This window comes from Psychromonas sp., from assembly GCF_047632955.1.
GTDB lineage: Bacteria > Pseudomonadota > Gammaproteobacteria > Enterobacterales > Psychromonadaceae > Psychromonas.
Genome location: NZ_JBLIED010000003.1, coordinates 57,672 through 115,342, shown reverse-complemented (window position 1 = coordinate 115,342; position 57,671 = coordinate 57,672). Strand labels below are relative to the sequence as shown.

The window sequence follows — 57,671 nt, the reverse complement described above, 5'->3', positions numbered from 1 at the left end:
GCCAATTCTCGACTCTTTAAATCAAGCCCCGGCCGTTGATAAATATCTCCAAAAGGAAACTCAATAGTATATTTTGCTAAATCTGGCGAAATTGAGGCTAAACTGTCGATCACTTTTTGCCCTGCTTTCCCGTCAATTTCATTTAATTTATTAAGGCCTGATTCATAACGTTGATTATTCATTAACACTCCGGTTGTAATGTATTTAATAATTCAACTCTACAACTTAGAGTGAACTCTAAGTCAAGCATTAACTTCCGACTCAATAATTTGACCGTAATGTTCAATTTTATCCTTGAGCTTTGTAAGATGAAATTGTTGTTCTGCTATTTTTGATTCAAGTATCAGCGCGTGTTGCTGCAAAATTTGCATTCTTAATTGTGATGTTGAAGCGCCTTGATCTCTTAAATCCGCATATTTTCTTATATTATCAAGCGCCATACCCGTGTCTTTTAAGCGCTTTATAAATTCGATCCAGATGATATCTTTTTCTGTAAAGTAACGATGATCACTGGCGTTTCTCGAAATGTTTTTTAACAAACCAATTTTTTCGTAATATCTGATCGTATAAGCAGATATATTGGTTCTCTCGGAAAATTTTTTAATGTTCATACAAGCCTCTTAAAATTGAATAAACAAGCACTAACCCGCGGTGTTAATTATGTTATATTTTTTTAACCATAAAGAGGCAACCTGCTATTTCTTGTAGACCCTTTGGATAAGGTCGAACCTCAAACCCGAGACTTTGGTACAATTTTTTTGCGGGAAGATTGTGCTCATAAACAAATAACGAAAAACTCACGTCATTTTCAGCCACGCAGTTTAAAAGAGCGTCCATAAATTGATAGCCCATTTTTTTGCCGCGCATTGTGGGAGATACGACTATTCTGCCAAGGTGTTTGCAGTTAAACTTATTAAAGACTTGAGCAAAGCCTATCAAACCGCCTTTTTTATCAACAACAACATAAGCACGAGCAACATGCCATTGTATATCGATTTTTAGCTGCGCCAGATGTAGCGGAAAGTGAATTGCTGGCCCGCCCCAGTTTTTCGCATCGAATTCGCTTAACAACCAACCAGAAATTATCAACAAATCTTGCTCCGTTGCAGGCCTAATTTTCATTCTCCATCCTTAAAAATTCTTTGTTTTGTTTAATGCGATTGTTAACTGGTCACTTCAAAGCGAATGAAATACATTAATAAATCAACATCGAGATGTTCAGATAAGGTGTAATTTTCCGACAACATTTGCGACTGACGACTGCCAAAAAGATAACGCCCTGGAATTTTCAAGTAACACTCGAATTTGCCATTTATCAGAGATTAACTGTGTGGCCAGCTTGAATGCTTGTTTACCAACGCCTTTCCCGTTAAATTTTCGAAGAATAAAAAATTGTTCTATATCGGTAATAGCAAGATCTGCAGGGTATTTTCGAATCAATGCAAAGCCGGCTAATTCCTGACCAACATAAATAAAATAGGGGAAATGACTGCCACTTTCCCAATAAACATCAAATTGAGATTTATTGAAACAAAAGTAACCATTTTCATCAGGAGCTAGCGCTAAGAAATCCGACATTTCATAGATATAATAATGAAATAGATTTTCTAAAATATTACGCGCATCTTTATCGATTTTGAGTAATGAGACGTCCATATTTCCTCTGCCCGTTAACAAGGCTAAAAACTTTAACGCCTGGAACACTGGCGTATAACTTGGTGTTTTGGGTTTTTAGCAACAAATGTAGCAAATTCAAATGAGGTAATTTTTTGCTAAATGCTGCATTGCGCCATGATGCTTATATCTTGATACTTATTGTCGAACAAACGGGCACACTTTTTTACCCCTTCAATTTCGAAGCTGCATTTTTTATATAGATTAATCGCTATTTCATTATCAGAAAACACTTCCAGTTCCAGACGCGTCAACCCTTGATTCCAGGCGTGTGCAATTGTTTTATCTAAAAGTTGCGATCCTATTCCTCGTCCACGAAAGTCCGATCGTACCCCCATTCCAAGGTGTCCGACATGCGTCATGGTATTCCTCTCTAATGGAATAATGTCAGCCCAGCCTACGATGTTATTGTTGTGTACTGCAACGTATTGAGCGTTATTATTTTCAATGTTATTGCGCACAAAATTGAGCATTTTTTCATAGGGAGGTGGTGTCGTTGTCAGTAAATATATTCCTTCGCCTGCAACACTGCATAGAGCATCATAGAAACCGCCAATATCTTTATCTTGTATTTTCCTGATATCAATTTTCATAAGCATTCCTTGGACCAACGTTTTGCTTACCGACAACAAGCTTGCTACTGTTCTGATCTATTATTTAGCAAAAACTGCAACCACTTTAAAGGCTGCAGCAACTAACTTTTTAGACTTAACCCGCTATTTTCTTTGACATATTGTAGCCGGAAATAATAAAACCCACTTCTTGGTACAGAGCAAATGCCCGTTGGTTATGATAAGCGACGCGTAGCTTAATTTGATTAATATCAGCAGAAATCAACAATTTTTCAAGTTGACCGATAGCTTTTTTTCCATATCCATTACCACGGTACTCAGGATCAATATAGAAATCGTAAATGAAGGTTGATGCATCGCTGGATTTTATTGAATGCCACAGATAACCAATCACTTTTAAACCATCACCCGCCTGTATTTCAATGCACAGCAAGTCATGTTCGTTATTTTCAAGACCATTTGGAAAACATTTAATCAGATCCTGATGCGCTAAATCCGTGGCAACTTCAATAGAATGGCCATAATTTTGCACAATTTCTCGACTGTAATCGGCGATAAAATAATCGCAATAGGCAGGATATTCTTCAACTTTCATTTTTCTAAGTTTAATCATTTAGATGTCCGAATTAGGTTGGATTTTTCTGGAAAAGTCCGATGACTTGATGTGCTTGTCACTACAGGGCAAATACTGCTAAATTTTAATAAAATAGGGGATCATAACTAAAATAATACCGACTATCAGCAGCATAGTGACACTGGACATAAAATAAGGAAATACAAAAAGGGATAAACCGATAGCTAGCGGAACAATCGCTTTTTGCTTTTTTCCGTAGCTGAAATAGCCCATACCGATAGCGCCAAACAACACACTCCAAATTATTATTGATTCACTGTCCATAGAAAACGCCTGTTTTATATTTATTACCGCATAATTGCTTTTTAAGCCGCAGCACTTTAATGCCGATTTACCTAGTGACTTTCAATCTCCGATATACATGTCCTGGTTTGTCCAACGATAGGATTAAGTCGTGGTTCGTTATCCAAACCAGAGCTATCTTTAATAACTCTCTGCCAGTTAAAGTACTCATTAGTAACCGATCCCTATTTGTGCTTTTCTATTTGTTCTTTATAGTTGTCATGTTATTTATTACAACGGCTAATATAACACCCAGTAATACCACACCTATTGTGGATAATGATCGCCAGACCACACCTGTATCACCAATGTATCCCCAGATACCCATTATTGATACTGTTGTACCAAGAATGATGCAAATCAAAGCAATTATTAATGCTGTTTTATTCAAGTTCATATTAACCTTACATTACTTATTTATACACCAACGCCGCAATAAACGGCGTTGAATGGTTGCCTAAATCACAAACGATAGACCGCACTTTTAATCCAGTTGATTAACCAATAATAACCTAGCCTATGAAGTCTACACTTAATGACAGAATTACTTAAGAGAAAGCGGCAGAGAAAGCAACAGAGGAAATTATACAAACTATTTCAGTGTGTTAAGGCGTTTTAATACACATCTATTATATTGATAAAGACAAAGATATTGATAGTGTCACTGTCTATCCTTATTTGTCACTGCGCACTTGAAGTTTATAAGATAAGCCGGATTTAACGGCCAACCACTCATGATTAATAATTGAAAACACCACGGTATCTCGATAGCTGCCATCGACCATTTTTTGATGGTTTCGAAGGACACCATCTTGTTTAGCACCTAATCGGGCAATCGCATTACGGGAGACCTGGTTGTGCCAGTGTGTACGAAATTCCACAGCAATGGCAGATAACTGCTCAAAAGCATAACTTAAAAGAAGATACTTACACTCGGTATTCACAGCGGTTCCCTGATAGCTTTTGGCGTACCAGGTATAACCTATTTCAACGCGTTGATTGACCACATCGGCGTGACAAAAACGGGTTGTGCCGATAATTTTATTAGTTGAATTATCAATAGCCACAAAGGGTAATGCGCTGCCATTTTGTTGTTCAGACAGGGCTGATTCGACATATAACTCTACATCATCAGCACTGGGAATACTGGTGTACCATAAATTCCAAAGCTGACCGTCTGATGCCGCTTCAACTAATGCTGATGCATATTCTTTTTACAGCACAGTTAAGCTGACGGTTTGTCCTTTAAGCTCAGTTTCCATGAGCCATTTTTTATTGTCCATAATAAAAAATCCTTATTGTAATAACTTACACATATTCATAATACCACGCTAAACGTAAAAAAAAATTTCCTTGGTATTCTCCTTTCCTGAAAAAAGGGCGTTACTGATTGGTAGCTGAAACGGTGTCCGAATAGGGTCTAGGATACTTTTAGGTTTAGAACAGTCAGATATTTACCCGCAAATTTTCAAAGATTGTCAAGCAAATAAGGTCGCCCACCAATATTGATCAAGCCTGACAGAAATCGATATTAAACATACACTACGCCTATCTTTTATCTCTTTATTATCGGCCTTTATACCTTTAAAACCTCCTACAAACAGGATTAATACAGCCAAATCCCGCTACAACCTACATCCTAAATTTTCAGACAACCCCAGTAAAAAAGGCATACAATGGCAAAAACTTACTACCAAAAGCAAGCGGCACCACATAACGCATCACTACATCATGCTCTGCATGGGAACTCAGTGTAACCACTAAGTCATACCACAAGTGGCGACACTAACTGACACCATCAACTAACACCACTACTTACCACCACTATCTGCGGTATTTTTTAGCACAAAATAGTGAGGTATGATCCGTTTTGTGTTTTACTTATTTATTCACTTCGTTAACTAAGTTATGGTGTTTGATTATTAAAGGAGATTCATATGATCACTGTTGATACGCCAATTGGTTTTGAATGGAATGAGGGAAACAGCAACTGGGTTAAGAACTACCTCATTCGACAAACTCCCCTGCTGCAAAAACTGACCAACGGCATTGGCGTTGATATCAATAATATGAATGAGTTTCAATTTCATCAAGTCTGCCAACTATTAGAAACAACAGCTGACGGCAGAGAATTACGAAATAAAATGTTCAAGGCCTGGCGCAGTAAAAAATCACGTGACAGCGATAATGGCAAAAAGCTATATACTTTTAATCTGTCAATCAAAGCGGGTAGTCATCTTAAAAAAATAGCCAAAGATAACCCTATCAATAAAACCCTAGAGAAACTGATTTTTGCAGGAAAATTAACAACGGATGATCAAGCCGATAAATATAAGCAGAAAATTGCGCAGCTTACGGCTCAGAATGAACAGCTGGTCTCGCAGTTAGCACAAATCCCCTTAGCCCGCCCTCCTGCCGAAGATGAAATTCATGCGCTGACAAATAACGACTTACTGGTAAAAGAGTTAGCTAAACTGGAAAAATCACAATTAATTAAAAAAATATTATTATTGCAGCGTAAATTAAATCAATCGTAATATATGATACTGGCGAGGTATTGTTATACCACTCTACGAATGACCCGAGAGTCATCTAAGCTTTTATCCTGCCCAATAAATAAGCCTGCGACTTTTCTCTTTACTGTCACTTGATACTTATCTTTTTGAATTCATACATCTGCCTGTATCCAGAATGTTATGTGCTTTAAACATATTGAGGCGCATTTTTTAATTTTGTGGAATATCGAGTGTTATCATTAAAGGTCCTGAAAATAATTGATTAAAAGACAAATTGATCATTAAAAACAGTCAAATTCTATGAATGTCCGTTATTCTATTTGACCAATTTAGCATCTGTTTTAACCTGCGTAAATGAACCACAAAATAATGAATTTTGGTATAAGTGGTAATCATACCTGGACCGTTAATTTGTTGTTTATTAACACACACTGTTGGTTCAGGTTTGTGTTTTGCTTTTTTATATTAGCTGACTAGGTTTGTATCTCTGCCGCTATATAGTATATGATCCTGTTGCGCAACAATGGTTTATTGCGTTGTAAGGAATGCAGTGGCAGCATTAAAATACCCTATTATCAGCAAGCTGCGATTATAGATATGCAAAACTGTTTGCACAAAGTGACGATAATGAAGCGTTGCATCAATTATCAGGTAAGTTAAAATAGCCGCATTACCCCCCCTTAGGATTAAGATGAAACTAACACATTTAGTATCGGCTAGCCTTTTAAGTTTATTTTCGACGCTTGCATTAAGTGCCACATTTACTTTTACCGCTATACCCGATGAAGATGAAAGCAAACTTCGTACTCGTTTTGACAAAGTCGCCGATTATTTATCTGAGCAACTGGACGTTGAAGTAAAATATATTCCGGTGAAGTCGTATTCTGCTGCAATAACCGCATTTCGTAATAATCAGGTCCAATTGGCATGGTTTGGTGGTTTATCTGGTGTGCAGGCACGTCTTTTGGTACCCGGCTCTGAAGCTATTGCGCAGGGGTTTGAAGATCAATATTTTAAGAGTTATATCATTGCAAATCATACCGTCGAGCTAACGCGATCTGACGATTTTCCGAAGCTCAATAATTATACCTTTACCTTTGGATCTAAGGGTTCAACCTCAGGGCGTTTGATGCCGCAGTTTTTTATTGAGAAAAATTTAGATAAACCCGTTGATCAGATTTTTAAACGCATCGGTTTTTCTGGTGATCACAGCCGTACCATCAGCCAAGTTGAAGCAGGTGTTTATCAAATAGGCGCGGTCAATTATAAAGTGTGGGACAGCGCAGTTGAAAAAGGTGAAGTTGATACCAGTAAAGTGAAAGTCATTTGGGAAAGCCCTACTTACCCAGATTATCAATGGACAGTGCATTCGGGTATAGACAATGATTTCGGTGCAGGCTTTAAAGCCAAGCTGACTAACGCATTAATCGGAATGACTGATAAGGATTTATTAGCCAGTTTCCCGCGTTCGTCTTTTGTACCAGCCAAAAACAGTGATTATCAACCGATTGAGCGTGTTGCTAAAACAATTGGAATGATTGATTAATGTTGTCGTTGGTTGATATTGATTTAGGCTATGACCAACAGATTATTTTAGCTAAAATTAATTTGTCATTTAGCGCCAATCAACATGTGGCGATTTTAGGTCCTTCCGGCGTGGGTAAAACCACGCTGTTACATCATCTGTATAAACAGCTGTCGGAAAAAACTTGCTTGTGCTCGCAAGCCAAAGGCCTGGTCGATAACTTATCGATTTATCATAATGTCTTTATTGGCGGGCTGGCGCGTTATTCTCCTTGGTACAATTTAGCTAATTTGTTATTTCCTTTTAACAAACCGCAACAAAATATTCGCGCTATTTGCCAACAGTTTGAATTGACCGCGCCCTTGCAGCAGAAAGTTAGCGCACTGTCCGGCGGTCAACGTCAGCGTGTTGCGCTCGCCAGGGCACTCTTTCAGCAACAGCCCGTATTCATGGGTGATGAGCCATTTTCTGCATTAGATCCATTAATGGGTCTGCGACTGTTAAATTTGATTAAGCAGACGCACCAGAGTGTTATTTGTGTGCTGCATGACGCCGAATTAGCGTTAGCACACTTTGATCGCATTATTGTTATCAGTGCTGGCAAAATAGTCTTAGATGATAAAGCCGATCAATTAACGCTGGCGCATTTATCGCAGCATTATGCCTTAGCAGATACTGTTAAGAATGCAGCAACATAAGATGAACGTCCCTTTTCCGACCTTCAATAATCACCCTTTCTGTTATGCCTAACACCATGACTTTTAATGGATTCTCCTATGCAGGACACTGGCAGAAAATAACCCTGTTGCTGTTGTCGATGGTATCAGTGTGTTGGTTTTTTGCTGATACCGAAGTAATTGCGCTTGAGCCCTGGATCGAACTTGCCCGTATGGGGCAGGGTTTTATTCACCCCGATTTTTTCGCAACCGAGTATTTACTTGAGGCTCTATGGCAAACCATCAGTTTTGCTTTGCTGGGGATAACGTTTGGATTGATATTAGGGTTTCCGTTAGCATTGTTTTATCAGCACCCTCTTATTGCGGCAATGTGTGCGTTTATTCGTGCTATCCATGAGATATTTTGGGCGTTAATATTTTTACAAATATTCGGTTTATCTGCCATTACCGGTATTTTGGCCATTGGCCTTCCCTATGCCGCGACCTTTGCTCGCGTGTTTTCTGATATTTTACAACAGGCTCCCAAGCACACCTCATTTTTGCTGCCCGAGGGCACAGATAAATTATCTGCCTTTATTTATGGTCGCTGGATGCATATGTATCCGCTGATTATCGATTATATTCGCTACCGTTTCGAGTGTGCGCTGCGCAGCAGTGCGGTGCTGGGTTTTATTGGTATGCCGACATTAGGCTTTTATTTAGAGACGGCTTTTCGCCAGGGCCACTATCAGCAAGGTGGTGCATTATTAATTTTATTCGTATTGTTAATTGGCAGCATACGCTTTTGGGCTAAACCGCTTTTGTTGTGGTTATATTTACCGCTTGCCGTGTATTTCCTACCGCCTATTCCGCCCATTGACGGGCAACTTATCTGGCGTTTTCTCAGTGTTGATATTTTCCCGCCTATGCTGCAGGGACAACCCTTCTTAAACTGGTTTGACACTGCTACTTTATCGAAACTATTTAACTGGGTTTATCAATTAATCAGCCAGCAGGTTTTTCCGGGTATGATTGCCACCCTGGTACTGGCTTCTTGTGCCTTAGGGTTAACCTATATACTGACCCTGGTTTTATTACCTTTTAATAGCCGCCTGATGATGCCAAAAGTGATCCTCTTATTCATGCGTACCTTGAATTTAATATTACGGTCACTGCCGGAATATTTACTGGCCTTTGTGCTAATGATGCTGTTAGGGCCTTCGATGTTACCCGCTATAATTGCATTAGCATTACACAATAGCGGCCTGATGCTGTTTTTAATGGCGCGTCAAGCTGACAGCCTGAAAGTACCGCTGACCTATAAGCCTCGAATTGATCAGTACAGTTATGTGGTTATCCCTAAACTGTACCCGCATTTTATGGGGCTGTTGTTTTATCGTTTTGAAGTTATTATCCGTGAAACGGCTATTTTGGGTATGATTGGAGTAATGACCTTAGGTTTTTATGTGGACAGTAATTTTTCTGAAATTCGCTTTAGCGGCGCCTTATTACTACTAGTTTTCACCGCTGGGCTTAATGTTTTAGTTGATTATATCGCGCGTCGATCATTGTATTCATCCGCGAAACGATGATAGTTAAAATTAAACGGGAAAAATAGAAAGGGCCTAAATTTCTTCAAGCCCTTTTTGGTGATAATAGTCACTGGCATTACCAAAGGTCTTAACCTTTGCACCAACCTAGTCGGGCTAAGTTAGCGGTTTATCAATGAACCGCTATTAACGATAAAACGCTTCAACAGTTCCTTTTACCATCACTAAAAGCGGTTGTCCGCGACGGTCCAACGCTTTGTGCGACGCGACTTTTATCCAACCTTCACTGATACAATATTCTTCGACATCAAAACGCTCTTTGCCGTTGATCAGAATGCGTATGTCGTGCTCAAAAACTTCTGCCACATGATGTGGGCTACGGGAATTAATCGCAAGGCGATCTGGTAAAGCGGGTAGCGATGTAGTGTCGTTCATGTTCGTGACCTGTAGTAATATAAAGTCCGCTATTGTAGTCAATATAGGCATAACGCTCAAGCGCTTCAGTAATAAATGTTAGTACCCTTTGCCAAGAAAGCAGTAAGCCTCCAATTTTGTGAATATGTTGGAAGATATAACCCCGTCAGCGCATTGCCCGATTGCGCATATTGTTAAATGTATAGCGCTCCCCCTTTTGAATTGAAACTCAACATTAAAGAGCCAAGGCTCCTTTGCTCAATTCTTCAAAATCACCATTAATTTCAATTATTTATTAACAGAATATTGGGAAAGATGTTTACAATAACAATGATAACGATTACCATTTACATTACCGTTATTCCTCGATAACTCCTATTTGTCTCATTACCATTTCGTTTAAGGTGTTTACTAATATGAAAAGTGTTACCTTCTTTCGCACTCTACTCAGTACTTTCATTTTTATTTCCAGCATATTTATTTCTTATTCAAGCGTCGCCGATACCTTTCCGGTGACGATCACCGACATCGCCGGCCGTACCATCACCATCGACAGCGAACCAAAAAACATTGCCTTATCCACCGGCAGAGTATTCCCGCTATTAGAAATAATTTATCAAAAAGATGCAGCTAAACATTTGGTTGCATGGCGCGATGATATGCGCTTATCGGCCCCCTCCATGTATCAGAACTATATTAAAGATTATCCAAGGCTTAAAAATATAATGACCATAGGCTTGATTAAGTCTGGAGAATTTGACGCCGAACGTTTCATTAATATGGCCAATAAACCGGATCTGTTTGTTGTGGATTTATCCAATATCAAATTAGCCGAAGATAAAGGACTGCTTGAAAAATTAGAAAAGGCAGGAATTAAAGTATTAGCCATTGATTTTCGTGAGCACCCAGTCAAAAACACCGTTCAATCAGTCACTACTTTAGCCACAGCGCTGGGGAGAAAAGCACAAGGCCAGCGCTTTGCCGATTATTACCAGGAACACATCACCCGTTTAACCGATGCCGTTGCTTCTTTATCTGTCGAAGAACAAAATAAAACAGTCTTTATTGAACGCTCTGCAGGTTATAGCGATTCATGTTGCCGTACTTTTTCAGAAGGTAATATGGGCGCGTATATTCCGTTATTAAAAGCTAAGAATATTGCAGAAGGCCCACTACAAGGTGCGGTTACCGGGCAAATGTCACCGGAAAGTGTGATTGTTGCTCAACCGGATATATACATTATGCAAACCACGGGATGGCTTGATAAAGAAGGTAATGTCACCGCGGGTATTCCATTGGGATACTCACCTATTAATAACGGTGCTGTTAATAACAGTGCTATTAAAAATGACGCTATCAAAAAATCCACCGCTGCATTAATGGCACGCTCATGGTTAAAAGCGACCAAAGCTTATCAAGACAAAAATATTTACTCCATTTACATGCCCTTTTATAACTCGCCTTATAACTTAGTGGCAATAGAATACTTTGCAAAATGGATCCATCCGCAACAGTTTAAAGATTTGAATCCGCTGCATACTTTTGAAGAAATGAATCAACGCTTTGCAGACCGTTCTGCGACGGGTTTTTTTGGGCAGAACAACGTTAAGGTAATGCAACAATGACTCACGCTAGCTATGCCCCTGAAATGATATTTAGAGAACAGGATAAAGCAAATATTCAACGCGATAATGTTCACCTTAACAAGGCATTAACCGTGCATCACTTGCGGATCAAAAAGAAAAAACTCGCACTGCTTATTTTTTTCTTGCTGAGTTTGATAGGCTTAATCGCAGACATTCTAATCGGATCCCACGGCCTTACATTGTCGCAGGTCTTGTCCGGAATTTTTCATCCAAATTCAAGTGATATTGTCACGCAAACCATTATTTGGGATATTCGCATGCCGATGTCCTTGATGGCACCCTTTGTTGGCGGCGCCTTAGCCATTGCCGGTGCGCAAATGCAAACCACCTTAAATAATCCTTTAGCGGATCCTTATACTTTTGGCGTATCTGCTTCAGCCGGATTTGGCGCATCACTGATCATTACCCACGTTATTTCAATACCTTTTATCGCAGAGCAATATCAAATAGCGATCATGGCTTTTGTTATGTGCTTATTAACCACCTGTATGATCGCCGGCATTTCTTCGATTAAGCGTATTTCTATTGAAGGCGTGATGTTATTTGGGGTTGCCATTATGTTCGCCTATGACGGCATGCTCACTATGATGCAATATATCGCGACCGAAACGCAGTTACAGACATTGATATTCTGGCAGATGGGCTCACTTGACCGCGGTAGTTGGGAGAAAATCATCACCCTTGCGCTTTTATTGCCGGTTGTAATGGCAATCATGATCAAAGACGCATGGAAATTATCATCCTTAAAAGTGGGCCAAGAGCGTGCGGAATCAATGGGCATTAACGTTAACAGACTACGTATCAAAACTTTATTGTTAGTGTCTTTAATTACCTCATTATCGGTTTCATTTGTTGGCGCTATTGGTTTTGTCGGCTTAGTTGCCCCGCATATTGCACGTATGATTTTAGGGGAAGATCAACGCTTCTTCTTACCCGCTTCCTTTTTGCTGGGCGCAGTACTGGTTGAGTTAGCTTCCATTGCCAGCAAGTCGATCATGCCGGGTATTATATTGCCTTTAACCGTGATGATGTCGATCATAGGCGTTCCTTTCTTTATTTTCTTAATCATTAAAAAAGGCGGTAGATTCTAATGTCACTTAAAATTAATCACCTTTCGGTCTCCTTTGGTAAGAATATCATCTTGAACAATATGAGCATTCCGGAGATCTATCCCGGTGAAATGGTTTCTTTAATCGGCAAAAATGGTGCCAGTAAATCCACCATACTCAAGCAAATGACCAAGCGTATACGCTTTAATCCAGACTCAATGACCCTAGGGGGCAAACCACTTAGGATTGATGACATTGGTTATTTACCACAGGATCACCGCATCTCTGCCAACATAACGGTTCTTGAACTTTTAATCACCACCATGCATGTCTGGGCTAACTCATTGTTTACCAAAGCCCGCAGCGCAGAAAATGCATTAACGTTATTAGAAAGCATCGGCATTTTGCACCTCGCAAATAAAGTCTGCACTGAATTATCGGGAGGAGAAAGCCAAATGGTTGGACTGGCGCAATCGGTCATCAATCAACCTAAAGTATTGATCCTCGATGAGCCTACGTCTGCACTAGATATGCATAATCAATTTAAGCTGTTGGAATATATTAAACACTATGCACGCAGTACTAATGCTTGCGTGTTAATGGTGGTCCATGATTTGAATTTAGCCATTCAATATTCAGATAAAGTGGCAGCTTTACATAACGGCAGCCTGTTTGCTTATGGCGAGCCAAAACGTATTATTGATAAGCAACTGATTCGCGATATTTTCAACGTTAATTCACAAATTATCCAGCTCGATAACTACCCTGTGGTGGTTGCTTGTTTATAGCCATCTTTGTAAAAAAGGTTGTGTGACAAATAAACAGTTGTAAAAAAAGTTGAATAATCAGTCTTTTTCGCTGTAATCAATGATTATCGCGGAAACATAGAAACGGGTTAATATTTACTCAATTAGATGAGTGTCCAGTTATTTCATCACCTGCCAAGGACTAGTGTGTCACGAATTATTGCTGGCCGCAGGTTAATCACGGAAACCTTAACGGAATTAAACCGTTAAGGTTCGGAAGGCTCCTGATTTGTCTTCACCGTAAGGTTTCACGCAATTATTCAGATCAGATACCCGGATCATTTTTTTGAGCCAGTTGCTTGCCCAGTATTCTTAAACGACTTTTAAATTCTGAACGGTCAACATAGCAACCTCTGAGATGACGTTTGCCAACATTCTCATCAAAGGCATTACGGCCATGCAGTACCCGCCGGTTATCAAATACCACCATTTCACCAGCAGCCAATTTCAGCTCTATTTTATAACGCGCATCTTTTAGTCGGCCCATCAGTTGACGATAAGCGATGTAGTAGTCGTACATAACCTCGCCAGGCAGATCAAAGATATCCGCGATATGAGCGTTGTATTTGATCTCAACAATATTACCAAAGTTATTCAGGTTAATTACCCGGTGGTGCTCACGGATATCGTGATCCTGGTCGTGATATCGAAATGGAATCGCATACTCAGAAAGCAGACGGAAATACTCAGGCTGATCTTCACGCAGCTCTTCCAGTACTTTTAAAGCATCCACAAAAGTAGATTCGCCACCGACACTTTCATTGCTCAGGAAGTGTAAAAATTGATATCCCGGAGGCACTTCCTGATTTGGCAAATCTGTATGTAATGGCAATGAGAGAGAAGTGTAAGCCATATTAATCGGATCTTTTTCTGATATCACATCAAAAGTCATCCCAAAATTAGTCTGGCGCAGATAGTCAATCCGTTTTGCCGTGTGCACAACGGCTTCAGAGTCATCGGGCATACCATTAATAATGGCTATCCCGTTGGTATTTAGAGCGCTCATCCACTCATACAAGGCCCTGTCGCTGGTCATGATTTCCTGCTGGCTCTGCTCCGGGATCTGGTTAATAAATTCGCTTCCCCAGCTTTGATAACTACTACTATGATCTTTGCCCAATTCACCAGAATAACAAAATTCACGTAACCAGCTTTGCTTGAAGCAGCTGACATGCCCCTGCTCAGACCACTCGATAATAAGCGTCCCATTATCCAAAGAGATTGATAACGGATGGATATTCTGCGAGACGCTGAGCAGATCAAAGCAACGCTCACCGGTTTGAGGATGGAATGCTGAGGGACAGTTATCACGCAGCCAGATGGAGTGATAGGTAGTATCGATACCGTCGCTCCAGCGCATTTGAATTGCACGGTCACTTTGCTCCACTGATTCTATGTAAAAATCGGTTACTGCTGACAAATCTGATGTTGGTTGTGTTTGAAGTGTTTCCATTTAAGCGGGCCCTGCATATACATGGTCGAAAAAGATGCCCATGGTATGTTGCCAGTATTAATTATTCAAACAATAAATTTTGACCCTGTTGATAAGAAAACATAACGGTAAAGCGTACTAATCTACCACCACTAAACTGGCTGAAAACATTTGAAACGGCCTCAAGATTACTCAATTTTAGCGCGGGAGGGAGTTGCATCTGACGCAGTCTGCGGTGAATCAGTAGATACGGCTACTGGAGCACCATCTGGGTGAGCCGTTGTTTATTCGGGAACACCTTACGAATATTTAACCAATAGTGGTCTGGCGTATTTGCCGGTTGTGCAGAGTGCAATCAGCAATTTGCAACATAACACCTCGGAAATCTTTTCCCCGTTATGTGAAGGTCGTCTGGTGATTGGAATGGAATGCAGCTACATCCGTTATTTACTCCCGAGCTCAAACCCTACTGTTCTCCCCGACTTCCTAGTCAGTTGAGTGATCCTGGTGAGCTGTTGTCATTACCTCTCCTTGAAGTTTTAGGTAACCGACAGGGATGGCCAGAATATTTTCAGAAAGCCTCTGTTGAAACGGATAGTGCCGATATTATCTATCACAAGACTAACAATCTAACAGCAGGAATGTCGATGGGTGAAATGGCTGGGTGTGTTTCTGGGCTACTCGGACTTCTCTACTGATCAACCGGACAGTGCCAAATTACAGGCACCTTTTGATATATGTCTTCAAACGGAAGATAACTATTATCTGGCTTATCCAAAAGGAAGACCTCTATCCAAGTCTGCAACAGTGTTCAATGAATAGTTACTGAATGAATTGGGGTTAGATCCCTCAGGAGCTAAGCGGCGTGCCCTCTCGCAATAATTTTTTTTACCAACTTCGGCTCGGTAATGATATCTCTACAGGATAATCTACGGATGACATCATTCGCAGATAAGTACAAAGGTTATTGGTTCCCACCATTAATCATCCAGCATGCTGTTTAGTTGTACTATTACTCAACTCTTTTACAAAATTACAGGTAAAAACGAAAGTCCCTCCCGACGTTGTCTAAACCAGCTGCTTTTGTTTATGATGAACTTGCCTTTATTCAAAAAAATCATCTTAGGAGGTGTTCTACTTTCCGGAACAAAAATTTTAACAATTTCGTCATTTTTATTCATATGACTGCTAAATTGCGATCCAACACTAACCTTAAGGCAGCTGCATCAGTTCCATGGTCCGGGCCTGATGTTCTTCGACCAAATCACACGCTTGCGTCATCAGTAATCGCGTGGGATGAGATAACTCGGCAGCACAATCAACATGATGAAGCAGGCTATAATTCCTGTTCGAACAATGGTAAGCAGGATTGACAATATGCTTCGAACTATGGATGTGTAATAAGTGATAACGTCGGCTTATTTTACAGTCGCCACAACCCTGATTAATAAGTTATTGAAAAATAGGTTCTAAATATCTGGCGTGTTAATTGCATTGTCATTAACACGATAATAACTGACCAAAAGGAACCACTCAAATGCTAAAAATCAAAATAATAACCGCAGCAATCATGCTAATAGCTTTTGCTCCGCTTTCTACTGCCGTACCGTTCACCGAAACAATCACTCTCGAACAAACCTCGAGAAGTCAGGACTTGACGTATAATTTTACCAATTTGCCAAGTTCAGATGGCAGTGACGGCTTTATCACAGTTGCCAGCGCTCCCGGGTCAGAGTTTGATTTATCCACCTCCTCCATCGAGTGGTTTGATCTGGTTATTGACGGCACCACTGGCGGTCGATATACCTGTAGTGGCAGTGTTGCCGGGGGAATAAACATGGGATGCGGCGGCGCTACTAATAAGAATACGTTTAGTCTGGCGCTCAGTTTCAGCAGCCTGCTGGCAGATTTTGGGATCGACATTCCAGCGTTTCTTAGCGATGGGGCGTTGGACATCACCTATGCAACTGGCGCAGGTGTTGACGATATTGGTGACTCATTTCTCGATGTCACTTTGGCCTACAACACGAGTACAGCCGTACCAGAGCCATCGACCTTTGCTATTTTGGGTCTCGGTCTGGTATTGATGGGAATTGCTCGCAGACGCAAAGTATAAAAGCGACTACAATTGAAAAGACCCAGCCTGGTGCCGGGTTTTTTTTGTCCCGCAACCTTCTGCATGACTAGGAAAGAAATAGCTGTTCTCACGCATTTTACTTTTAGCTCGCTTATACGCTCTTGATAAAAGTGACGTACAACCAGATAAGTCAAATTCCTTTTTATCTTTTATATGTATATATAGAAAGTATTTAATCTCATTAATATATTCATTCGTTGACAATTCATAAACCAAATTATTCTGTTTATTTGTCGATATGTTATTTCTTGTGATTTTTTTCTGTGCCTTAGATGATAAGTGTAATTGAAAATGCTTTTGGCTTTTATCTCTATCATAAATGTCTTTAGGCACATTTATAGTTGCAAACATCGAGTCATATTTATTGTCAAAATCGTTTTCATATAACTTATATGATTCATTAAGTAGCTTACTTAATCTAACAGATTCACTGATAACAAACTGAAAGTCTTCAACGTTTTTTTTGTTGCAGCCATAGAAACTTCCCAATTAAAATATGAGGCGAGCATTTACTGGCCTAACAGCTTTATATGGATCACTACGCATGAAATACCGCGATACCTACATCATAAAAAATAATCATAACAATATTTATTTAATCTCACAAAATCAATATATTAAGTGAATTTTTAATGAATTGTCAATTTAAGATAGTTGTTAACGTACCACCTATCTCATTTTTAAAATAGATGATAATCTATTAGTTTATAGCTAAATTTAGCTGCTCATAAATATAACCTGCAGGATGATACCTATCACTGAAAAAAACCTTGAAATGGCTCACCGCAAATAAGCGGAATGCTTCATGCCATGAGGATCAAGTGTTTCATTTTGCATTATAAAAAATTAAATAAAGTATGAACGAGTCGCCCTTTACGTTTAAGGTTATCTGGTACCCTTCATCATGTGACATCGCATGCTAATGCTAGGAAAACTATCTACTTAGAATATTGCAATTCAAACCTAACTCCATCCTGCAATGAAGCTATCATAAAATTTTATCAATCAGGTGGTTACACAGAGAAAGAGAATGGCGACTATCTCAAAATACATTATTCATCAGTAACTCGTATTGTAACTACGAGTAAAAAAACAAGACAATGCAAAATAAAAGAGCTGACTCTATAGGCCCAAGCCAGTTTCAAGTTTGAACTTGGTTACTAGCTAATAAGAGAGCAGTAGCTGAATAAGTCAAGCATTACTAAATTTGGCTTCAGAAAAATCTAAATTAACAATAACGTTTGATCCAACAACATTGGATTAAACTAAAGGCAATTATGTACCGTATACCTGATAAAAAATATTCTAAAATAAAAATTGCCCACTTAAATCTAACTGCTTTATGGTGGCAGATTCTTGAAGTCAGAAACGAAGTAAATATTACTCAATTTAACGAACTAGCGAAGAAGTTGAGGGTCATGGTGGCTGAGCAAAGCATTAAAATTACAGATTCTCTTTTGGGGCGCACCAAAGCAGACAAAGAATGGAATGAATCCACGAGTGGTGGTTTTTATAAGGACTGGGGTAAAGCATGGCGTAATTACTACACTTTTACCCTGGAGCCTATCTCCGTAGACGAAAATGCACAGGAAAAAGAAAAATCCATCAACATGAAACTACCGAGACAACATTTTGATAAGTTACACTTAAAAGTACAAAATGCTGATCAACAACCCTCGCCTGTCAAAATGCTTCAACAAGTTGAAACGCCTGTTGATATGAAGAAAACAGTTCATATAAAGAAAATGAAAAAGCTATTAGATAATATTGAGATCGCTACCATTCTGGGCGGAAATTCTGTGTTGGACACGAAGTTTCCACATGTGTCTCATGAAATTTGCTGTTATTGGGGTACTGAAACGTTTTATAGATACATTTATGAGCTAAGCATTAATACAAGACCCGAGCCGCGACAAGGTTTTCCTAAAGTGGCGTGGCTTGAAATACAACAAATTAAAAAATACCATACCACTCAATTCCCTTCTACTGCAAAGAAAGATATTTGGGAATTTTGTTAATATAGAGTGAATTACCGATTATAAGTCTCTAATAATGCAAAATAAAAGACTTGATAACCCATATACGTATCTGTCTTGTTGTATGTTTATGCACCAAGCAGATCTAGGTGCTTAATTTTTTTATAACGCAATGACATTGATATGCAATGTGCTAGTTCTTTATAAGGTACAACCTGATTTATTTTAAATACAATTGCACGATTTCCCTCATAGGCAAAAGTATCACCATAAACTTCTTTAAACGTTTCTATCAGCGAAGTTTTACAGTTGAAATATATACAATACTGATCCGGATATTTATCTTTCCAGTCAATTCTAATAGTGCTGCCTATTTTCGAAACATAACTAGGCTCACCCCATTTCAATGTTTCTGTTATATCGAAAATCCCCTCTTGCTTAGCGACATTAAAAATAAGGTCACGTACAGTACCGAGTAAAACAGCAACATCTGCGGGATAAGTAGAAAATTTTTGTTGTACGCCTACGTTCATTTTATCACCTCGACTTAAAAAAAAACGATCCTATCAACAGACAAGATTTGCTCGTAAAAAATACAAGCGTAGCGAATTAGCCGGCCATATTTTGTGCTTGTAGATTAACTTAGTGGACTTATTGGCGAACCATTAAATCAATATTCAAGCCTTGTTGTACGTACTTTAATTTTCTTTTAATTAAAAACTCAGGCACGTCTTTTGGCTCAGCAATAATAAAACCAGCATCACCATAAAATCTAACGAGGTGGTGATGCGCTAAGCAATAACAAGGCGCTTTAATCTGTGCAATATGATCGCTCGTGTAGCTCAACAACTTGCGGCCAATTTTCTGGCCTCTCAAGGTTGGCAAAACCTGCATACCTCGAAGGACTAACACTCCATATTCTAGGGCAATTCGTACCACAGCAAAGATACAGTTATCCTCAACTGCATAGAAAACATCATCAGAACCGTCAAAAGTTCCCCCGTAACCACACTTTACATAGAAGTCTGACAGTTCACTCAACTCGCTTGCTTTAGTTTTAAACAATTGCATACAACCTCAACGCCTTAATAAAAGGCAAAATTTGGGTGGATAAATACAAGCGGAGCGAGACAGCCAGGCGTATTTTGTCCATGTTGATTGATTTCTTTATTCCGTTTTGTATACATCAGGAGCCCAAATCTCCATAAATTTTTGTGGAGCAGCTAATTGCTTAAAACCAAATTTTTCATATAAAGTATGTGCGTCTGCAGTGGCCAAAACCATTCTTCGCAAACCCTGTAATTGCGGATGATCTATAATAATTTTCATTAATTTTTTACTCAGACCTTTCCCTCTATGTTCTTCCAAAATATAGACATCAGATAAATAAGCAAAAGTGGCAGAGTCAGTAATTAATCGAGCAAATCCAACTTGAGCCGAGTGATGGAATACACCAAAGCAAAGTGAATTATCGATAGCTTTACTGACAACATGATGTGGTACGTTTTTAGCCCAGTAGGATCTTGATAAGTACGAATGAATAGCATCAATATCCAGCAAACTCTTATTCGAAGTTATCATATATTCGTTAGTCAATTTAATTTTCCTCACATGGATTGATAGCAACGCCTCGTTCACCGGCGGGTAAGTTGGCTGATTTTTCTTTTTAGCAAAACCGTTATTCGTCGAGTGATTTTATTTGTTACATTATTCCCATAAGTTTAGAGCTTTGCTCAAAACCATGCCTCTGATACAGGTCATGCGCATCACCGGTCGCCAACACAAGAAATAAATTTTTCCAGCGCGGATCATTTACCACAGTTTCAACCAACCACTTTCCAAGATCTTTTCCTCTATATTCAGGCATAACAATAACATCGGCAAGATATCCAAATGTTGAGTAATCCGTGACCACTCGAGCAAAACCAATTTGATAATCATCGTCATATAACGACAAACATTCTGAATGCTTTATTGATTTATCAATGACAGAAAGTGATCTATCTTTAGCCCAGTAGGATTGTTCGAGAAGCGCTTTAACTCGCTGTAAATTAACTTTACCTGATTCATCATAAATGTAGAACTGCTTATTCGAATAAATCATTTCAGCTTCAATTCCTTAAAATATAAACGCCCAGCTTAGCTTAAAATACATAACTAGGCTGTAGAATTTATCCGCATTTCCTCTGGATAGTTAGCACTGTTTATTTTGTTTAAATTTGATACTGAAGTAGCAAATTTAATAAACCAATTAATAGGTTAAAAAGGAAATGAAAAATATTAATCATGTAGATAGAGACGAAAAGTCGGTATCAACAATAAAAACACGAAATAACGCTTACCTGTATATGAAAAATGTAAAGTTAAACTGAGGAGGGGATATAAAACATCCATTTTTGTCAGCTGTTACAAATAGATACGAATAAAGTTTACGGCAGAAGTAGCGTTTCTTTTATCACCTGGTTTATCAATCAAGCATGTAAAATATGTTTAATATATTTATTTTTTAAGATGCTTTTAATATGAAGTATTCGTTTCTTTAATCATTCTAAAGGTTAAATTAATACGGGGAGTGATGACTTTTTTAGTGGGTGGTAATCGATGTAACCAATGACGTTGAGTTTCACCTCTCATTACCAGCAGGCTGCCGTGTTGCAATGAAACTGAAATAGTTTGCTGATTCACTTTATGTTTAAAAGAGAATTTACGTTCAGCACCAAAACTTAATGACGCAATTGCTGCATTTTGTTGTAAGTCTTTTTCTGCATCACTGTGCCAGGCCATGCCCTCTTCGCCACTGTGATACAAATTCAGTAAACAGGCATTAAATTGATGCCCGGTTGCTTCTTCGACTTTTTGTTTCAGCTCTAATAATTCAGCCGTCCACGGTAAAGCGACTTTTGTCATATTAGAGTAGGTGTAATGGAAAGGCTTGTCAGCATACCAAGCCACTTCGCGTTGAGTGACAATGACTTTACCGAATATATTCGCTTGATCATGCTTCCATTGGATTGTTTCGAGAAAGGCATCGAAGTAATAATTAGCTTGGTCAAAAGGAATTAACAGCCCATGGTATTCCACCACACCATCGTAATTAATGATATTAATCGGTGAATCTTCTAGTGCTGCAAATAAGTCCATGTTGTACATTTGATTTCCTCTTTAAAATTATTAGATTCATCATCAATAATACTTAATTGCTTATTATAAAGGCCTGTAGAATTTCAACAATCAATAATAATACGAGGCAAAGTAAACAGCACTAAAGGAGTATTTATAGTGATCTTGCTATGCAATATATTGAATAAACAACTCTTTTACTACTGGAAAAACAGAACCAATTAATAACAGAGCCATAGATAAATTAAATATTTTTTGGTGTTTTGGCGAATTGAGATATTTTTTAAGACCAACACCAAAAACCAACCAAATCCCGACACAAGGAAAAGCAACTATAAAGAAAGCCAACGCAATAAAAATCACTTGCGAGAATATATCTGACGAAATGGAAGTGTAAGCTGAAACAGCACCTGTGGCCATAACCCATGCTTTGGGGTTTACCCACTGAAACAATGCAGCTTGAGTAAAGCTTAAGGGCTTAGCTTTTTTCACTTCTAGTGAAGTCGGCTGCGATGATGCGATAAGCCAGGCTAAATATAATAGATAAGCGACACCTAGTACCTTTATTGCTTCGTGAAACAAAGGGTACATTTCAAATACAACACTAAAGCCTAAACCGACCATTATTACCATTGCAGGAAAGCCAAAACAGATGCCTAACAAGTGTGGAATACTATCTTTAACTCCGTGGTTAAGACCGGAAGTCATAATCATTATATTATTTGGGCCAGGTGTTACCGTTGTTGATGCTGCAAACATAATAATTGCTAAATAAATTTCCATAACCGTTGAATATTCCTTGTTGTATAGCCCCATTAATAGGCATTTAATAATTGGCTTAAATAGAACGAAGCGAAACCGAGATGGCTGTTATAACGGAACGGCAGTGACCAACATTCTAATTGCCATTACGCTTAATAAAATTTTAATAACAAGAATCAACTTTTCATTATTTGTAACTAATCTTATCCGTGTACCAATAAAAGATCCAAGAACCGACCCCAAGACCATATACACTAACAAATTAAAGTACCCCACAAACGATACGCCAATAACCATAAATACAGGAACCTTTGCTAAGTGGCTAATAGTCATGAACATTGAGCTAGTTGCTATGATCTCATCTTTTGATCTTAGATCCCTAGTTAAAACGGCAAGTGATAATGGCCCCGTCGCGCCAACAATTAGCCCCAAACCAGTTTGAAATAAACCAATAATATAATAACTTTCAAATTTTTTAATTAATTTAGTAAAGCGCTTACTCCATAAATTAAGAATAATATACAACCCAATAGCAATCGGCACATACTCAGTTGATATATTCGATAATAAAAAACCAAATAGAAATATACCAATAAGCGAACCGACAAGAAACTTTGGAAGTAGTACCCATTGAACATATTTTAGGGAAAACACAACGCGCGATGAATTGCTGGCTAATTGCGTAATACCGTGAATTGGAATTATTAAATTAGGACTTAAAAATAGAGGAAGAACCGCTATTAGCAAAATACCGCCACCAAAGCCAATAATGCCAGCAATTAATGATGTGATAAAAGAAATGAGCCCTAAAATATACTCGATATGCAAATTATGTCCTGTTCGCCTTAATAACAGGAAAAATTTGGTGGCTAAAATACGAGTGCAGCGAGGTAACCGGCCGGTTTTTATGCTTGTTAATTAACTTATAGATTTACTTTATATTTTAAATCATTAACTTCATCACCGGTTATTCCACGAAACCCCCAGCAATGTTTAGGTTGTTCTTTGATTGTTATTTCAATGTCTACAGGTGAAATATTGAGATGCTTTTCAATATGTTGAAAGAGTGATTTTATTAATGCTTTTTTGGTCTCTATTTGACGACCTTCCATCATGTTTATTTCAATAACGGTATAGTTATCTGATCGACCGCCTGGATAATAGAAATCAGATTTATCCATGGGAATAAAACGATGAATACGCTTATCTTCAGGCATACCTAAAATAGCTTGCATAGATTGATTAATCACATCTGATAATTTAGCTTTTATTGGATTGAGGTTTTCTTTAATACCGTATATTACTATCATGTAGCTCTGTCCTTAAACGAATACCGCCGCATCAAGCGGACTAAGATTATTGGTTTTAATGTATAGGAGCAAAACTGAGCCAACTGTATTAGTGCCGTTTAAATGCATTGTTTTACCTTTATTCGTATAAAAACTTCTCGCTAACATTGTCGCTACTATACTCGACTAACTCCCACTCGAACCCAAAATTGTCAAAGAAATACAACCTTTTACGGTATTTTTCTATGGGAGTATCGATACTTCGTTTGTACCCATATTTCACTAAATCACTTTCGACTTTCAGAAGGTCATCAACAACAATTGCAATATGATTAACTCCATAGTTCTTATATGTTGTCCGTGGGCTCTCAGGATCTGAATCTAAATGAGGCTCTTGAAGGGCAAAATAATATTCGTCATTTCCAATATGAGCCCAACGATAACTAGAAGATGATTTTACATCCTTTCTTACTTTGAAATCAGGCGCGACTATTTGAATAAATTTAATCGCTTCATCTATATTTGGAACGGTGATATTTACATGTTCAATTTTCGACACGAATAACTCCTAGGGTATAACGTCTGAATAACAGACAAAATTTAATTGATCAAAATACCAGTACAGCAGAATAGTCAGCCGTATTTTTCCCCTTTTAATTAATATCTTATATTTTTATTGGTTCAATATGTCGACATTTGGGATACCCACTACAAGCCCAAAATTCACTGCCAATAGACTTTCCCTTTTTGGCAACTTTAATGTGCATTTCAGATGAACACTTAGGACAAAGTTTCTTGCTTGTTTCAAGCTCCGTTGCAGCTAACAATAATGCTTTTTCTTGAAACTCGGAGAAACAAACACTCAATGATTCTCGAATATCATTAACACTATATGTTGATTTAGCCGGAAATCTGATTAATGGGAAATCAGCGGATTTACATGCAGATTCTAAGAAAGCATCTCTAGATTTTTGTTTTTCACTATTGTGAGATTTATCATCTAACTCAATGCCACATACAAATGACAAATCACTTTTATTACAGAGAACAAAATCAAAGTGCTTAGCTGATATTTTATTAAACGCTCTTTGCCAAGCTCCTTTTACACCGCCTTTTGTAGGTGTAATGGCATCTGCAACTCGCACTTTACCAAAAGCAATAACATCATCACTGATAGCTTGGTTTAGTACACCAAAAAAAGATCGTTCGGCAGGAGTAAAAAGCACATCTAACCTTTCATAAGAATGTTCAAAGTTTTCACTTTCTTGTTTAGGCTTCACCTTAAGTTTAAAAAAAATAAAAAGGATAAAAACGATTACAACTAAAATAATTAAATTCACAACGACTCCTTGATGTATACCAATGCGCGTAACAACGATACCTAGGATTGGTGCTGTTTGTTACGGCTATTTTTTTGTAAAAACCGCGACATGACTAAAGTGTCCGATTGCTTGAAGTTGTTAGCTAACTTAGCGCACAAACAAACTAATTAGCAAACTCATTGAAATTCATCACCAAGATTTTCTAGTTTTTTGCGTCCACATTTTTTACAAACAACATACCTATCAATCAGATCTAGCGATGCACCGACTTGGCTGGCTACGCCTCCAAAAAAACCTGAAAGAAAGGCTTTAAATTGCTCTTTTTTACTTTTACCGTATTTTGAAGGCTTCTGCTTAATAACTTCTTTATGCTCAGTTTCTTCGCCGCAATGTTCACAAAATTGCTTTAACATTCTTGAAGCTCCATTTCTTATATTTGTTAGCTAACGGCTTCAACAACAGCACTTATGTTTATGTGCGATGAAGCCCATAAACAGCATGGTCGACAATTCGCCCATTTAGGTTTTCTGCATTAGAAATTACCCCCTCTCGCTTCATACCTAAACGCTCACAGACAGCTATACTGGGAAAATTTTCAGTCGCTGCTGATATTTCGACTTTATGCATTTCAAGCTCATTAAATGCAATATCTATCAATTTTTTGCAAACGCGAGTCATGATGCCATTACCTTGAACTGACTCTGTTAGCCAATAACCAATATCGACTTTCTTCAATTCATGATTGATAGTATTGAAGCCAAAATTACCAACTAATTGTTCATTGAACCAAATTCCACAGACCATTGATTTACCATCTGCATAATCATGAAGAGATTTACGAATAAATGAAATAAAGTCCTGCTTATTTTTACAATGAGGGGGCCAAGCTAACCACTTTTCAAGATAGGTAAAATTATCCTTAACCAACTCTGAGTAGATTGGAGCAAAAGACTATTGAACCAGTGACAACTTAATTTCATCATCTATTATTGTGCTAAACAATAAACTCTCCTTGTAATCTAACGTCGCAAATAACCGCGCCTAGGTTGGCGGAGTTTTTGCTGGTTCTTTGTATTATTCGAAAATAAAATAAGAGTATGCATGAGTAATCCTTTACGTTTATAGTTCTCGGGAGCACATTTTCAAGTTATATCTCGTCGTAATGCCAGAAAAAGCTATGTGCTTAGAAAAGTGCATTCAGACTTAACCCCACAGCCCTCTGGCAGACGGCTCTGTTTTTAAATACTCTCTATTGAGTTCACATCTGGTGTAGTTTACACATTTACGCTTAAATATCCTTCAGGGCAATATTGGATGGCGATTTTTCAATAGATGCCTTAAATTTTTCAAAAGTTTCTTTTAGTTTATTGAATTCGTCGGAATTTATCATTGGAACAGCATCAATGCCATCTTGATCTAAGACTTCCATAACATTAAAAATCGTTAGGAATTCAGGATCACGTGCCGGTTGGTAAAATAAGGTATCAGCATCATTCAATTTAACCTCAACCAACAGACCTGCTTCAGTTAATTCAAAAAGAATCTGACGTACAAGCCGAATCGGTAATTCTAAAAAATGTGATATTTGATCTGCGTGCCAGGGTTTTTCTCCCTTACAAAAATTTTTAACACTTAATTGAACAATGTATAAGGAAATTAATAGCTTAAATGAATGACTGGTTTTTAGACAATCCGGCTCAAACTCATAGGTTTCCACATTTTGTTCCGCAAAAGAAACCTCTGCACCTAAAAGGACAATCAGCCAACTCATCTGCAGCCATACTAAAAATAGCGGTAAGGCCGCAAAGCTTCCGTAAATGGCGCCATATTTTAAGACTCCCACCTGAAAGGTGATATAAACCAATTGGACAATCTGATAAATAGTCCCAGCAATAATCCCTCCTAAAAGGCCTGCCTGAAAGTTAACTTTGGTATTAGGAATAAAAATATAAATAAAAGTAAATACCGTCCAGATGACTGCATAAGGAAGGATTTTAAGACTGATGATAATAAGCGGCACAATCGGTCCGAGAAAGGATATTTTTTCTACCAGAAGTGTCACTTGGCTAGTAATAATGACGGTAGCACTGCTAGATAGAATTAATAAAACAGGGCAAATCAACATAATAGAGACATAATCGCTAAACTTTCTCCCAAGACTTCGACTTTTCTTGATCCCCCAAATTTCATTAAAGGATTCTTCTATCTGACCTAATACTTTGATCACAGTCCAAAATAATACGACGGTACCAATCCCGGCAATCACACCTCCTTGAGTATTTTCAAGCATCGCCTGAGAAAACCCGATCAGTTTCTCAACGACCTCTTCCTGCCCCTGCAGGTTATTAAATAATAAAGTTTCTAATTTTTTATCAAAGCCAAACCCTTTTGCAATGCCAAAAGCCATAGCAGCAACCGGCACCATGGATAATAAAGAGAAAAAAGTTAAGGCCGAGGCCCGCAACATGCATTTATCTTCCGCAAAACCACGAACCGCCAACAGGATAATACGCAGTTGACGAAGAGCAAACAATTTCACTCCTGATAGCTGGTTAGCCCGAATCCGCCAAATATCCGTTTCAATAAAATTAATGATCTTTGTAATAAATGATTTCATTAATAGTCCCTTATTATAAAAATTTAGAAAGTATGAAGCTTTGAGTGCTCAGCTGATCTAATAAAAGCCTTGACGAAGAGATAGGAGATATCACACCTAGCAATACGCAGTTTTCTGTTAGTCTGCGCATTTTTAAGAAATTTCAAAATAAAACCTAAGTAATTATTTTCCTTTTGTCCCGCTTGAACAGCTGGTCATATGCCACTGTGTTTACCATATGAAGAATAAGTTTTTAAACCTAAAATTACCATAAGAAAGAGTGATAATAACAGAATGCAAATGCAATTCGCTTCAGGTATTTTATTTTGCCCAGTCAAAGCCCCTCGATGAGGCTATCGTCAAATCTTATCAATCAGGTGGGTTACATAATCAAAGAATTTGACGGCTATTTTAAAATACATTATTGATCAGTAAGTTGTATTGTAGCTGCGGGTAAAAAATAAGATAATGCAAAATGAAAGACTTGATACCACAGACCCGCTTTCAGCAATAACTACATGACGTAAAGCGATTATGTCGATCAAGTTCGAGTAAAACTGAAGACCCATTAACTCTGAGTTTTCACAAATTAATGGTTTCGTATTTCAACCGTAATTACGGAATAATTTTGTATCAGTACCTGTTTAACAATAAAGTTTGAGATTTAGCTTGCTGCTTTTTATTACCAGTAAGTAAATAAAAAAGCAGACCAATAATCGTTATCTGCTTTTTATTCAATCAGTTAAGAAGTCGCTATTTTGAGGCTTAATTATTTATTTAAAACTTAACTACCTTTGAGGGGTAATTAAGTACTTCTCACCTGTAGCATTTTTAGAATAAGCCGCTATTGATTGTAATTGTAATACCTCTGCCAATGACACTTCATGTGTGTAGTGGCTAGCAAATGTGGTGGTTATCTCATCTGCAACACGATTACGCATCGCCATAACAGTTTTAGTACCTAGTTTGCCTAGTGCATTGAATAATAAGAATCCATTGACACCCCAAGCAAAACCGAAGTTACGATTTAAGGTAATCGGGCCACGGTTTAAGGCGCCATAAATGTAAACTTGTTTGAAAGTATCAGAGCCATAAATGGTGTGTTCTTTCATATCACGCGCTGCAGCAACTTCCATACAGTTAAGGATGTCACTTGTTAATTGACCGCCACCAATTGGATCAAACGCAATAGTTGCTCCCGTTTCAATAATCGCCGCCGTTAAGTCAGCAAGGAAAGACTCGCTATTTGAGTTTACAACCTATTTTGCGCCCATTTCACGTAACAGCGTTTCTTGTTCTGCTTTGCGTACAATGTTAATTAAGTCGATGCCATCGGCAATACAAATACGGTTTAACATTTGACCAAGGTTAGACGCCGCCGCCGCATGAATGATGGCTTTATGACCTTCAGCTCGCATCGTTTCCACCATCGCTAATGCGGTAAGCGGGTTAACAAAAGAAGATGCGCCTTGTTTAGCCGTAGTGCCTTCTTTTAATACTAAGCAGCTTTGCACATTGGCACAGTGATATTGACGATAAGTTCCACCGCCAATTACAGCAACGGTCTTACCCATTAATGCTTGTGCCGCAGATGATGAGCCGGCTGCTACAACCGTTCCCGCACCTTCATTACCAACAGGCGTTGCTTTACCAACACGTGTTTTAAGCGCTGGCATAAACTGAGCGGGAACATCAGCAGTAATGACAGGGTTTTGTTGAGTGCCCGATTGTGTCGCGGTTGACATATCAGCGCCGCTGAACAGAACCCCTAAGTCAGACGGGTTTAATGGCGCGGCTTCAATGCGAATAACGACTTCATCGGCACCAGGTTGTGGCATTTCGATCTCTTGTAAAGCAAGTGTTAATTTATTGTCTTCGCTGATTGTTGAAGTAAGTTGGATATTTTTATTTGTATTGGTATGTGTCATTTAAATTTTCTCCTGAAAATAATTAATTTTTTGAGCCAATCACTTTATTGTATTGGTCATACTGTGTTGGTAATAATCATTTAGCCTTGGGTGTTTTTATTTAGCCTTCGCTGCTTGAAACTGAACTTTCAACTTTTGCATAAACTCCGGCTTGTTTGCCAAACGATCTTCCTCCACGTTTTGGGCAATGACAGATTGACTCATGGAATGGTTCCACTCTTTCATTCCCGGTACCTCTGCAAGTACATCCCAGTCAAGTTGGCTAGCGCCAAAAGTGCTGACAATGGTGTTTACGTGATAAACGTAGATGTCAGCCATCGTGAATTGGTCACCTGCAATCCAAGGTGAAAACTGACACAAACGGCTTAAGGCGGTAATGCCACGCTTTAATACTTGGCGTACTTCAGCTTTAACCGATTCAGGCGCTTCAGTACCTGAAAATGCATAAGGTATAAGTCGTCTACTTGGCAGTTCAAAATAAAGTTCTGCGATTTTCATGATTTGACGCACAACAGCACGCTCTCCGGTATTTTCAGGGTATAGCGGCGTGGCCGGATAGGTTTCTTCGATAAAGTCACAAATGACACTCGATTCTGAAATATGAAGGCCTTCAGACGTTGTAATAACAGGTACTTTGCCTGCAGGACTGATTGTCAGTAACTCGTCACTACCACCGTAAATAAGGTTTTCTTGGAATGGCAGTTCTTTGTGTAGAAGTACATGTTTCACTAGATTGTAATAGTTGCTAGCGGCAAAACCGTGCAAAGTAATCATAAGTCAGTTTTCCATCATTAACGTGAAGGTTGTTTTTAATTGCCGAAAAAATGCAATTAAAGCGCATGTATTTAACACGCTGCAACAGGATCCAAGTTGCAATGTTTAAGTTAAAGACATTATTACTTGTTTTAATTTGGTTATATATAAGGGGAAATGTGAATCACTATTGCTTTTTGAACAATAATAAAGCGGAAATACTCAATTTTATGGAGAAGTTAGTTGGATCAACTACGAATTAATAATTGGACAGCCAAATATTTAAAAATATTCATTTAACGATAAATAAAAACAAACCAATAGCAATAGAAAGCATTACAAGCGAACTAATAAATAGGTCGTCGCAATTGGTTTTTACTGGTTACCCAGCATTTACCAGTATGTGCTGCGAACAAGGCTAATTCCTCCAAGGAACCCACTGCGCCTTGGTAATATTTACCGAAATTATTTGCCAACGTTAAGCAAATTTTTGTATCTAGACCGAGTGCGTTGAGTAATTTAGGATGTTCACTAGGTATCGCACCACGCTTATCTTCTCTTAAAATACGCCCGATCCAATCGACTAACTCAATGCAATCTAATAATGAAAAGGGAATACCTTGATTGTTATGCTCATCACCAATAAAGCTAAATAGTGATTACTAAAAGATAGAATGGCAATAATCATCAGTCAAAGTTTTTGGGTCCAGCTTCATTTAGCTTCCAGCTTCAATTTTTATTAATCTTGATATGAAAATTAAAAACCTGTCCCGTCAACTTGCTTGCCCTACCACCTAAGATACTAGTCTAATGGCGAAAAAATGATATTTGATATAACACACCCAGGTGCAAAGTTAAGCGTCCCCCAAATAGCAGACGGTGTGCTCGGAAGGTTATCGGATATCTGTAATGTATCATTAAATGTTAAGCCATATCCCACTGGAAACAGGGCATTAGAGGTCTCACTCGGTGAGCCGGTGCAATCGTATGCAGGCCAATTTACACTCAAACGACCGTTGATTTGAGACTCGCCAAATAGTCCATCAGCCACGCCGCCACCTTCCGTTCCCGGTAGCCAGGCCACCACAAAACTTGAAGATTGGTTAATTTGAGGATTCATCCACAAAGGTCTTCCACCGAGATAGACAACAACAATGGGCAAATCCGGTTGTTTAGTTCGTAGTTCTTCTAATGCACTAGCCCCGGCACTGCCCTTTTGTTGCGCAAATGAAGTGCCTAACCAGGGTTCAATATCGCCATTGCCTTCTGCATAGAAACGCTCGGATAAAACAATTATGCTGCTGAAACATCGTTTTGCATTGCGAAATTATATGAAGTGAATACTTGTCCACCTTCAGGCTTAACCAGTGATTTAATGCCGGATAAGATAGTTTCACCTGCGGGATAAAACATTTCCTCCAAACTGTAACCTTGCCAATCTATAGACCAGCCACCTGCTTGTCGCGAGATATTGTCACCGTTAATCACTAAATATTTTTTAGATTTACTTAAAGGTAATAGCTGATCACTGTTTTTTAGCATCACTAATGATTGTCGTACCGCTTGGCGAGCCAGTGCTTTTATTTCAGGTGAACTCATCAATTCACTATTACCTGAATGTTCTCTAAGCGATGGTTGAACCTGTTCAAATAAGCCTGCGCGCATTTTTACTCGAAGAATGCGGCGCACCGCATCATTTATCCGTGAAAGTGCTATTTCACCATGTTCAACCTGACCAACCGTATTTTCAATAAACGGCTTCCAATTCTTAGGCACCATGAGCATATCCACACCGGCGTTGATTGCAGCAGGACAGCTGGCTATTGAACAGCCAGCTATCTGCCTAATAGCGTTATAGTCAGAGATAATGAAACCATCAAATCCCATTTTGTTTTTTAATACTTCGCTGAGCAGGTAATGATCTGCGTGCAGCTTGGTTAGCCACCAACTGCTAAAAGAGGCCATCACAATTTGCACATCGGCTTCTAATGCTGCGTAATAGCCCATTGCCTGCATATTAATCAGTTCATCTTCAGTGATATATGCTGCGCCTTGATCATTCCCATTTTTCACTGCGCCATCCCCAATAAAATGTTTAGCCGTGGCTAATATTCCATCAGTGCTTAAATTATCCTGCAAGCCACTTACCATCGCTTTGCTTAAGTGATAGACCAACTCAGGATCTTGGCCATAACTTTCGTAACTGCGTCCCCAACGCGTGTTTTGTACCACCGCAACTGTTGGCGCAAATGTCCAATCCAGACCAGTGGCTCTTACCTGACTCGCCGTTGCCCGGCCAATGTTCGCAACTAACTGCGCATCGCCAGACGCGCCTAAACCAATATTATGCGGGAACAATGTCATCCCCTTCACACTATTATGACCGTGAACTGCGTCAGTGCCCCACATAATAGGGATCTTATGGGTTGTTTGTTGTGATGCTAGCCAGTAGCTGTCAGCTCTATCAACCCAGTCTGAAAGTGAACCATATACGTAACCGGGTCGAGACCCCGCTTCATTTAAAACAGACCCTAAAGCATATTCTTGTACATCACTAGGCGACACCCAGCTAATTTCTCCATGTGTCATCTGCCCAATTTTTTCAGGCAAGGTCATCTTGTTTAATAACGCATCGATACGCGCTTCAATTTCAGGGGAAAATGGTTTTCGTTCAGGCTTTGGCCACTCATCCATGTGCTTTGAATAACGATTGTGTAGATTGACTTTTTATTGGGTTGCCTGATAGCTGGGGTGGTACAAAAAAAACCAATAAATCCATACGAGCGCTAATAGAGTAATAATTAAATAAGGTAGTCTTAAGTAAAATGGTTTTGGTTTTTTATGCATTATCACATTCCCAACTTGATTTTTAAATTTATAACTGGCTGTTTTTTAAGTTTAATTTCATAAGGATGTGGACAACCATAAACTTCTGACGGCAACATAATACTCTTTTCGTTATTAACAAACCGAAACGATAATCGAAATAATTTAATTTCTAATCATAAAAAATAAACGAATCGGCCGCAAGCAACCGAGTTTTAAGATAATCCAAAGCCTTGAAAAGCCAATGCATTCGATCAACCACCCACTGTCGGCGATGCTCAAAGGATTTTTCTATGTATTTATCTTCACCGCATAAATATGCACGGCGAACGCAACGAGAGATGCAATGGTAATAAGGGGTATCCGATAGCGATACTTGTGATTGGCGAGATTGCGTCATAACAAACTATTTCCTAGTATGCAAAACACATTACTAAAAGATAGAATGGTGATATTCATCAGTCAAAGTTTATGGGTGTCCAGTTTCACGTTTGAAGTCGGCCGTTAACACGACCAAGAACTGCGTCATTAAAACCACCGAAAGAAAATTCCTGGGATTCACGCTTCGGGCAGGACGTCGCCCTTAGATGAAGGCTTAATGAGCAGTTCCAAAACACCGTGGATACAGCAAGCGTTAAACGTCTACCTGAAATATCAAGGATCAGTGGCACTGGGTGATATGGATGGGTCAGAACTTCACTATTCTGAGTGCAACGCTATGTGCGTCCCGCATCCCGGGCTGAGGGCTAATGCCCGATTAGTTGAGCTTGCAACGCTCATTACAATCCATCGTTTAAGGAAGTAAATTTCACCTAAGCTTATCCATTTAGCTTTGGCACATCCTGCTTACTCACGCCTTTTTTTTCAGCTACTATTTTACCCTGATGGTGATCCTTATCATCAGCCGTTAGCCCCTCTTGATCTGCACCCACCTCAGGGTTATACATAAGCACTGTAAAAAGTGCAAAGTGATCTGAGCCAATCGATGGCAAACGCTGTATATTTTTTACATTAAAATGCGAACTGTGAAATAGATGATCCAACGGCCAGCGTAAAAAAGAATAATCTACATGAAAGGTATTGAACATGCCACGTCCTACGCGAGGGTCAAGTAATCCACTGATTTTACGAAAAAGTCGAGTTGTAGCAGACCAAGCTACATCATTAAGATCACCCGTTACTATAACTGGTTGCTGAGTCTCTGCGACACTTCTAGCAATGGTAATCAACTCAGCATCCCGTTCTGTCGACTCAGTGTTTTCAGTGGGACTCGGTGGTGCAGGATGGACGAAATGCATTTGCACTTTATCTCCGGTACGTAGCTCCAAAGATAAATGTATTGATGGAATATCCTTCTCAACCAAGTAAACTATTTTTTCTTTACTAAAAGGCAATCTAGAATAGACATGCATGCCATATAAATTTTCAAGGGGACACTTGACGCTATATGGCATGTCAACCTCCAATACCTTGAACTTGTTTTCCCACCATTGATCCGATTCCAGAGTGACTAGAATATCGGACCTATATTCTATAACAAGAGCAATTAACGCATCACTGTTACGGTTTGTTTTTAAGACGTTAGATGTAATGATACTGAGCTGCCTATTGGGATCAATCTCTTTGGAGGTTTTAACCTCACTAGGCCAGATAAGGGTATAAGGTAATACCCACCATAACTGCCAAAAAAAACAGAGGGCTGTGGCAGAAATGAGCAACCAAGTAACAATCATTTGCAGGTCGAGAAAAATAAAATGAACAATAAGCAAGGCCGCAGCAAGTAACGCAATTTGCAGACGCGGAAAATCCATTCCCCTGACGACCCAATGTGTATATTTAAATAATGGCAGTACAGTGGCAATGACAATCAATAATGTGGCTATAGCAGATATCATTAACATATTGCTCCCCGTTGTTTATTTTTAAGCATAACTACATATCACTCCCAGTGCGTTAAGCATTATTTTCGTCTAACTGCGTTATTGGTATCACTATGCAGCCTAACAATAACCTGCAAAGTGTCATTTATCTGCTGATCCGTATAAGAGAAGAGCATTGAATATTAACCATAAAGAATGCAGTGTAGTGAAGCGTCACGGCAGTTATTACCTGCAAAAAAAATCTGAAAAAGTGATCGTGCTTTACACAGCTTAATGCTAGAGGGTTGGTTAGGCGATTATGCGCACTCTTCCGACCACACGGCAAACTCGTTACCGCTTGGCTCCAGAAAATGGAACCGGCAACCACCCGGAAATTCGAAAATGGGGCGATTAATGACTCCGCCATTTTTCTCTATTTTATCTAATGTCGCTTTAATGTTCGCGCTGTAGAAAACGATTAATGCAGCGCCCGAAGCGGTCTTTGATGACAGCTCTGATTGGAAAAAACCGCCGTTTAAACTTTCATCAGAAAAGGCTGTATATTCGGGGCCGTAATCGGTAAATGACCAGTTAAAAACCGCGCTAAAGAAGACTTTTGTTTGCTGCAGGTTTTTCGCTGGAAGTTCAATATAATGCTTATTCATAGTATTCCTTAATTATCGTTAATAGTGGTAAGGCGGAAACTAAAAGATGACACTGCTCCGCAGCAGGATGTTTTAATATAAGGTCAGTATAGCAAAGCGCAAAAATAGCGGTTCAATTTACGGGTAACCGCAGGACATACGTTGCGAAAAGGCTCATTACTAATTATCCCCTTCGGTGGTGATGTGCAATACATTGCCGTAATGTTTGCAGTGAACAGCATCATTATCGTGGCGATTGAGCCCGCAGGTTGGACACTCAAAACGTATTTTAACCGGCCGAAAGATGGTTTGAATCAGGCGCAAAAACAGCGAAATGCCGAATATTATGATCAGCACCGCCAGCAGATGTCCACCGGTAACCACCAGCTTGATATCACCAAAACCCGTTGTGGTTAACGTTGCAATAGTGAAATACAAAGCATTGACATAATTTTTTATGGCGGGATTGGCGCCTATCTGGCTGACATAAACGATGGCGGTAATAACAAAAATAAACACTAGCAGGTTAACAATGCTGAAAATCAGATCTTCATGTAAACGGACAAACCTTGATTGGCGGTGCAGATTTTTTAGCATGTGATAAAAGCGCAGCAAACGCAGTGAGCGTGATACGCGCAGAAAACTGAAATTTCCCGCCAGCGAGGGTGCTAATAAGGAGGCAATGACGATCAAATCTGCCAATTCAACCGGATCAAAGATATTGTGCAGTCGAGTTTTGCTGATAGTCAGGCGGGCAAAGAGTTCAAGCAGATAAAGAGTAGCAATGCACTGCTCGAGCATATACTGACCATCGATAGTGTGAAAAAATAAGCCGATGGCAAAATAAAGGATAGTAATGCCATCAAAGGCCAGTCACCCCCAACGAAAATTGCACGACCAGCTGATCGAGTCGTGATAGAGCAGATCGATGCGCTTACGAAATTCTTTACCAACCCCGCTCGGTGCTGGTTTCTTGACCACAATTTCTTATCTATCAGTTACTTAATATAAAAAGACTACCCGCTATCGGCACAACAATCTGTTATTAACTAAAGTGCATAGCATCATCGATACTGTTTCATTTTTGTGATTTAGCCAAGGGCATTGTGCTAATCAGAGTATTAGCGCAATAAAATTGTGGAGTCCACGGCCTAAAAGCATGATTGGTGTAACGGCTGCGTTAAACATCAAGTACGGGCAGTTTAATAATTGCGCTTAATCTAAGCAGATAAATGTTTAATGTTCCTCCCGATTGCATCGATCTTATTTGCTTAGGGCCGCTGCGAATTAAGGAGCGTTTTGATTAAAAAATTGAATATTATATTTGTGACCCGTTTGACTATATAATGCTTCAAAATCCAATTTGAATAGATAACCCATAAGGAATCATATGATTCACTTCTCCACTGAAATTTATAAACTGATCACCACCGCTTTAACTGAATTGTCTGATTCCCAAGATGCTCGTAGAACGCCGCATACCCCGCTCAGTGAAGCACATTATTTAGGTGCCTGGATCACAACGGCAATGAAAAACAAACGTTTTGACTCTGTTGTTCTGCCTACTTTACAGGGCTGGCAAAAACAAGCGCGCAGTCTTGGCAAAAATGCCGGACTGAAACAACAGTTTGCTTATTTACTAAAATGTTACAGCGTTGTGTTTGATGAGCAAAAAGAAATCCGTCTGGTCAATAAAAACCAACTGGAAAAACTTTTTGCTGTACTTGAAGAAGTGCAATGGTTGGTGACAACTGATTTAGCCGTTGGCGAAAGACTTAACCGCCACAGTGGTGGCAAAGAGTCATTGATCGTTTGTGCGCAGCAACTGGAAGATTGTTTTGATGAGCAAGGTGTATTAATCAAGCCGATTTCTTTATATGTGCGCGGCACTCTGCAAGATATTATTGATTTGGCCTTTGCCCAGGATCTGCTTTTATATAAAAAGGCCGATAATAAATCTAAAGTGAAATATCACGGCGAGTTTATCGTTTATCCAAATAATGATGGCAAATCTTTGCCTGAGCTTCCGAAGAAAGACAGCGAAGAGTCTTAATCACGGATTATTGCTGAATCACAGCGGGTTAATTCAACTCACGCATTAACCAGCTGTTTTTCTGCCAGCAACTCAGTAACAATTAATTGTAATAAAAAGGTTTCACGCGCTATCGACAGGCCTTTTTTATCACTGTTTAACATGGTTAATTGATTATGTTTTATTGCATCATAAATATTTAACCAAACCGGTTTCATGCCGTTTTTTATTTCATAATCTTCGTAGTTTGTGACCCCTAGTTTTGTATCAATCTCACATAGATAACAATATGATTTCATGTGCATGATTTCAAAACCGTCTCTATTCCAAGGGCGAAACTCTTCGTATAAACCAAAATTTTGTATTCCACGTATATTTTGCGCGCCGGTTTCTTCCTGCAATTCGCGGATTAATCCTTCCACCAGCCCTTCCTCTTTATCAACGCCGCCACCCGGCAGGGTATAATCATGGTAACGGGCGGTATAAAGCATTAAAATCATGTCGCCTTTTAATACAATTGCCCGAGCCGCATTACGCAAAAACGTACTTTTGTTTAATGAGGTGATATCGGGATGAATGGTGGTTTTTAACAAGCGCATAATAAGACTCTGGAATAATTTGGCCGCCGATGATATCAACAGACGTGCTGGGTTAATAGTAACTTTTTAACTGTTTACCTGTTTAATTAGTGTTTGCCCATCTTCAGTCAGAGGTTGAATTTCAACTGACACTTTGTCTATGCAGTAAGTTTTGATACTGATGAATAATGGCTTGCACATTAGTGAGCGGATTTTTGGCAATACGCTGGTAGTGTTTAATGTTTTTGTGCAGGTGATCAAGATGCGCCTGCTGAGAAAAATCCCACATTTTTGAACCCACCGTTGAAACCGGATCAGCCACATTCTGCGCCACGTGCAATATTTCATAACCGCGTTTATTTTCAATGATCAGGCTTTCAGCTATCAAACCTAACTGCCTGCTGATTAAAAATTCACGGACTTTATAATTATGATGAACGGGACACAAAATAAACTCTAACGGGTAATTACTGAACCGGCTTAAAATTGCCGTCATTAATGAAATGGTCAGCTCGCCTCCCACTCCTGCAATTACTATCAGGTGTTTATCACTGTCAGGATTTTCACAGACCTCTACTAAGGGTAAATTGATCACATCCGTGCAGTGCACCTGCCAGCGGCTTTTGCTCTGCATCTGCCCGTAATGGGTTTTTAAATCATCTTCTAATTGCCTTAATAAGACCGGCACAATATCCACAAAGTGAACAGTGTCGGCGGCCTGCCGCTTTAACAGGGTCAACCCGAGTAAGCCGTGGTCGCAGCAGCAATCCCAAATATGCTGGTAGGATTGCCCGATCATGGTATCGATTTGTTGTAAACGGCGACTCATTTTTATCTGATAATTCATCTCTGTTATCAGGCCGACACGTCAAGGCGCATGCTCAGTGCAATGCGTTTTCTTGGCAGATCAATTTCAACCACCCTAACCTGAACCAGCTGTCCGACTTTAACGATCGCAAAGGGATCACTGACAAAATTATCTGCCAGTTGCGAGATATGCACCAAGCCATCCTGATGCACGCCGATATCAACAAATGCGCCAAAATTGGTGACATTCGAGATAACCCCCTGTAACAGCATGCCTTCCTGTAAATCTGAAATTTTATTAATGTCTTTTGCAAAATCAACCCGTTGAAAACCGGGTCTGGGGTCGCGTTTAGGTTTGGCGAGTTCTTTGATGATTTCACTAATACTGATAACACCAAATTTCTGATCGGCATAATTTTGCGCATCGAGCGAATTTAACAACCCGGAATTGTTTAATAACTGCGGCACTTTAACCCCTTCCCGCGCAGCAATGCGTTTTACCAGATCATAAGCTTCCGGGTGAACAGCCGAGTTATCAAGCGGGTTAAGCGCATTGTTTATGCGTAAAAATCCGGCACTCTGCTGATAAGCTTTATCACCTAAGCGCGCGACTTTTTGCAGCGCCTGGCGGGATTTAAAAACCCCATTTTGATCCCGATAACTGACAATATTTTTAGCAACCGTTGAATTTAATCCAGCCACCCGTGCAAGCAAAGAGACCGATGCACTGTTCAAATCGACCCCCACTGAATTCACACAATCTTCGACCACACTGTCCAAACGTTGGCTTAAACTGCTTTGATTAACATCGTGCTGATACAAACCGACGCCAATCGCTTTTGCGTCTATTTTAACCAGCTCAGCTAAAGGATCCTGCAGTCGCCGTGCAATGGAAACCGCGCCGCGAATAGACACATCAAGGTCAGGAAACTCCTCGGATGCAAGCTCCGATGCAGAATACACCGAGGCACCGGCTTCACTAACGATAACCGTGGTTACCTCCTGACTTTGCTGCGCTAAGGTGTCGCGGATAAAATCATCGGATTCCCGCGAGGCGGTGCCATTACCAATGGCGATCAGTTCGACCTTGAAATCTTTAATTAATTTAAGCACTTCCTGTGCTGCCTGCTGGGTCTTATTAACCGGTTGATGCGGATAGATAGTTTTATAAGCCAGTAATTTACCGGTGTTATCAACCACGGCTAATTTGCAGCCGGTGCGCAAGCCGGGATCTAACCCCAAGGTTACTTTTGCACCTGCGGGCGCGGCCATTAACAGGTCTTTTAAATTAGCTGCGAAGTTACCCATGGCATTATCATGGGCGTCATCTTTTAAGCGGCTGATTAACTGCGTTTCTATCTGCCCGGCTAATTTACTGCTCCAGGCTTTATGGATCACTGTTTTACGCCAATTACCGACGGACAACTGCAACCAGGAAAAACCTAAATGGTTGGCAATTAAATTTTCACAATAGGAGGATTTGGTTTTTTTATCCTGCTTGGGATCTGCGTTTAAATCAAGTTTAAGCAGCCCCTCTTTTTTGCCGCGCAAAATAGCTAAAAAGCGGTGTGCAGGAATTTTACGGACAGGCTCCTGATAATCAAAATAGTCTTTATATTTTCCCGCGAGCGGCTCTTTCCCTTTTGCCACTTTGCATTCAAAAGCGCCATTGGCAAACAGATGTTGACGCAGTTTCCCGACGAGTAACGGATCGTTAACGATCCGTTCTAGGCAAATAAATAAAGCCCCCTCTAGAACGCTTTCAATATCAGCAAAACCCTTACTGGCATTGATATAATGCTTGCCTAAAGTCTGCGCAGCGCAGTCCGGTTGCATCCACAATTTATCGGCAAGGGGTTCAAGCCCCGCTGCAATCGCCAATTGCCCTTTACTGATTCTTTTACTCTTATAGGGAAGATAAAGATCTTCAAGGATGGTTTTATTATTACATTGCTTAATTTTAGCTTGTAACTCCGGGGTTAATTTTCCCTGAGAAATAATGGCTTTTAAAATGCTTTGGCGGCGAATATTCAATTCGCGTAAATAAATCAGGCGGGTCTCCAAAAGACGCAGTTGAATATCATCTAAGCCCTGGGTTGCCTCTTTACGGTAACGGGCAATAAAAGGCACGGTATTACCATCGTCATAGAGAGCAATAAAGGCGTTAACCTGCACAAGGGGAAGATTAACTTCATTTGCAAGCTGTTGATTGACTGGTGTCGTTGTTTTCATAATTATCTTTTTGGTTGTGTTATTTAAATATTTCATCATAATTGTGGCCTGCTCACATTTTTTGTTTTATTGTGACCAATGCCCATTTACAGGATGATAACATGATTAATTTTGCCGTTATCGGTAGCAACTGGATAACCGAAAAGTTTGTTAACGGGACATTAGTAAATAATGACCTGCGTTTAACAGCCGTTTATTCCCGCACTTTAAAGACAGCACAAAACTTTGCCAGTCGATTTAACGTGCAACTCTGCTTCAATGACCTGCAGGCATTGAGTCAATGTGACGATATTGAGGCCGTTTATATCGCCAGTCCGAATTCTTTACATTTTGAACATGTTTTACTGATGCTTGAAAATGGAAAACATGTTATCTGCGAGAAACCCCTGGCGTCTAATATTAAGCAGGTTGAAGCACTTTACCAAGCGGCGACTGCCAACAATGTTATTTTGTTTGAAGCCTTTAAGACAGCTTATTTGCCAAACTTTACACAAATTAAAAATAATCTCTATAAACTCGGGAAATTACGTAAGGCGCATATTAATTACTGTCAGTATTCCTCACGTTACCAAAAATATCTCGATGGTGAAAACCCAAATACGTTTAATCCGCACTTTTCTAACGGTTCGATCATGGACATCGGTTATTACTGCGTGGCTTTTACTATTGCCCTGTTTGGCAAACCAAAGCATATTCAAGCCGATGCGGTTTTACTGGATTCCGGCGTAGATGGTTGCGGTTCGGTACTGCTCAACTATGGCGATTTTTCGGTCACTATTGACCATTCAAAAATAAGTAATTCAGACCTGCACAGCGAAATACAGGGTGAACAAGGTAATATGCTGATTAAACACGTCTCTGAATGTGAACAGGTTACTTTAAGAGCAGAAAGTGTAACTGATATAACGCTAAATCAGCACGAAAACAGCATGAGTTACGAAGCGAGTTTTTTTGCCCGACAAATTAAGCAGGGCAAAATGGATTCACCAAGCGTTGAACGTTCCAAAATTACCTCTGCCGTTATTAGCGAAATTCGCCGTTTAACGGGTGTTAAGTTCCCGGCAGACAACCAATAATCGTATAATAAAAATAACTTCTCTAATATCAAACCTATATCACCGCTGATTTCATGGTCAGCAGGTGACTAACAACGAGTATTTCTAAGTGTTATTGTTAAAAAATAATTTTATCCGCAGCCTTACTTACCTAAGCATTATCGCCCTGCCGGTTAGCGTATCAGCAGAATCCGATGCAACGATAGATACCTCCTATCATACCAAAGTCACCAACTCAGCTTGGGAAACAAAAGATATCGATCAGAGTTTTTATAACTCCCCCTATGCGATTTCATTATTTAATCCAAAAAATGGGGAAGACGCTGACCGTTTATTAGACCAAACCTACACCGTATTTGGTGCCGGATTTGCGGTGATCGGGGTATTGAGTGTGATGCCGACTTCATTTACAAACTGGGAATCCACCGATGAAAGCCTGGGTCATAAGTGGCTGACTAACGTCGAGGACAGCCCGGTATGGGACAGGGATGATTGGTATATAAACGTCATTGGTCATGGTTATTTTGGCGGCGTTTATTACCAGGCGGCACGAAAATCTGGTTACCGCCAATGGGACTCCTTTCTGTACTCGTTTATGATGTCAACGTTTTACTGGGAATATGGTATTGAAGCTTTTGCAGAACGCCCTTCGATTCAAGATGTCGTCATTACGCCGGTCATCGGCTGGGCATATGGTGAATGGGCATATGATACCGAGCAGAAAATTTGGAACAATGGCGGCACCCTTTTCGGTTCTAAATTTTTAGGCGGTACCTCATTAATAGTGCTTGACCCGATTGATAGCCTTGGGCGCAATATAAACGCCCTGTTCGGTCACGATATTATCAAAGCAGGTACGGGCTTTATTACTCTGGACCAGCAAAAAACCGGTTATGGCGAACAAGTTGAAAATCAAGTTGGTTTTAAAATGCGTTTTGAATACGGCGGCGATGACAGTTCAGCGTTACCCGGGATCAGCAAAGACCGTAAAATCGACAACGAATATACAACATCTACCGTAGATCCCGTTGACACTGGCATTATAGGCTTTAGCTTGGGTACTGTGTATGTCAACCCGGATGACAGTTGGGGACTGACCGATGGTTATGGTTACCAGTGGTCTCTGGGTTTGTATTTTACTCGAAATATCTCAGCGCGTTTAAACTACAGCAATGCAGATTTAAGAGATAAGAATACCAATGAATCCGTTGGATACGAAAATTACGGGGTAGATGCACAGTATTATTTTAACAGTGAGGCTAATTTACGCCCCTTTATTACCACCGGTTTTGGCGAAACCATGTATAACAAATCCAGAGATGAAAAAACGCTTCAAATCAATGCCGGTCTGGGTTTACATTATAAAATAAACAATAAATGGGCGCTGCAGACAGATTGGCGTCATGTGTACACAACCATTCAGGCAACCAATGAGGATCAGCTCAGTACCTCGCTGATTTATAGATTTGGCAAAGGTGAATGGTCTTTGTAAGCAATCCCAACACAAAAAAAGACTGCTAAGCAGTCTTTTTTTATGAGCATAATTTCCCCCGAAATCCTCCTATCAATAAAAGTTAATGTCCTTCTCCCCCTATCCTCACTGCCTCACGGGCAATACAATTAATTACCTTTTGCACGAATACAGATATCAATAGTATTGAATATGACCTTAGAAATTATCCATTATTAATAAAGTGGTTATTACCCTATTGTGGTGGTGCGCTGAGCAACAGCGCTGACAAATATTCTTAAAGGGAATCATCTATGAAAACAACTAACACAACAAAAGCATTTATTGGAGGCATGATTTGTCATGACAGATGTTATGGACAGTAATAGCCCTATCAAACTTCTTAACACTTACCAAGCTGTGCCTGCTGTAAAAAACAGCCCGTTTCAAACTGCAGAAGATTATGGAATGGGTAAAGTTGCCAAAAAAGCAGCCAAGTCATTTTCACTTGCTATTTTTGCCGGTGCCTTTATTGCCATTGCTTTTGTTTTTTATATCACCGTAACAACCGGTGCTGAAGGCGCGCCCTGGGGCGTGATTCGTCTGATTGGTGGAGTCGCCTTCAGTCTGGGATTAATTCTGGTTGTAGTTTGTGGTGGAGAGTTGTTCACCAGTACAGTATTAACAACAGTTGCCTGGGCTCAGGGTTTCTTTTCAACCACGCAGTTATTGAAATGCTGGGTAAGGGTTTATCTCGGTAACCTTGTAGGTGCTGCATTAATGGTACTGCTTGTTATCACCGCTAAAATGTATCTCTTAGATGGTGGTAGTTGGGGGATTAATGCCATAGAGATTGCTCAGCATAAACTGCATCATACTTGGATACAGGCCTTTGCATTGGGGATTTTGTGTAATGTATTAGTCTGCCTGGGTATTTGGATGACCTTTACGACTAAGGATATGTTAACCAAATCCGTGCTAATGATTTTGCCGGTAGCAATGTTTGTCAGTAGTGGTTTTGAGCACAGTATTGCCAATATGTTTATGGTTCCTTTGGGCATTGTCATTAACGCCATCAGTGAGCCTGAATTTTTTATTGCCCATGGTTTTGTTGCGGCAGACTTTGCTGATTTGACCTGGTCAAACTTTATTAATCACAACTTAATCCCTGTCACCCTCGGCAATATCGTTGGCGGTGGTGTATTTGTAGGTTTGGGTTATTGGCTAACGGAGAAAGGCACCACGCTAAAAACAGAAAATACAGCCAGCTTCATTTCAACGCCGTCAAACAACACGCATCAGCCGAAAAATTTATCGGCAAACACACAGCCAACCAATTCAGGAGAGCCAAACATCATGAAAAACACACTAAATAAATTAACCGTAAACGACGTTATGGACAAAAACCCACTTGTATTGGAACAAACTGATTGTATTTATCAGGCACTTTCATTACTGGTTAAACATAATGTTAAAGGCGCGCCGGTTGTAAATAAGCAGAAACTGTTAATCGGTTTTGTATCACAGCAGGACATATTAAGATTATTGTGGTCAGAAGAATACGCGCTCGGATTATCTGTTCCAGTATCAACTGTGATGCAAACTGAAATTTTATCAGTCGGTAACGAACAACCTATCTCGGTACTGCTTGAATTTATGGTAGTCGATAAGGAAGCTTTATTTCCGGTGACCAATAGCGGTATGTTATCCAGCTATAATTATGAAAGTTATGACCAACGTTTAAAAGGTGCCTCAGCTAAACGCCCTTCTATCTATCCGGTTGTTAATCAAGGGGTTGTTTGTGGTGTGATTAGTCGCAGTCAAATAGCTGAGCTTATTACCCTGCACTGTTGCCCAGATGATAAACAACAGGTTGATGCTGCTTAAGTAAAATAGTTAAAATTATTAAAACGGATAAAACAAGCTTAACTTGTTTTATCCGTTTTTTCATACAAGCATTCAAGCTAGCTTAAGTTACTGTTATCCATCTGTTTTTTATAATAATTCACCAGTCTGCGCGCCTCTGCAATAACACAATCACGAAGCGGATTTTCACCGCTGTCTTTACGCCACACAAAGGACAAACTGCGTTTCATGTTCAGATCCGGTGTTGGCAGAATAACCAGTGATCCCTCTTTTACCTCTTTGATAACGTCTAGAAAAGGTAAACACCCTAAATAAAAACCATCTAGCACCAATGCCTTGATCACCGGAACACTGTCATACTCTTTCCACACATGAATATTATCAATTTGGCCCTGTACAGCGGCGTCAAAAATATGACGCGTTCCCGAACCGTGCTCGCGTTGAATCCATTTAGCCTGCTCTAACTGCGCAAGACTTATTTTTTCATGTCTGGCATAGGAATGATTTGGATTAGTAAAAACAACCAGGTGATCCTCTAACAGGGTTTCCTGATGAAGACGATGGTCATCATTACGCCCTTCGATCACTCCCATCTCATAATCATGATTAATAACACCTTGAACAACCAGCTCGGTATTTTCAACCTTCAATCCAATTCGCAATTCGGGGAAGTCAGTATCAATTTTACTGATAAGCGAGGGTAAAATATGCTCCGCTGCCGTTTGGCTTGCACAGATTGAAAATTGACCGCTAATGGACTGTTGATCATGCAGACCCAGTTCAATTTGCTGAGCATCCTGTAACAGTTTTTTTGCGCGCGGGCGCAGCCAGCGTCCCCAGTGACTTAGTAACAATCTGTTACCCTGACGCACAAACAGCGGACGATCTAATACATTTTCAAACTGTGAAAGTGACATACTCACGGCGGACTGGGTCATGGATAATTTTCGTGCGGCAGCACTTACACTTTCCTGGCTGGCAACAGCATCAAAAACAGCCAGCTGTTTTAAAGAATATTTCATCAATCTACCTTAACTAAGATTTTATTATGATCAGAATACAGACAAACCAAGTATCAATTTAATTGATACTTGGTTTCTTAGGATTTTATCTATAATTTATTGTTTTTACAAAGTTAATTAATTCTTTATTGAAATCACCGAGATTAAACAGATATTTTCCTGTCGCGCAGATAATTTAATAAAAAAAGATTGGTAAACATTGGTTGTAAAGGTGAGTTAGTTTATTTGTTTGTTTGTTTGTTTGTTTGTTCAGGAAGAAAAAAAGCGGAAGGCAGCGTATTTGCATATTGATTGAATTAATATTTAAAATAAAGATTCTGTAACTGTAATTTTTATAAGATAAAAAAAGTGGTTATTCGATTTCGAATAACCACTATGCTTTGAGTTTTATTTCTATTTTATAATCGTTTAATTTGTTTCACTCGCGGTCTGATTAGTGACGTGTCCCTGCTCACCATCAACAACCTCGTCCTCTACTATCTTACCTTTTGAGCGTTTAATAACATAAACAGTGATCATTAGCGCGGTTAGGATTCCAACGACGGTTGAAATATTCATTGCCAGTCCAAAACCAAGGGTTGAATTATTTAAAATGAAAGTGACAACAACGGTGGTCATAAACATCGCCGGTACGGTGGTTATCCAATGGAATTTATTATGACGTGACAGGTATGCTGTCGCGGTCCATAACATCATCACAGCGGTGGTTGCATTAGCAAAACCAAAGTAGCGCCAAATAATTCCGAAATCTACCTGAGTAAGGATTGCACCTATAACAAACAGCGGCATCGCCATTAACAAACGATTACGGATAGATTTTTGTTCCATATTAAAGTATTCAGCCATAATTAAACGGCTAGAGCGGAACGCTGTATCACCAGAGGTGATAGGCAAGATAACCACACCCATGAATGCCACAATACCACCGAACATGCCCAACAGACCAATCGATGAATCATAAACAACACTGCCTGGACCACCGTTAAGAATCGCTTCTGATAAGCCATCTACAGAATCAAAGAATGATAATGCCAGTGCACACCAGATTAATGCAATGATGCCTTCACCAATCATCGCACCGTAAAATACGAAACGACCACTGCTTTCATTTTCAACACAACGTGCCATTAGCGGTGATTGTGTCGCATGGAATCCAGATATCGCACCACAGGCAATAGTAATAAATAACGCAGGCCATAATGGTAAATCATGGGGGTTCATATTAACGAACATTTGGCTCAATTCATAACCGCCTAATACACTATGATCACTTGAGAAAGCCAATGCTGTCATCAGACCCACGGACATAAATATTAATAACGCGCCGAAGAAAGGGTAAAGACGTCCAATCACTTTATCAACCGGCACCATAGTCGCAAGAACATAATATGCGAAGATAATCCCAACCATAATAATCGTCGGCATTGCCAAATCAGTTTGTGAATTAACCAGATTGGTTATCATGCTCGCGGGGGCAGATACAAACACAACACCAACCAGTAAAAGTAAAACCAGGGCGAAAATATTCATAAAGTGTTTTGCGGTTGGGCCAAGATATTTACCGGCCAATTTAGGCACCGATGCACCACCATTACGTACGGATAACATACCCGAGAAATAGTCGTGTACTCCGCCGGCGAAGATACAACCGACAACAATCCAAAGCATCGCAGCCGGGCCGTATAACGCGCCCATTATTGGCCCGAAAATGGGGCCCACACCGGCAATGTTTAATAACTGAATTAAATAAACTTTTTTAGTTTTAATTGGCACAAAATCAACACCGTCCTGTTTACTAAAAGCGGGTGTTGTACGTTTTTTATTGACGCCAAAAATCTTTTCAACAATGGCCCCGTAGATATAATATCCACCGAGCAGCGCTGCAACACAAAATAGGAACCAAATCATATTATTCTCACTGTATTTAAGTTAATTAAGAAAGGTAAACAGGAGTCAAATAGAGAGGTTGATATTCAACTATTTCGAGTAAAGATGATTAAAAGAAAGTATTTATTCCGGTAATAATCTTAACAATAACTAAACATCGTTCTGTGTACGGCACTATTCAAATCCAACTGTTAGCCACCACAGTACAGAGATTAAAAATAGATTCATTAGCTAATAAGCTCAGTGGTCATATATCAATTTAAGTGGTCGATAAGAAAATTTAGCGGATCTGGCTGGCGTGGGAATTTGATACGAAAAAATTAACCAAGCGCAAAACGGTCCTTTAACGCTTTTAAATAACGGCGGCTAACGGGTGCCACTGAGCCATTAGTGGTTATAATTTCGGCGAGAGAATTATCTAATAATTTTATCTCACGAATAGCCGTCGGATTGATTAAATACTGGCGATGGCAGCGGATCAAGACGGTCTTTTCCTCTAACACTTTTAAACTCAGCGAACAGATGATTTGATTGTCCCGCGCTTCGCTATCTCGACTTATAACATGTACTCCGCATTGATCCGAATAAGCCATCTCAATGTCCTGCGGTTTAATTAATATAATGCGGTTATAGCCCGCACAGGGCACTAATTCTAAGTGCGATTTTGTGAGCGCAGTAAAATCCTGAGAGGCGGCCGATACCTGCAGACGTTTTAGCGTTTTTAGTAAACGCTTTGCAGCGACCGGTTTTAACAGATAATCAATGGCGTTGTCTTCAAACGCCTGCAGTGCATATTCATCATAGGCGGTAACAAAAACAACCTGCGGCATGGTTTCGGGGTCGAGCATGCTAAGCATCTCTAACCCGGTTATCTGCGGCATCTGAATATCTAAAAAAATGACATCGGGTTTTAGAGCATGAATTTTTTTAAGCCCCTCTATCGCATTCGGGCAGCTGCCGATAACCTCCACTTCACCGGTTTCATTTAACAATTCAATCAGCTCTTCGCGTGCATACAGCTCATCATCTATTACAATCGCTTTAAACATTAAGTAGCCCTATTAACAGTATCATTGACTAACGGAAAAATTATCTCGGCAGAGGTAGATTCCCCCTTGATGCAGCTCATTTGCAAACCAAAACGTTCACCAAAGGTATTTTGCAGGCGTTTACTGACAATCTGCAAGCCTAACCCGGATTCCGTCTCGCCACTCAAATATGTGCCAGCATTATCGATAACCTGCAATTTTACATGAGGTTTTTTATCAAGTTCAATCAAAGTGCCGGTGATCCTTATTTTACCATTTGCCAGAAGCGTCGACGTTCCGTGTTTAATCGCATTTTCAACCAGAGGTTGCAGCGTAAAGGTCGGCACGTAAACATTTAATATCGACTGATCAACTAAATAATCAATTTCTAATCTATCGGAAAAACGCGCAAGTTCCACTTCAAGATAGGAGGTAATATGTGCCAACTCTTCTTTAATGGTCACCCTTTCTATATTATTTTTTAGATTACGGCGGAAAAATTGTGATAAATGTTGAATGAGATCGCGTGCTTGATTGGGATCTTTTCTAATTACGGCACTGATTGTATTTAACGCATTAAATAAAAAATGCGGATTAACCTGGGCCTGCAGTAAACGTAATTCTGCCTGAGTTAATAGCGTTTGCTGCTCAATATAACGCCCGGTTAATATCTGATTTGATAACAACTTACCTAAGCCTTCACCCAGGCTGCGGTTAAGTGAAGTAAATAATTTCTGCTTTGCCTCATAAAGTTTAATAGTGCCTAAGACCTGCTCTTCGCCACCGACTAATGGAATAACCAAGACCGCGCCTAATTTACATTTGTCGTGTAATGAACATTGATATTTTATTTCATATCCATCTGCATAGATTAGCTCTTTATTATTGATTGCCCGCCGCGTGTAGTCAGATGAGATCAACGTACCGGGTAAATGATGGTCAGCGCCAATACCAATAAAGGCGAGTATTTTATCGCGGTCGGTAATAGAAACAGCCCCTACTCCGGTTTCTTCATAAATTATCTGGGCAATTTTTTTGGTGCTTTGCTGGTTAAAACCTTCGCTTAAAATGCCCACGGAACGATGCGCTATTTTTAAGGCTTTACTAGAAAAAGCCGCTGAATACTTTTCATAAATTGCCTTTCTGTCTTGAATAATTCCGATAAACAGTGCCGCACCGAAGGCATTTGCAATAATCATCGGCAAAGCAATGGCCTGCACTAAATGCAGTGCCTGATCAAAGGGTTTTGCCACCAACAGAATAATACTCATTTGCATTATTTCTGCGACCACCAACACAGTAAAGGCACAGCCCGGTCTAAATATCTTATCAACCAAACCGCGGCGAAAGTAATAAGCATGGACTAAGCCGCCTAACAGACCTTCGGCCGTGGTTGATATAGCACAAGCCAGATCGGTAAATCCGCCCATGCTGTAACGATGAATCCCCCCCGTTAAGCCAACGGCAAACCCCACCACCGGACCGCCTAGCAAGCCCCCTAATACAGCACCAATGGCACGCGTATTAGCGATTGCATTTTCAATACTCAGACCAAAATAGGTTCCTAGAATACAAAACAGACTAAACACCACATAGCAGGCAATACGCTGTGAAAAATGCCCAGAAACCGTAATCAAAGGCATAAACAGCAGGGTTTTACTTAATAAATAGGCTATCACCAGATACACACTTAATTGCTGTAACAGTGAAAATACAAGTTCCATATAAAGCTCGTTAAATAAGAAGTGACGGAAAAAAATTTTATAATTAAAATAACAAATTTATAAATCTGAAGAGCAGAATAACAGTAAAGCGGGGTAATTACCTCATTCTAAGCATAAACCTGCAGTCACAAAATAGTATTCGGACAAAAACATAAGCGCCATGCAAAGCATAAAATAGCAGTCAATAGCGACTTTAAATTTGATATAAAAGAGCAAAACTTAAGATATTTAGCACAAACAAAATATTTCATATTATTAGCTCCATTTTTTTTGTAACTGTTATACTCGCGGCCAATTAAACTTTCAAAAAATATAAAAATGGTGATCAAATGAGTGTTGATGCAATAGGCTTATCTGCTGAGTTATTAAAAGCTGTTAAAGCTTGCGGATATAAAAACTTAACCCCGATTCAGCAGCAGGCAATTCCGCTTATCCGTAGCGGGTCAGATCTGCTTGCAAGCGCACAGACCGGCACCGGAAAAACAGCGGCTTTTACCCTGCCTATTCTGGATATATTAGCTAAAAACGCCAATGAAAAACCGACAACAAATACAACTATTAAAGCCTTAATACTGACCCCTACGCGGGAGTTAGCAGCCCAGGTTGCAGAAAATGTAAAAGAATACAGTCAGTTTTTACCACTAACTTCAGGTGTTGTTGCCGGTGGCCGTAGTATGGATACCCAAACCAAAATGCTTAAAGTCGGTGTTGATGTATTAGTCGCAACTCCCGGACGCCTGCTGGAACATTTAACCTTACGTAATGTCGATCTTTCTCATGTTAAATACCTTACGCTTGATGAAGCGGACCGTATGTTAGACATGGGATTTTTAACTGACATCCAAAAACTGATGGAAGGGATCAAACAAAAACATCAGACGTTAATGTTTTCAGCTACTTTTTCAAATAAAGTTAAAACCTTAGCAAAACAGATATTAAGCACTCCGAAAACATTAGAAATCTCACCGCAGAACTCCACTGCAGGCAAGGTTAAACAGCAGGTTTACTGGGTATCTGAAACCCGTAAGCACGAGCTTTTATCGGAGCTAATTGGTGTTAAAAACTGGAAACAGGTGTTGGTCTTTGCTGGTACCAAAGAGAGTGCCAATCTGTTAGCAAAAGAGTTACAGCTTGACGGTATCAAAACCGCAGTTTGCCATGGAGATAAAACCCAAGGTGCACGTAATCAGGCGATCGAGAAATTTACTGCCGGCAGCGTCCGTGTTTTAGTGGCGACAGACGTAGCAGCGCGTGGCCTTGATATTCCTGATTTACCCTACGTGGTCAATTTTCATCTTCCCTTTTTAGCTGAAGATTATATTCACCGCATCGGCCGTACAGGTCGTGCAGGTAAAAGTGGCACAGCGGTATCTTTAGTCAGCCCTAAAGATGAGCAGTTTTTAGATAATATAGAAGCCCTCATTGGCCGTAAGTTTGAACGTATTATCTACCCCGGTTATGAAATTGACAGCTCCCTGCCCGCCCATTATGAGCAATCCAGTGACAAGCCGCTGAAAAAAAGCCGTTACAAAGCAACGCAGGAGCGCAACCAAATGCTTTCGGCGCAAAAAGCAAAAAACACCCCTGCTGCTATTCGCAGAGAAAAGAATAAAAATAAAAAGAAAAGATAAATTAAGGTGACCTAAGTTAAGGTCAGAGAAGTAAAACAGAGGAACAAAAACCTCTGTTTTATCTTTTCACAAATTCCCCCATACCATTAGTATCAATAATCTTCTTCTGCATCTCCTCTAACTGTCATTAAAACTTAAATTAATTTCAGAGCAGCAACAGTATTTTGATCCGTTGAAAAGTAAACATATTACTTATGACCAATTAAACAAATATCATTTTTTATTAGAGCTATGGCATTGTTCTTTCAGCATTCGTTCTCTACTTTAGTCGAGAAAATAATTTTCTCAGTTAAAGTAGAGAAATGACATTGAGGAGGGAATTATGAACATAGTACCAAGAAGTCAATGGTTAAGCCCTGAGCATGTTTTCGATGATTTTTTTGCATTATACAAACTCAAAGGCAGTGCGGGTTATTTTGAACCTCGTGTAGATATTATTTAAAAAGATGATAAATAGGTGTTCGTTGCTGAGTTGCCCGGTGTCGATAAAAAGGACATCAACGTCCAGCTTCAGGATGGTTTATTGACCATTGAAGCTAAGATGCATGAAGAAAAAGAATCTGAAGTAGATAATGTTATCAAAAAATAAATCAAAAGCGGTTTCTTTAGCCGCAGCATTAATGTCGAAAAAAACATTAAAGAAGGTGAAATAAAAGCCGAACTGGTCAACGGTTTATTAAAACTGACAGCGCCAAAAGTAAAACCCGCTGGTTCCAAGGTTCACAAAATAAAAATCTCATAAAACCGATTTCTACTGACAAAAAAGGGGTTAAGGCTTAATAGCCTTAACCCCTTTTTTTTAATTCTTATCATCGGCAACCTAACGGCCGATAATGTTTACATTTGCAGATGTTCTGATTACTTTATACATTTTGAATTTCAGTACTCGTTGGTATTGGCGGCGATTTATGTTTCTGACTAATTATAATACCCGCAAATACGATAGAGATGCTCAGCCATTGAGCACTGTTTAATCGCTCGCCTAATAGTATTGCAGATAATAGCAGTGAAAATATTGGTATCAAATTAGAAAAAGAAGCCGCGGTTAATACTGACACTTTGGTCAATGCATAATTGTATAAACCATAGGCGCCAAAGGTCACCACTGTGCCAAGATAAAGAATATTAAGCAGTGCGTTACTGTTATGTATAACCGGCAGTTCATTAAAAAGCAAAAAAGGTGCAAAAAATAGCGAGCCGCTTACTCCCTGCAGTGCGATCAAAGTGAAAGGGGAATAACGTCCGGAAAGGTACTTAATACTGACCGAATAATAAGCCGCACAGATCATGGCTAAAAACTCCACAAAATTACCCAGGACCGGATTACTGGCATGTACTGAACTGGGGGAATAAATAGTTAACAAAATGCTACCCGAAATACACAAAGTAAAACCAGTCAGAATCGCTTTAGATAATCGTTCTTTTAAAATATAAAAGGCAAGTAAGGCAATTAAAAGCGGTAAACAGGAAACCAATACTCCCGCTTGAGATGCAGATGTATTTTGCAACGCAAAACCCTCAAATAAAAAATATAAACAGGGCTCGGCCAGTGACATGGTGAGCAAAAACTTCCAATCACCCTTTCGATAACTGAAACGTTTTACCCAGCGCCAAAAAAATAGGCTGGTAATTAGCGTTATCAACATTCTAAAAAAAATAACAAAAGTCGGGTCATAAAATTCGATCGCATATTTTAATGCAACAAATGAACTTCCCCACAAAAACGTGGCAATAATTAAACATAAACTGGCGGGCATATATTACTTCTTAACGGCAGAGAGAGTGGATAAATCAACAGAAAATACGACTAACAACAAAAACTCAAGTGCCCCAAATGGACATAATCCCGGAGAATAACGCTCCGGAGCCTGAAACCGTGCATAGAACAAGTGACATTCGGCGTACAATTTGTTGTGATATACGGTCAATAAAATGCTGTGCAACACGATAGCCTAAATAACCGGCCGGTAATAAAGGCAGTGAAATATAAAGGTGATGCAAGGTCATAAACCCGATTGGAATTTGTACTATTAATGACATGATACCGCCCGCCACAAAAAAAACGGCCATATTAGCCCGGATTAAATTAGCCTGCTGGTGTTGTAATAATAACGCCATGGGCGGCCCACCGATGCCGGAGCTAGCGCCAAAAAAACCCGACAAAAATCCTGCCATCAGCAACCTGCGCGGTGTCGGCTCTAATTTAACCGGCAGTAAACTAATTACAACAGCCATTAATACAATGATTCCTAATAATAATGAAAGCTGAGCAATGTTGATATAAAAGAGTAACAGCGCACCCGCAACCGTCCCTGGAATACGGCCCAGAATTGCGTACTTAAGCCCTGCTAATGAAATGTTAGCACGGTACTTCAGGCTGTTAATAACCCCCAAAAAAAGCCCTACTATGATAATAGGACCGGGGATAAATTCAGGAGACAGATGAATTAATAGCGGTGCTGCGACCACCGCCAAACCGAAGCCGGTCGCGCTTTGAATGAAAGAGCCACAAAAAATCAATAACATTGCAATTAACAAATTAATATCCATTTTTACCCGCTAATATTTTATCAACCGATTCTGCTTTTTAGAGCATAAGCACCGCTCTTATTTTTAGTCTTCGTCTACGCTTTGCAGCTCCACGGCTTTTTGAAGCGCTTCATTAATCTGGCTTTCTACCGGTTTATCTGTGATTGAATGGGTCAGATAAGTTTCAGAGTGCGGCTCTGCATCCTGTATAATTTCAACAACATCCGATGCAACTTCGGGCACGATATCGATAAAGGTATTAGCAACCTGAACGGCATGTTCCGGTATGCTGTTAGCCACTTCTATCATATATAAATTAATCGCATTTTGAATGTTTTTAATAGATTCCATTTTCTTAAACGGATTTTCTTCACTCAACAATAAATTATGCAGATAAGCTTCTGCCACGTCAAAAGAGGCGTCCGGTAAAGCTTCGGATATCGCGATTGCTATTTCAGCGGACTGTTCAGGTGCTACATCCTGCATTCGGTTGTAAAGCTCCGTTGCCGTTTGCTGCGGATCGACCGCAATTCTATCAACAGGTCTCATCTCATCCAACGAGCTGGACAGTATGTTAATATATTCTTCGGTCATTTCCAGGATCGCCAGAGGATGTTTCTCGACCATATTTTGTGCTGCATACTGCATAATATTAATGCCATTATCTGGCATGGTAACAGCAATGGCCACGATGATTTTACACATATCATCGGTATTCTGGGTAATTATCCAATCTACAAGTTGTTCCGCTTTATCCGGTGCAGCATTGGTTAACAGTTGCGCCGTGCGGATACTTCTATGTGGGGCAACGTGAACGATGGCAGAATATAATTTACCAATATCAACGGTTTTGATTTGGCTTAATCCGGCGGCTAAACGACTGGCATTTTTAATATCCCGTCGTGCCAGGCCTTTAACCATGTTGAGCGCAATAGCGGGGTTTTCATAGGCCAGTTTAAGCGCAATTTTCACCCCTGAATTTGTTGATAATACGGGTTCTGCATAGACGGTCCGCGGATCCAATACCGAAACCGCGCCACTGGGAGTCTGCATCACAAAGCATTCCTGGTCGTCAATTGCCAGCGCTTCCGATTGATTCATACGAATACTGATGAAAATCAGCAACAAAAGTGCTGCAATAACCATAAAGCCGAATAATGCATTATTACCTAATGCCTGCATGGCGATGGCAGCACTGTACGGACCTAAAATACTGCCCAGTGCATAGATTGCCAGTAATGATCCCATTGCTGCGAGGATCTGCTCTTTGATGACTTTATCAAAGGCTTCGGAAATACTCATGGGATAAAGACAAGCAGCCAGGCCGGTTGTTATTGCCAGCGCAATTAAGGTCGCTTTAAACCATTCTAAATAGATTAAAAACGGAATTAAAATACTGAATAAAATGAAGGTTACCACCATCCCAAACATCACTTTTCTTCGGTCAAAATTATCTGATAAATAAGCGATTGGAAATTGTAATATGATCCCCCCGGCAATGGCTGCACCCATAAAAATAGATAAATCAAATCCCTGAATACCGTTGTTACTGGCAAATATGGGTAACATATTTAATAGGCCGGAGTATAAAACACCACAAAAAAAACAACAGACAACACCTAAGGGGGAAAGTTTGATAATAGTAAAAAAGGACATGCCCTGACTATCTTCAATAAAAGGCCCTTTGTGTCTGCCTATAACAATTGGAGTAACTGAGAAGCTGAACAAAATACCCGCAATAATAAATAAAGTGGTACTGCCAACGGGTGCTAAGTTTAATAAAAATTGCCCGGCAAATAATGCGCTCATTATTATAATCTGGTTAACTGCCAGTATTCTACCGCGGTTTTTTTCCGTGGCGC

53 protein-coding genes and 4 pseudogenes (2 of these 57 cut by a window edge) are annotated in these 57,671 nt (G+C 39.7%); 15 read left to right on the top strand and 42 right to left on the bottom strand.

Annotated features, from left to right (window positions below):
• The 9 genes and pseudogenes from ACJAZP_RS03785 to ACJAZP_RS03745 all read right to left on the bottom strand — a co-directional run.
• Positions 1 to 182: the beginning of a carboxymuconolactone decarboxylase family protein gene (locus ACJAZP_RS03785; protein ID WP_415229398.1), read on the bottom strand. 205 nt of this gene lie to the left of the window's left edge; the window shows 182 of its 387 coding nt (coding positions 1-182); the start codon lies at positions 180 to 182; the stop codon falls past the left edge of the window.
• A 60-nt stretch (positions 183 to 242) separates the two neighbouring features.
• Positions 243 to 611, bottom strand: coding sequence for a MerR family transcriptional regulator (locus tag ACJAZP_RS03780; protein ID WP_415229397.1), 369 nt, complete (start codon positions 609 to 611; stop codon positions 243 to 245).
• Between the two features lie 52 nt (positions 612 to 663).
• The gene (locus ACJAZP_RS03775; RefSeq protein WP_415229396.1) at positions 664 to 1,122 is read right to left on the bottom strand and encodes a GNAT family N-acetyltransferase; all 459 of its coding nucleotides are present in this window, start codon (positions 1,120 to 1,122) and stop codon (positions 664 to 666) included.
• A gap of 96 nt (positions 1,123 to 1,218) precedes the next feature.
• Entirely contained in the window at positions 1,219 to 1,656 is a 438-nt protein-coding gene (locus ACJAZP_RS03770) for a GNAT family N-acetyltransferase (protein WP_415229395.1), read from the bottom strand.
• 116 nt (positions 1,657 to 1,772) lie between these two features.
• The gene (locus ACJAZP_RS03765) at positions 1,773 to 2,267 is read right to left on the bottom strand and encodes a GNAT family N-acetyltransferase (protein WP_415229394.1); all 495 of its coding nucleotides are present in this window, start codon (positions 2,265 to 2,267) and stop codon (positions 1,773 to 1,775) included.
• A gap of 115 nt (positions 2,268 to 2,382) precedes the next feature.
• Positions 2,383 to 2,859 (bottom strand): GNAT family N-acetyltransferase, encoded by a 477-nt coding sequence (locus ACJAZP_RS03760; protein ID WP_415229393.1) that lies wholly within the window; start codon positions 2,857 to 2,859, stop codon positions 2,383 to 2,385.
• 78 nt (positions 2,860 to 2,937) lie between these two features.
• Entirely contained in the window at positions 2,938 to 3,144 is a 207-nt protein-coding gene (locus tag ACJAZP_RS03755; RefSeq protein WP_415229392.1) for a hypothetical protein, read from the bottom strand.
• 217 nt (positions 3,145 to 3,361) lie between these two features.
• Positions 3,362 to 3,553, bottom strand: a complete 192-nt coding sequence (locus ACJAZP_RS03750) for a hypothetical protein (protein WP_415229391.1) — start codon at positions 3,551 to 3,553, stop codon at positions 3,362 to 3,364.
• 283 nt (positions 3,554 to 3,836) lie between these two features.
• Positions 3,837 to 4,352, bottom strand: a pseudogene (locus tag ACJAZP_RS03745) (GNAT family N-acetyltransferase); the annotation flags it as partial.
• Between the two features lie 747 nt (positions 4,353 to 5,099).
• On the opposite strand from ACJAZP_RS03745, the gene ACJAZP_RS03740 reads away from it, so the two are divergent.
• The 4 genes from ACJAZP_RS03740 (at position 5,100) to ACJAZP_RS03725 (ending at position 9,451) form a co-directional block, all read left to right on the top strand.
• Positions 5,100 to 5,699: a hypothetical protein gene (locus ACJAZP_RS03740; RefSeq protein ID WP_415229390.1), complete on the top strand. Its 600-nt coding sequence runs from the start codon at positions 5,100 to 5,102 to the stop codon at positions 5,697 to 5,699.
• A gap of 670 nt (positions 5,700 to 6,369) precedes the next feature.
• On the top strand, positions 6,370 to 7,224 hold the full coding sequence (locus ACJAZP_RS03735; RefSeq protein ID WP_415229389.1) for a putative selenate ABC transporter substrate-binding protein: 855 nt from the start codon (positions 6,370 to 6,372) through the stop codon (positions 7,222 to 7,224).
• Positions 7,224 to 7,901 (top strand): ATP-binding cassette domain-containing protein, encoded by a 678-nt coding sequence (locus ACJAZP_RS03730; protein ID WP_415229388.1) that lies wholly within the window; start codon positions 7,224 to 7,226, stop codon positions 7,899 to 7,901. Before ACJAZP_RS03735 ends, ACJAZP_RS03730 begins: the two co-directional genes overlap by 1 nt.
• A gap of 56 nt (positions 7,902 to 7,957) precedes the next feature.
• A complete protein-coding gene (locus tag ACJAZP_RS03725; protein ID WP_415229387.1) occupies positions 7,958 to 9,451 on the top strand; it encodes a PhnE/PtxC family ABC transporter permease in 1,494 nt (497 codons plus the stop codon).
• A 144-nt stretch (positions 9,452 to 9,595) separates the two neighbouring features.
• Here the strand turns inward: ACJAZP_RS03725 and ACJAZP_RS03720 are convergent, their stop codons facing one another.
• Positions 9,596 to 9,844, bottom strand: a complete 249-nt coding sequence (locus tag ACJAZP_RS03720; RefSeq protein WP_415229386.1) for a DUF3297 family protein — start codon at positions 9,842 to 9,844, stop codon at positions 9,596 to 9,598.
• A gap of 395 nt (positions 9,845 to 10,239) precedes the next feature.
• Between ACJAZP_RS03720 and ACJAZP_RS03715 the strand changes: the two genes are divergently transcribed.
• Genes ACJAZP_RS03715 through ACJAZP_RS03705 form a run of 3 tightly spaced genes read left to right on the top strand, consistent with a single transcriptional unit; the run spans position 10,240 to position 13,306 of the window.
• Positions 10,240 to 11,448, top strand: coding sequence for an ABC transporter substrate-binding protein (locus ACJAZP_RS03715; RefSeq protein WP_415229385.1), 1,209 nt, complete (start codon positions 10,240 to 10,242; stop codon positions 11,446 to 11,448).
• Positions 11,445 to 12,560, top strand: coding sequence for a FecCD family ABC transporter permease (locus tag ACJAZP_RS03710; protein ID WP_415229384.1), 1,116 nt, complete (start codon positions 11,445 to 11,447; stop codon positions 12,558 to 12,560). The genes ACJAZP_RS03715 and ACJAZP_RS03710 overlap by 4 nt, the downstream gene beginning before the upstream one ends.
• Positions 12,560 to 13,306: an ABC transporter ATP-binding protein gene (locus tag ACJAZP_RS03705; RefSeq protein WP_415229383.1), complete on the top strand. Its 747-nt coding sequence runs from the start codon at positions 12,560 to 12,562 to the stop codon at positions 13,304 to 13,306. Before ACJAZP_RS03710 ends, ACJAZP_RS03705 begins: the two co-directional genes overlap by 1 nt.
• Before the next feature lie 283 nt (positions 13,307 to 13,589).
• Here the strand turns inward: ACJAZP_RS03705 and ACJAZP_RS03700 are convergent, their stop codons facing one another.
• Positions 13,590 to 14,777 carry a TauD/TfdA family dioxygenase gene (locus ACJAZP_RS03700; RefSeq protein ID WP_415229382.1) on the bottom strand — a complete coding sequence of 396 codons (1,188 nt, stop codon included), beginning with the start codon at positions 14,775 to 14,777 and terminating at the stop codon, positions 13,590 to 13,592.
• 1,516 nt (positions 14,778 to 16,293) lie between these two features.
• Between ACJAZP_RS03700 and ACJAZP_RS03695 the strand changes: the two genes are divergently transcribed.
• Positions 16,294 to 16,872, top strand: coding sequence for a PEP-CTERM sorting domain-containing protein (locus ACJAZP_RS03695; RefSeq protein ID WP_415229381.1), 579 nt, complete (start codon positions 16,294 to 16,296; stop codon positions 16,870 to 16,872).
• Positions 16,873 to 18,170: 1,298 nt separating this feature from the next.
• On the top strand, positions 18,171 to 18,911 hold the full coding sequence (locus ACJAZP_RS03690) for a hypothetical protein (protein WP_415229380.1): 741 nt from the start codon (positions 18,171 to 18,173) through the stop codon (positions 18,909 to 18,911).
• Between the two features lie 86 nt (positions 18,912 to 18,997).
• Here the strand turns inward: ACJAZP_RS03690 and ACJAZP_RS03685 are convergent, their stop codons facing one another.
• From ACJAZP_RS03685 to ACJAZP_RS03585, 21 genes and pseudogenes are all read right to left on the bottom strand, one after another.
• Complete coding sequence (locus ACJAZP_RS03685; protein WP_415229379.1) at positions 18,998 to 19,402, bottom strand: DUF1801 domain-containing protein; 405 nt, start codon at positions 19,400 to 19,402, stop codon at positions 18,998 to 19,000.
• Between the two features lie 118 nt (positions 19,403 to 19,520).
• Positions 19,521 to 19,940 (bottom strand): GNAT family N-acetyltransferase, encoded by a 420-nt coding sequence (locus ACJAZP_RS03680; protein WP_415229378.1) that lies wholly within the window; start codon positions 19,938 to 19,940, stop codon positions 19,521 to 19,523.
• A gap of 96 nt (positions 19,941 to 20,036) precedes the next feature.
• Positions 20,037 to 20,465: a GNAT family N-acetyltransferase gene (locus ACJAZP_RS03675; protein ID WP_415229377.1), complete on the bottom strand. Its 429-nt coding sequence runs from the start codon at positions 20,463 to 20,465 to the stop codon at positions 20,037 to 20,039.
• Between the two features lie 106 nt (positions 20,466 to 20,571).
• Complete coding sequence (locus ACJAZP_RS03670) at positions 20,572 to 20,973, bottom strand: GNAT family N-acetyltransferase (protein WP_415229376.1); 402 nt, start codon at positions 20,971 to 20,973, stop codon at positions 20,572 to 20,574.
• Between the two features lie 413 nt (positions 20,974 to 21,386).
• Entirely contained in the window at positions 21,387 to 22,019 is a 633-nt protein-coding gene (locus ACJAZP_RS03665; RefSeq protein ID WP_415229375.1) for an alpha-ketoglutarate-dependent dioxygenase AlkB family protein, read from the bottom strand.
• Between the two features lie 138 nt (positions 22,020 to 22,157).
• Positions 22,158 to 22,772: a LysE family translocator gene (locus tag ACJAZP_RS03660; RefSeq protein ID WP_415229374.1), complete on the bottom strand. Its 615-nt coding sequence runs from the start codon at positions 22,770 to 22,772 to the stop codon at positions 22,158 to 22,160.
• An 87-nt stretch (positions 22,773 to 22,859) separates the two neighbouring features.
• Positions 22,860 to 23,579, bottom strand: a complete 720-nt coding sequence (locus ACJAZP_RS03655) for a TSUP family transporter (protein ID WP_415229373.1) — start codon at positions 23,577 to 23,579, stop codon at positions 22,860 to 22,862.
• A 95-nt stretch (positions 23,580 to 23,674) separates the two neighbouring features.
• Positions 23,675 to 24,061: a tautomerase family protein gene (locus ACJAZP_RS03650; protein WP_415229372.1), complete on the bottom strand. Its 387-nt coding sequence runs from the start codon at positions 24,059 to 24,061 to the stop codon at positions 23,675 to 23,677.
• Positions 24,062 to 24,179: 118 nt separating this feature from the next.
• The gene (locus tag ACJAZP_RS03645) at positions 24,180 to 24,599 is read right to left on the bottom strand and encodes a VOC family protein (protein ID WP_415229371.1); all 420 of its coding nucleotides are present in this window, start codon (positions 24,597 to 24,599) and stop codon (positions 24,180 to 24,182) included.
• A 106-nt stretch (positions 24,600 to 24,705) separates the two neighbouring features.
• The gene (locus ACJAZP_RS03640; RefSeq protein ID WP_415229370.1) at positions 24,706 to 25,380 is read right to left on the bottom strand and encodes a DUF2726 domain-containing protein; all 675 of its coding nucleotides are present in this window, start codon (positions 25,378 to 25,380) and stop codon (positions 24,706 to 24,708) included.
• Between the two features lie 158 nt (positions 25,381 to 25,538).
• A complete protein-coding gene (locus ACJAZP_RS03635; protein ID WP_415229369.1) occupies positions 25,539 to 25,775 on the bottom strand; it encodes a hypothetical protein in 237 nt (78 codons plus the stop codon).
• A 58-nt stretch (positions 25,776 to 25,833) separates the two neighbouring features.
• Complete coding sequence (locus ACJAZP_RS03630) at positions 25,834 to 26,289, bottom strand: GNAT family N-acetyltransferase (protein ID WP_415229368.1); 456 nt, start codon at positions 26,287 to 26,289, stop codon at positions 25,834 to 25,836.
• A 361-nt stretch (positions 26,290 to 26,650) separates the two neighbouring features.
• Positions 26,651 to 27,979, bottom strand: a complete 1,329-nt coding sequence (locus ACJAZP_RS03625) for a YihY/virulence factor BrkB family protein (RefSeq protein WP_415229367.1) — start codon at positions 27,977 to 27,979, stop codon at positions 26,651 to 26,653.
• A 767-nt stretch (positions 27,980 to 28,746) separates the two neighbouring features.
• Positions 28,747 to 29,886 (bottom strand): annotated as a pseudogene (locus ACJAZP_RS03620) (zinc-binding dehydrogenase).
• Positions 29,887 to 29,982: 96 nt separating this feature from the next.
• Positions 29,983 to 30,660, bottom strand: coding sequence for a glutathione S-transferase family protein (locus ACJAZP_RS03615; protein ID WP_415229366.1), 678 nt, complete (start codon positions 30,658 to 30,660; stop codon positions 29,983 to 29,985).
• 781 nt (positions 30,661 to 31,441) lie between these two features.
• Positions 31,442 to 31,801: a glycoside hydrolase family 3 C-terminal domain-containing protein gene (locus ACJAZP_RS03610; protein ID WP_415229365.1), complete on the bottom strand. Its 360-nt coding sequence runs from the start codon at positions 31,799 to 31,801 to the stop codon at positions 31,442 to 31,444.
• Positions 31,802 to 31,932: 131 nt separating this feature from the next.
• The gene (locus tag ACJAZP_RS03605; RefSeq protein ID WP_415229364.1) at positions 31,933 to 33,333 is read right to left on the bottom strand and encodes a glycoside hydrolase family 3 N-terminal domain-containing protein; all 1,401 of its coding nucleotides are present in this window, start codon (positions 33,331 to 33,333) and stop codon (positions 31,933 to 31,935) included.
• 370 nt (positions 33,334 to 33,703) lie between these two features.
• Positions 33,704 to 33,865 (bottom strand): annotated as a pseudogene (locus ACJAZP_RS03600) (transposase); the annotation flags it as partial.
• A 418-nt stretch (positions 33,866 to 34,283) separates the two neighbouring features.
• The gene (locus ACJAZP_RS03595; protein ID WP_415229363.1) at positions 34,284 to 35,366 is read right to left on the bottom strand and encodes an endonuclease/exonuclease/phosphatase family protein; all 1,083 of its coding nucleotides are present in this window, start codon (positions 35,364 to 35,366) and stop codon (positions 34,284 to 34,286) included.
• A gap of 275 nt (positions 35,367 to 35,641) precedes the next feature.
• Entirely contained in the window at positions 35,642 to 35,989 is a 348-nt protein-coding gene (locus ACJAZP_RS03590) for a VOC family protein (RefSeq protein ID WP_415229362.1), read from the bottom strand.
• A gap of 159 nt (positions 35,990 to 36,148) precedes the next feature.
• Positions 36,149 to 36,769, bottom strand: a complete 621-nt coding sequence (locus ACJAZP_RS03585) for a potassium channel family protein (RefSeq protein ID WP_415229361.1) — start codon at positions 36,767 to 36,769, stop codon at positions 36,149 to 36,151.
• Between the two features lie 589 nt (positions 36,770 to 37,358).
• Between ACJAZP_RS03585 and ACJAZP_RS03580 the strand changes: the two genes are divergently transcribed.
• Positions 37,359 to 38,021 carry a DUF2913 family protein gene (locus ACJAZP_RS03580; RefSeq protein ID WP_415229360.1) on the top strand — a complete coding sequence of 221 codons (663 nt, stop codon included), beginning with the start codon at positions 37,359 to 37,361 and terminating at the stop codon, positions 38,019 to 38,021.
• Between the two features lie 38 nt (positions 38,022 to 38,059).
• Here the strand turns inward: ACJAZP_RS03580 and ACJAZP_RS03575 are convergent, their stop codons facing one another.
• The 3 genes from ACJAZP_RS03575 to ACJAZP_RS03565 all read right to left on the bottom strand — a co-directional run bounded on the left by ACJAZP_RS03575 (position 38,060) and on the right by ACJAZP_RS03565 (position 41,617).
• Positions 38,060 to 38,599 carry an NUDIX hydrolase gene (locus tag ACJAZP_RS03575; protein ID WP_415229359.1) on the bottom strand — a complete coding sequence of 180 codons (540 nt, stop codon included), beginning with the start codon at positions 38,597 to 38,599 and terminating at the stop codon, positions 38,060 to 38,062.
• A 121-nt stretch (positions 38,600 to 38,720) separates the two neighbouring features.
• Entirely contained in the window at positions 38,721 to 39,425 is a 705-nt protein-coding gene (locus tag ACJAZP_RS03570; RefSeq protein ID WP_415229358.1) for a tRNA (adenine(22)-N(1))-methyltransferase, read from the bottom strand.
• Positions 39,426 to 39,433: 8 nt separating this feature from the next.
• On the bottom strand, positions 39,434 to 41,617 hold the full coding sequence (locus tag ACJAZP_RS03565) for a Tex family protein (protein WP_415229357.1): 2,184 nt from the start codon (positions 41,615 to 41,617) through the stop codon (positions 39,434 to 39,436).
• 101 nt (positions 41,618 to 41,718) lie between these two features.
• Here ACJAZP_RS03565 and ACJAZP_RS03560 point away from each other — a divergent pair, with 101 nt between their 5' ends.
• From ACJAZP_RS03560 to focA, 3 genes are all read left to right on the top strand, one after another.
• Positions 41,719 to 42,693, top strand: a complete 975-nt coding sequence (locus tag ACJAZP_RS03560) for a Gfo/Idh/MocA family protein (RefSeq protein ID WP_415229356.1) — start codon at positions 41,719 to 41,721, stop codon at positions 42,691 to 42,693.
• An 88-nt stretch (positions 42,694 to 42,781) separates the two neighbouring features.
• Entirely contained in the window at positions 42,782 to 44,164 is a 1,383-nt protein-coding gene (locus ACJAZP_RS03555; protein WP_415229355.1) for a DUF3943 domain-containing protein, read from the top strand.
• A gap of 321 nt (positions 44,165 to 44,485) precedes the next feature.
• The gene (focA, locus tag ACJAZP_RS03550; protein ID WP_415229354.1) at positions 44,486 to 46,009 is read left to right on the top strand and encodes a formate transporter FocA; all 1,524 of its coding nucleotides are present in this window, start codon (positions 44,486 to 44,488) and stop codon (positions 46,007 to 46,009) included.
• Positions 46,010 to 46,086: 77 nt separating this feature from the next.
• Here focA and ACJAZP_RS03545 read toward each other — a convergent pair whose 3' ends face one another.
• From ACJAZP_RS03545 to ACJAZP_RS03530, 4 genes are all read right to left on the bottom strand, one after another.
• A complete protein-coding gene (locus ACJAZP_RS03545) occupies positions 46,087 to 47,010 on the bottom strand; it encodes a LysR family transcriptional regulator (protein ID WP_415229353.1) in 924 nt (307 codons plus the stop codon).
• 408 nt (positions 47,011 to 47,418) lie between these two features.
• Positions 47,419 to 48,918, bottom strand: a complete 1,500-nt coding sequence (locus ACJAZP_RS03540; protein ID WP_415229352.1) for a carbon starvation protein A — start codon at positions 48,916 to 48,918, stop codon at positions 47,419 to 47,421.
• Between the two features lie 299 nt (positions 48,919 to 49,217).
• On the bottom strand, positions 49,218 to 49,946 hold the full coding sequence (gene btsR, locus ACJAZP_RS03535) for a two-component system response regulator BtsR (protein ID WP_415229351.1): 729 nt from the start codon (positions 49,944 to 49,946) through the stop codon (positions 49,218 to 49,220).
• On the bottom strand, positions 49,946 to 51,649 hold the full coding sequence (locus tag ACJAZP_RS03530; protein WP_415229350.1) for a LytS/YhcK type 5TM receptor domain-containing protein: 1,704 nt from the start codon (positions 51,647 to 51,649) through the stop codon (positions 49,946 to 49,948). The genes btsR and ACJAZP_RS03530 overlap by 1 nt, the downstream gene beginning before the upstream one ends.
• A gap of 329 nt (positions 51,650 to 51,978) precedes the next feature.
• Here ACJAZP_RS03530 and ACJAZP_RS03525 point away from each other — a divergent pair, with 329 nt between their 5' ends.
• On the top strand, positions 51,979 to 53,280 hold the full coding sequence (locus ACJAZP_RS03525; protein ID WP_415229349.1) for a DEAD/DEAH box helicase: 1,302 nt from the start codon (positions 51,979 to 51,981) through the stop codon (positions 53,278 to 53,280).
• A gap of 457 nt (positions 53,281 to 53,737) precedes the next feature.
• Positions 53,738 to 54,022 (top strand): annotated as a pseudogene (locus ACJAZP_RS03520) (Hsp20/alpha crystallin family protein).
• 121 nt (positions 54,023 to 54,143) lie between these two features.
• Here ACJAZP_RS03520 and ACJAZP_RS03515 read toward each other — a convergent pair.
• The 3 genes from ACJAZP_RS03515 to ACJAZP_RS03505 form a co-directional block, all read right to left on the bottom strand.
• Complete coding sequence (locus ACJAZP_RS03515; RefSeq protein WP_415229348.1) at positions 54,144 to 55,037, bottom strand: DMT family transporter; 894 nt, start codon at positions 55,035 to 55,037, stop codon at positions 54,144 to 54,146.
• A gap of 64 nt (positions 55,038 to 55,101) precedes the next feature.
• Entirely contained in the window at positions 55,102 to 55,830 is a 729-nt protein-coding gene (locus tag ACJAZP_RS03510; protein WP_415229347.1) for a sulfite exporter TauE/SafE family protein, read from the bottom strand.
• Positions 55,831 to 55,893: 63 nt separating this feature from the next.
• Positions 55,894 to 57,671 carry the 3' portion of an MFS transporter gene (locus ACJAZP_RS03505; protein ID WP_415229346.1) on the bottom strand. The gene runs 364 nt beyond the window's last position, so only the last 1,778 of its 2,142 coding nucleotides appear in the window; its start codon lies off the right edge, out of view; it ends in the stop codon at positions 55,894 to 55,896.

Coding starts and splice junctions, on each gene's coding strand:
- ACJAZP_RS03780 (WP_415229397.1), bottom strand. CDS start 611: ATGAACATTAAAAAATTTTCCGAGAGAACCAATATATCTGCTTATACG.
- ACJAZP_RS03775 (WP_415229396.1), bottom strand. CDS start 1,122: ATGAAAATTAGGCCTGCAACGGAGCAAGATTTGTTGATAATTTCTGGT.
- ACJAZP_RS03770 (WP_415229395.1), bottom strand. CDS start 1,656: ATGGACGTCTCATTACTCAAAATCGATAAAGATGCGCGTAATATTTTA.
- ACJAZP_RS03765 (WP_415229394.1), bottom strand. CDS start 2,267: ATGAAAATTGATATCAGGAAAATACAAGATAAAGATATTGGCGGTTTC.
- ACJAZP_RS03760 (WP_415229393.1), bottom strand. CDS start 2,859: ATGATTAAACTTAGAAAAATGAAAGTTGAAGAATATCCTGCCTATTGC.
- ACJAZP_RS03755 (WP_415229392.1), bottom strand. CDS start 3,144: ATGGACAGTGAATCAATAATAATTTGGAGTGTGTTGTTTGGCGCTATC.
- ACJAZP_RS03740 (WP_415229390.1), top strand. CDS start 5,100: ATGATCACTGTTGATACGCCAATTGGTTTTGAATGGAATGAGGGAAAC.
- ACJAZP_RS03735 (WP_415229389.1), top strand. CDS start 6,370: ATGAAACTAACACATTTAGTATCGGCTAGCCTTTTAAGTTTATTTTCG.
- ACJAZP_RS03730 (WP_415229388.1), top strand. CDS start 7,224: ATGTTGTCGTTGGTTGATATTGATTTAGGCTATGACCAACAGATTATT.
- ACJAZP_RS03725 (WP_415229387.1), top strand. CDS start 7,958: ATGACTTTTAATGGATTCTCCTATGCAGGACACTGGCAGAAAATAACC.
- ACJAZP_RS03720 (WP_415229386.1), bottom strand. CDS start 9,844: ATGAACGACACTACATCGCTACCCGCTTTACCAGATCGCCTTGCGATT.
- ACJAZP_RS03715 (WP_415229385.1), top strand. CDS start 10,240: ATGAAAAGTGTTACCTTCTTTCGCACTCTACTCAGTACTTTCATTTTT.
- ACJAZP_RS03710 (WP_415229384.1), top strand. CDS start 11,445: ATGACTCACGCTAGCTATGCCCCTGAAATGATATTTAGAGAACAGGAT.
- ACJAZP_RS03705 (WP_415229383.1), top strand. CDS start 12,560: ATGTCACTTAAAATTAATCACCTTTCGGTCTCCTTTGGTAAGAATATC.
- ACJAZP_RS03700 (WP_415229382.1), bottom strand. CDS start 14,777: ATGGAAACACTTCAAACACAACCAACATCAGATTTGTCAGCAGTAACC.
- ACJAZP_RS03695 (WP_415229381.1), top strand. CDS start 16,294: ATGCTAAAAATCAAAATAATAACCGCAGCAATCATGCTAATAGCTTTT.
- ACJAZP_RS03690 (WP_415229380.1), top strand. CDS start 18,171: ATGTACCGTATACCTGATAAAAAATATTCTAAAATAAAAATTGCCCAC.
- ACJAZP_RS03685 (WP_415229379.1), bottom strand. CDS start 19,402: ATGAACGTAGGCGTACAACAAAAATTTTCTACTTATCCCGCAGATGTT.
- ACJAZP_RS03680 (WP_415229378.1), bottom strand. CDS start 19,940: ATGCAATTGTTTAAAACTAAAGCAAGCGAGTTGAGTGAACTGTCAGAC.
- ACJAZP_RS03670 (WP_415229376.1), bottom strand. CDS start 20,973: ATGATTTATTCGAATAAGCAGTTCTACATTTATGATGAATCAGGTAAA.
- ACJAZP_RS03665 (WP_415229375.1), bottom strand. CDS start 22,019: ATGTACAACATGGACTTATTTGCAGCACTAGAAGATTCACCGATTAAT.
- ACJAZP_RS03660 (WP_415229374.1), bottom strand. CDS start 22,772: ATGGAAATTTATTTAGCAATTATTATGTTTGCAGCATCAACAACGGTA.
- ACJAZP_RS03650 (WP_415229372.1), bottom strand. CDS start 24,061: ATGATAGTAATATACGGTATTAAAGAAAACCTCAATCCAATAAAAGCT.
- ACJAZP_RS03635 (WP_415229369.1), bottom strand. CDS start 25,775: ATGTTAAAGCAATTTTGTGAACATTGCGGCGAAGAAACTGAGCATAAA.
- ACJAZP_RS03625 (WP_415229367.1), bottom strand. CDS start 27,979: ATGAAATCATTTATTACAAAGATCATTAATTTTATTGAAACGGATATT.
- ACJAZP_RS03615 (WP_415229366.1), bottom strand. CDS start 30,660: ATGATTACTTTGCACGGTTTTGCCGCTAGCAACTATTACAATCTAGTG.
- ACJAZP_RS03605 (WP_415229364.1), bottom strand. CDS start 33,333: ATGGATGAGTGGCCAAAGCCTGAACGAAAACCATTTTCCCCTGAAATT.
- ACJAZP_RS03595 (WP_415229363.1), bottom strand. CDS start 35,366: ATGTTAATGATATCTGCTATAGCCACATTATTGATTGTCATTGCCACT.
- ACJAZP_RS03590 (WP_415229362.1), bottom strand. CDS start 35,989: ATGAATAAGCATTATATTGAACTTCCAGCGAAAAACCTGCAGCAAACA.
- ACJAZP_RS03585 (WP_415229361.1), bottom strand. CDS start 36,769: ATGCTCGAGCAGTGCATTGCTACTCTTTATCTGCTTGAACTCTTTGCC.
- ACJAZP_RS03580 (WP_415229360.1), top strand. CDS start 37,359: ATGATTCACTTCTCCACTGAAATTTATAAACTGATCACCACCGCTTTA.
- ACJAZP_RS03575 (WP_415229359.1), bottom strand. CDS start 38,599: ATGCGCTTGTTAAAAACCACCATTCATCCCGATATCACCTCATTAAAC.
- ACJAZP_RS03570 (WP_415229358.1), bottom strand. CDS start 39,425: ATGAATTATCAGATAAAAATGAGTCGCCGTTTACAACAAATCGATACC.
- ACJAZP_RS03565 (WP_415229357.1), bottom strand. CDS start 41,617: ATGAAAACAACGACACCAGTCAATCAACAGCTTGCAAATGAAGTTAAT.
- ACJAZP_RS03560 (WP_415229356.1), top strand. CDS start 41,719: ATGATTAATTTTGCCGTTATCGGTAGCAACTGGATAACCGAAAAGTTT.
- focA (WP_415229354.1), top strand. CDS start 44,486: ATGACAGATGTTATGGACAGTAATAGCCCTATCAAACTTCTTAACACT.
- ACJAZP_RS03545 (WP_415229353.1), bottom strand. CDS start 47,010: ATGAAATATTCTTTAAAACAGCTGGCTGTTTTTGATGCTGTTGCCAGC.
- ACJAZP_RS03540 (WP_415229352.1), bottom strand. CDS start 48,918: ATGATTTGGTTCCTATTTTGTGTTGCAGCGCTGCTCGGTGGATATTAT.
- btsR (WP_415229351.1), bottom strand. CDS start 49,946: ATGTTTAAAGCGATTGTAATAGATGATGAGCTGTATGCACGCGAAGAG.
- ACJAZP_RS03530 (WP_415229350.1), bottom strand. CDS start 51,649: ATGGAACTTGTATTTTCACTGTTACAGCAATTAAGTGTGTATCTGGTG.
- ACJAZP_RS03525 (WP_415229349.1), top strand. CDS start 51,979: ATGAGTGTTGATGCAATAGGCTTATCTGCTGAGTTATTAAAAGCTGTT.
- ACJAZP_RS03515 (WP_415229348.1), bottom strand. CDS start 55,037: ATGCCCGCCAGTTTATGTTTAATTATTGCCACGTTTTTGTGGGGAAGT.
- ACJAZP_RS03510 (WP_415229347.1), bottom strand. CDS start 55,830: ATGGATATTAATTTGTTAATTGCAATGTTATTGATTTTTTGTGGCTCT.